The sequence below is a fragment of the Zhengella sedimenti genome (genome assembly GCF_046506625.1).
Lineage (GTDB): Bacteria > Pseudomonadota > Alphaproteobacteria > Rhizobiales > Rhizobiaceae > Zhengella > Zhengella sedimenti.
This window is the reverse complement of sequence record NZ_JBKFFP010000008.1, coordinates 57,672-111,421: the sequence shown is the minus strand read 5'-3', so window position 1 is coordinate 111,421 and position 53,750 is coordinate 57,672. Positions and strand designations below refer to the sequence as shown.

The following is a 53,750-nucleotide window of genomic DNA, read 5'->3' as shown; positions in this document are numbered from 1 at the left end:
GGCTTCCTGTTCGGCTGGTGGGTGGCGGGGATCGCCGTGGCCTTTGGCGCCACGGCCGGCGCCTCCATCCTGTTCCTGGCCGCCCGCAGCGCTTTCGGCGATTTCCTGCGCGAAAAGGTGGGCGGTCTGGCCGCCCGGCTGGCCGACGGTTTCCGCGAGGACGCCTTCAGCTATCTTCTCGTGCTGCGCCTGGCGCCCTTCTTTCCCTTTTTCGTGATCAACATCGCACCCGCCCTGTTCGGCGTGAAGCTGCGCACCTATGTCGCGGCGACGTTCATCGGTATCCTGCCCGGCTGCTTCGCCTATGCCTGGCTGGGGCAGGGGATCGGCTCCGTGCTCGATGCGGCCGAAAGGGAAGGCGGTGCGGTTTCGCTGAAAGACCTCGTGACACCGGAAATCACCATCGCCTTCATTGCGCTGGCGGTTGTTGCGATCATACCGACCATCATTCGCAAGTGGCGCGGCGGCCGCGCGCGCATGCGCCGCGACTGAGCGGCACACGGAGGGACATGTCATGGGTGAAGTGCTGACCCCGGATATCTGCGTCATCGGCGGCGGTTCCGGCGGACTGACCGTCGCGGCCGCCGCGGCGGCGTTCGGCGTCGAGGTCGTGCTTGTCGAGAAAGGCAGGATGGGCGGCGACTGCCTCAATTACGGCTGCGTGCCGTCGAAGGCGCTGCTCGCCGCTGCCAAGCAGGCGGAGGCCATGCGCCACGCCTCGCGCTTCGGCATGGCCGATGTCGAACCGCAGGTCAATTTCGGCCAGGTCAACCGCCATGTGCAGGGCGTGATCGAGGCGATCGCGCCCAATGACAGCGTCGAGCGCTTCACCGCGCTGGGCGTCCGGGTCGTTCAGGCCCATGGCCGTTTCACCGACAAGCGGACCGTGGTGGCCGGGGACGTGGAAATCCGCGCCCGCCGTTTCGTCATCGCCACCGGGTCCTCGCCGCTCGTGCCGCCGATCCCCGGTCTTGATTCGGTCGACTATCTCACCAACGAAACCCTGTTCGAGCAGACCCGCAAGCCCGGTCATCTCGTCATCATCGGCGGCGGCCCCATCGGCATGGAAATGGCGCAGGCCCACCGCCGGCTCGGCTCTGACGTGACCGTGCTGGAGGCTGCCCGGGCGCTCGGCAAGGACGATCCCGAACTGGCTGCCGTGGTGCTGCGCCGGTTGTCCGCCGAGGGCGTGGACATCCGCGAAAAGACGAAGGTGACGCTGGTGGAAGCGCGCGGCAAGGCCGGCGTCCGCGTCCATGTCGAGGCGCCGGACGGGCCGGCAGCGATCGACGGAACGCATCTGCTCGTAGCCGCCGGCAGGGCCGTCAACGTCGAGGGGCTTGACCTCGACAAGGCCGGCATCGCCCATGACCGCCGTGGCATCAAGGTCAGCGACAAGCTGCGAACCACCAACCGCCGTGTCTATGCCATCGGCGATGTCGCCGGCGGGCTGCAATTCACCCATGTGGCGGGCTATCACGGTGGCCTGGTGCTCCGTCCGCTCCTGTTCCGCCTGCCCGCGCGTGCCAATGACGGCATCATCCCATGGGTCACCTACACCGATCCGGAACTTGCCCATGTCGGTCTGACCGAGGATGCCGCGCGCGAGCGCCATGGCCGCATATCCGTCCTGCGCTGGCCGTATGCCGAGAACGACCGGGCCCAGGCCGAGCACAGGACCGAGGGGCTCATCAAGGTGGTGACCGGCCGCAAGGGACGCATTCTCGGCGCCACCATTGCCGGCGCCCATGCCGGCGAGATGATCAACCTTTGGGCGCTGGCCCTGTCGAAGGGAATGACCGTTCGCGACATCGCCGGATACGTGCCGCCCTATCCGACCATGAGCGAAATTGGAAAACGGGCCGCGGTCTCCTATTATTCCGCTTCGACGCGCAATCCCTGGGTTCGCAGGCTGATCGGCTTTCTGCGAATGTTCGGGTGACGCGGGAACGCGGAGATGCCATGAGCGCAAGGGACACTGACGGGGATCTGTCCGCCGGGATCGCCGATCCCGTCGCCAGCGTGCCGCTCGGCCGCGGGCTGTCGGTCAAGCTCCTCGTGCTGACGGCCGTCTTCGTGCTGATCGCCGAAACGCTCATCTTTCCGCCTTCGGCCGCGAATTTCCGGCTGCGCTGGGCCGAGGACAAGCTCAACACGGCCGCCGTCGCCGGCCTGTTCCTGATGGGGGAGCATTCCGAGGAGACGGCCGAGGCCCTGCGCGAGGACATCATCGCCGCCACCGGCGCCTTGCAGATCGCGGTGCGCGAGGATGGCATGTCGCGCATGCTCGTCTCTGCCGGCCATCTTCCCATGGTCGACGAGCACATCGACGTTTCCGCCCCCATCGATCCGCTCGGCTCCATCATGGCCGCGTTCTCGACGCTGGTCTCCGGCGGCGACCGCATGTTGCGCATCCATGGCCGGGTCGGCGCCACGGCACAGGACTTCGAGATCGTGCTGCCGGATGCCGGACTGCGCGACGAACTGCTGGTCTACACGCGCAACATCGTGCTCTTGTCCCTGTTCATCTCCGTCCTGACGGCCGTCCTCGTCTTCGCGGTGATCAACCGCGTCATGATCCGGCCTGTCCGCTCGATGACGCGCTCGATGCTGGCTTTCGCAGCCGAGCCGGACAATCCGGCCCGCATCATCCACCCGGAGAACCGGCGCGACGAACTGGGTATTGCCACGCGTGAACTCGCTGCCATGCAGGCGGAACTGCAGAAGACGCTGGGCGAGCGCAAGCGCCTGGCCGATCTCGGCCTCGCCGTCTCCAAGATCAATCACGACATGCGCAATATCCTGGGCGCCGCCCAGCTCATGTCCGACCGGCTGACCACCGCCACCGATCCCAAGATCCAGGCCTTCGCGCCGCGTCTCGTGCGCACGCTCGACCGTGCCGTCACCTATTCGCAGTCGGTGCTGGAATATGGCCGTGCGCAGGAAGCGCCCCCGGTCCGGCGCAAGGTCCTGCTGCGCCAGCTGGTCGACGACGTTCACGCCATCCTGCCTGTCGATGGCGGGGCAGCCATCCGTTTCGAGAACGGGGTTGACGAGGCGCTCGAGGTCGATTGCGACGCAGAGCAGATGTTCCGCGTCCTGTCCAATCTTTGCCGCAATGCGGTGCAGGCGCTCCATGGCGATGCCGACGCGGCCATCGTCAAGCGGCTCAGCGTCACGGCCCGGCGCGAAGGGGCGGTTGCCGTCATCCGCATCGTCGACACCGGACCGGGCCTGCCGAAGAAGGCCCGCGACAACCTGTTCGCCGCCTTCAAGGGATCTGCGCGCAGCGGCGGCACGGGCCTTGGCCTTGCCATTGCGCTTGAACTGGTGCGTGCCCATGGCGGCACGCTGGAACTGGTGGAAAGCCGCGGCGGGCACACCGAGTTCGCCATTTCCATACCCGATCAGCCCGTCGACCTGGAGAGTATGCGCGGCCGGCACCGCCGCCAGGCAGGCTGACGAGCGGCACTGGGCCGGTTTGGCAATTTTGTCATCCGGGGTGCTTGCAATTGTCCGCAACACTCGTTAGGAACCTGCCCACGGCGGTCGGCACAGACCGGTTCCGCCGTTTGCCGGTTTGGCAACAGCGCACCCGTAGCTCAGCTGGATAGAGCACCAGACTACGAATCTGGGGGTCAGAGGTTCGAATCCTTTCGGGTGCGCCATTTTTTCCCGCGTCCAGCTTTGATTTTCGCCGGGAATGCCGGCTCCTTCTCCGTGACGTGAACGAGGGAAACCCGCGCAGGATCGAACCGCCCCAATCGCGGCATTTGCGGGCGATGTCGAAACCGTAGCCCACGAATGCCCGGTTGCGTTCGTAAAGCGCGATCTCCGCTTCTTCCGCCTCGACAATGGACTTGGCCGCTGGCGCAGGCCGTCCTTGTGCGGGTCCACGAGCAGTTGCGGTTCGTCCACGGATATCCCTCGCTCCCGTGCCGCGGCCGCGCGCCCGTGGCGGGCGGATCACAGTTCGGTATGCATCCTGTAGCCCGGCGCGAAGGTCAACCGCACCGACGTGATGATCTGCCCGCCGGTCCACGTGCTCCGGTCGATGATGAACAGGCCTTCGCCCTCGCCGCAATCCAGCACGCGGGCGTCTTCCGGCCCGGATGTCTTGGCCGAGAAGGTGATGTCGCCGCCTTCGAAGGGGATATTGGCGACAAGCCACTCGTTCGCGCTGTTGGTCTCGAAATCGACGTCGAGGGCATCGGGAACCGCCTTCGGATTGATCCAGCGGTTCTCGAACACGTAGGGTCGGCCGTTCGCCATGTGCAGCGCCTTGACGTGGAGAAGCCTGTCACCCTGGCGCGTCTGCATCCGTCCCATGACGTCGATGGGCGGTTCGCGCAGCGACCGGGAGATCAGCGAGTAGCGGTAGGAAAAGCCCTTGGCCTCGATATCGCGGCGGATGACCGGGATGTCGAGGGTGGCCTTGCGCACCGGATGCAGGGCCACCCGCGTTCCCGCCTTGCGCTTGCGGTCAAGCAGGCCCATCTCGGCCAGGTTCCTGAGCGCCCGGTTGACCGTGGCGCGCGCGCAGCCGAATTCTAGCGATAACTCCGCTTCATTGGGAATCGTGTCGCCGGGCTTCCATTGCCGGCTGTGGATCCGGCGCAGCACTTCGTCCTGGACCGATTGCCAGCCGCTGATCCCGCTACCCGTCAAATCATGTCCCCCAGTTCCAGCACCGCCTTCCTGTAGGCGGCGATGATCGTGTCGCGGGCATGGTGGCGTCCTTCGGAAACGAGGTGCCGGCCGGCAGACCAGACATCCGATATCATCCGGTCGTCGCCCGCGAAGACGAAACTGTCGATCAGGCTATCGCCGCTGCGCCCCTGAAGGTCAATTGCACCGGCGTCGAGCGCAACCATGTCGGCTAGTTTTCCGACCGACAAGCTGCCGGCATTCCGGCCCGAGGCTTTCGCGCCGCCTTCGCAAACGGCCTCGAAGAGGCGGCGGCCCGTCGAGAGGCCGGGCGCCGCCAATGCCGCCCGGGAGCGGTCGCGCAGGCGCTGGGAATAGTCGAGCGTGCGCAACTCCTCCGACAGGGCGATGCGGATGTTGGAATCCGAACCGATTGCGACCGACCCGCCTTCGCCAAACCAGCGCACGCCGTCGAAGATGCCGTCGCCGAGGTTCGATTCCGTGATCGGGCAAAGCCCGGCAATGGCGCCGCTATGCGCCAGGCCCGCCGTCTCATGCGCCTGCATCTGGGTGCAATGGATGAAGCAGCAGTCCGGCCCGGCGTCGAAATGGTCGAGCATCCATTCCACGGGACGCGCGCCGAGGACCGCGGCGACCTCGTCCACTTCGGCAACCTGTTCGGCAAGGTGCATGTGGAACGGATTGCCGGCGGCCAGCGCGTGGTGGCGCGCCAGGTCCTCGGCCGAGACGGCCCGCAGGCTGTGGGGTGCGACACCGGTCCTGCAATCGGAGGGCAGGCCGGCCACGATCCTGGACGACATCTCGTGCAGGCGGGTGAAACGGTCGAAGTCATTGCCGAAGCGCACCTGGCCGGCGCCAAGCGGACGCCTGTCGCAACCACCATACTGGTAGTGCACCGGCAGCAGCGTCAGGCCGATGCCGGTTTGCGCCGTGGCGGCGGCGATCCGTTCGGCCATCTCCGCCAGGTTGGCATAGGGAACGCCGCCCGGCTGGTGGTGCAGATAGTGGAACTCGACATTGGCGGCATAGCCTGCTTCCAGCATCTCCATCTGCACGAAGGCGGCAATGGCCTCGACATGGTCCGGCGTCAGCCGGTCCAGGAAGCGGAACATCAGTTGCCGCCAGGTCCAGAAGGAGTCGGAGGGATCGGGCCCCCGCTTCTCGGTCAGACCCGCCATGGCGCGCTGGAAGGCGTGGCTGTGCGCATTGGCCGGCGCCGGCAGCAGCACGCCGGCCCTGTGGTCTCCGGCACCGGCTTGCACGCCGGTTTCGACAGCGGCGATCGCGCCGTCTTGCCCGACACCGACCCGCACGTCCCTGGCCCATCCCGTTGGCAGCAATGCGTTTTCAGCCCAGATCCGGAACATTCAAATCACCTGTTGACAGCTCGTTATGTATATACATAATACCATTATAAGCGCACATTACAACGGTCTTTGCCATGCTTCTGACAAACGCCACGCTAGCCACGATGGACGCCGGTTACGGACTGGTGCGGGACGGGGCGGTTGCCGTCGAGGGCGAAAGGATCGCCTGGGCGGGAAGGGCCGGCGATCTCCCGGACGGTTTTCGCGGCCAGCCGGAGACCGATCTGGAGGGCCGGCTTGTCACGCCGGGCCTGATCGACTGCCATACGCACATTGTCCATGGTGGAAACCGCGCCCGTGAATTCGAGATGCGGCTGGAAGGCGCGACCTATGAGGAGATCGCGCGGGCCGGGGGCGGCATCGTCTCCACCGTGGCGGCCACGCGCGCGGCAAGCGAGGCGGAACTGCTGGCGGACGCCCTGCCCAGGGTCGACGCCCTTCTGGCTGAGGGCGTGTGCGCCATCGAGGTGAAATCCGGATACGGCCTCGACGTCGAAACCGAGTTGAAGATGCTGCGCGCGGCGCGCGCCATCGAAAAGGCAAGGCCCGTGCGTGTTCGCACGTCGTTCCTTGGCGCCCATGCCGTCCCGCCGGAATACAAGGGACGCCCGGATGCCTATCTGGACGAGGTCTGCCTTCCGGCCCTGGACGCGGCGGCCGATGCCGGTCTTGCCGACGCCGTGGATGGTTTTTGCGAGGGCATCGCCTTCACGCCGGGCCAGATCGGCCGCGTTTTCGACAAGGCGCGCGAACGCGGACTGCCGGTCAAGCTGCATGCGGAGCAATTGTCGAACCTGGGCGGCGCACGCCTCGCCGCCCGGTATGGTGCCCTGTCGGCCGATCACCTCGAATATGCCGATGACGGCGATGCGGCGGCCATGGCGGCTGCGGGAAGCGTTGCCGTGATCCTGCCCGGCGCCTTCTACACGCTGCGCGAAACGCAGCTTCCCCCGGTCGCGGTGTTCCGGGAACACGGCGTCCCGATGGCCGTCGCCACCGATTGCAATCCGGGGTCCTCGCCGCTGGCCTCCCTGCTGATGGCCATGAACATGGCCTGCACCCTTTTCCGCATGACGCCGGAGGAGGCCCTGGCCGGTGTGACGCGGCATGCCGCCCGCGCCCTCGGGCTGGCCGATTGCGGAACGATCAACGCCGGCATGCGCGCCGACCTAGCGGTGTGGAACGTGGAGCATCCGGCAGAACTGTCCTACCGGATCGGCTTCAACCCGCTGCACATGCGTATCTTTGGAGGCGGGGCATGACCTTCGTTCTCGCACCGGGCGCCGTGGCGCTGGACCAACTGGAGGCGATCTGGCGCGGGCAACTGCCTGCGGCACTGGAAGCCGGCGCGCGCGACCGGGCGGCGGCAGCGGCAGGCCTAGTCGAACGGGCGGCTGGCGGAGAGGAGGCGATCTACGGGGTCAACACCGGATTCGGCAAGCTTGCCAGCATCCGCATCCGGCCGGAGGACACCGCGCGCCTTCAGCGCAACCTGATTCTCTCCCACTGCTGCGGCGTCGGCGAACCGCTCGACATCGCCACCACCCGTCTGATGATGGTCCTCAAGCTGATCTCCGTCGGGCGTGGCGCCTCCGGCTTGCGCCCGCAGACCATCGAACTGCTGGAAGCCATGCTGGCGCACGGCGTGGTGCCGGTCGTGCCCGACCAGGGGTCGGTCGGCGCGTCGGGCGATCTGGCGCCGCTGGCGCACATGACGGCCGCGATGATCGGGGAGGGGGAAGCCTTTCTGGACGGCGAACGGATGCCCGCCGCCCGCGCGCTTGAAAGGGCCGGGCTGACGCCAGTCGAACTGGGTCCGAAGGAAGGCCTCGGCCTGATCAACGGGACACAGTTTTCCACCGCCTGCGCCCTGGCGGGACTGTTCGATGCCATGCGCAACCTCGAAGCGGCCGTTGCAGCCTCCTGCCTGTCCACCGACGCGATCATGGGCTCGACCGCCCCGCTCCATCCCTCTATTCATGCCCTGCGCGGTCATCGCGGCCAGATCGACGTGGCGCGCGCCATGCGCACGATGCTGGAGGGGTCGCAGATCCGCGAAAGCCATCGCGATGACGATGCCCGCGTGCAGGACCCCTATTGCATCCGCTGCCAGCCCCAGGTGACCGGCGCGGCGCTGGACCTGCTGCGCTTTGCCGGAACGACGCTGGAAACCGAGGCCAATGCCGTCTCAGACAATCCGCTCGTGCTGGTCGATGACGGCATCATCGTCTCGGGCGGCAATTTCCATGCCGAGCCCGTCGCCTTTGCCGCCGACCAGATCGCCATTGCCATTGCCGAGATCGGCGCCATCGCCCAGCGCCGCGTCGCGCTGGTGGTCGATCCGGCGCTGTCGCACGACCTGCCACCCTTCCTCACCCCGGATCCGGGCCTGAATTCGGGCCTGATGATCGCGGAAGTCACGACCGCCGCGCTGATGAGCGAGAACAAGCATCTCGCCCACCCCTGTTCGATCGATTCCACGCCCACATCGGCGAACCAGGAAGACCATGTCTCCATGGCCGCGCATGGGGCCCGGCGGCTGGCGCGCATGAACCGTAATCTCAATGCGATTGTCGGCATCGAGTTGATGTGCGCGGCGCAGGGCGTCGAATTCCGCGCCCCGCTCGCAACGAGCCCCGTCATGGCCAAGCTCATGAAGACCATTCGGTCCGGGATCGAGCCTGTCGGCGAGGACCGCTACCTGGCCGGCGACATCGCCGCCGCAGCCCGCCTTGTCGCCGATGGCGGCATCGGCGCCTGTTGCGGTGTCCGCGACCTGCTGAATGGAGACGCCCGATGAACCCGGTCGAGATCACCCGCGGCGACGGCCCGGTCATCCTGGGCATGCCCCACACGGGAACCCATGTCCCGCCGGACATCTTCGCCCGCCTGACCCCGCTCGGCAGGACGCTGGGCGATACCGACTGGCACATCGACCGCCTCTATGACGGGCTCTTGCCCGGCGCGACGGTGGTCCGAGCGACATTCCATCGCTACGTCATCGACGCCAACCGCGATCCGTCCGGGGCGAGCCTCTATCCGGGGCAGAACACCACCGGCCTCGTTCCGCTGACCGATTTCGACGGCCGGCCCTTGTGGGAGAAAGAGCCGGACGAGGCGGAAATCGAGGCCCGGCGCGTCGCCTGGCACCAGCCCTACCACGAGGCGCTGGCCGCCGAGGTGGACCGGGTCCGGGCCATCCATGGTGTCGCCATCCTCTACGATTGCCATTCGATCCGCTCCGAAATTCCGTTCCTGTTCGAAGGCGTGCTGCCCGATTTCAACATCGGCACCAATGACGGAAAGACCTGCGCGCCCGAAGTCGAGGCCGCGACCGCAGCCGTCTGCATGGCGGCACCCGGCTATACGGCGGTCGTCAACGGCCGCTTCAAGGGCGGATGGACAACCCGCCATTACGGCCGCCCGGAAGAAGGCGTGCATGCCATCCAGATGGAACTGGCGCAGAAGACGCACCTTGCCGGCGAGAGCCTGCCCTTTGCCTATGACGAAGGCCGCGCGGACCGCCTGCGCAAGCCGCTGGCCGAAATCCTGAACCGACTCGAGAAACTCGCAGCCACCCTGGGAGGGCATTGATGAACAATCCGCGACACAACCAGCGCGACGTCTATCCGCCGACCGGCCCCGAGATCACCGCGAAAAGCTGGCTGACAGAGGCGCCCATGCGCATGCTGATGAACAACCTGCATCCCGATGTGGCGGAGAACCCGCACGAACTCGTCGTCTATGGCGGCATCGGCCGGGCCGCGCGCACCTGGGACGATTTCGACCGGATCGTCGCCAGCCTCAAATCGCTCGATGCCGACGAGACGCTGGTCGTCCAGTCCGGCAAGCCGGTGGCGATCGTGAAGACACATCCCGACGCGCCGCGTGTGCTGATCGCCAATTCCAACATCGTGCCCCATTGGGCCAACTGGGAGCACTTCAACGAACTGGATCGCAAGGGCCTGATGATGTACGGCCAGATGACGGCCGGTTCGTGGATCTATATCGGCACCCAGGGCATCGTTCAGGGCACCTACGAGACCTTTGCCGAGGCCGGGCGCCAGCACTATGGCGGCGACCTGAAGGGCAAATGGATCCTGACGGCGGGACTCGGCGGCATGGGCGGCGCGCAGCCTCTGGCCGCGGTTTTCGCCGGCGCCTGCTGCCTGGCGGTCGAATGCGACGAGACGCGCATCGATTTCCGCATCCGCACGAAATATCTCGACGAGAAGGCGCACACGCTGGACGAGGCGCTGGAGAAGATCGGGCGCTGGACCCGCGCCGGCGAAGCGAAATCGGTCGGCCTGCTCGGCAATGCCGCCGACATTTTCCCCGAACTCGTCTCAAGGATGAAGGCCGGCGGCCCGCGCCCCGATATCGTCACCGACCAGACCTCCGCCCATGATCCGCTGCATGGCTATCTGCCGCAAGGGTGGACGGTCGCCGAGTGGCGGGCAAAACAGGAAAGCGATCCGCAAGCCGTGGAGAAGGCGGCCCGCGCCTCCATGAAGACGCATGTCGCGGCGATGGTGGACTTCTGGAATGCGGGCGTGCCGACGCTCGATTACGGCAACAACATCCGCCAGGTGGCCAGGGAAGAGGGCCTGGAAAACGCCTTTGCCTTTCCCGGCTTCGTTCCCGCCTATATCCGGCCGCTCTTCTGCAAGGGGATCGGTCCGTTCCGCTGGTGCGCGCTGTCGGGCGATCCGGAGGATATCTACAAGACCGACGAGGCGATGAAGAAGCTCTTTCCGGAGAACGAGCATCTTCACCGCTGGCTGGACATGGCGCGCGAGCGCATCGCCTTCCAGGGCCTGCCGGCGCGCATCTGCTGGATCGGCCTTGGCGAGCGCCATCGGGCGGGCCTGATGTTCAACGAGATGGTGGCGTCGGGTGAATTGAAGGCGCCGGTCGTCATCGGCCGCGATCATCTCGATTCCGGGTCTGTCGCTTCGCCCAACCGCGAGACGGAAGCGATGAAGGACGGCTCCGATGCCGTCAGTGACTGGCCGCTGCTCAATGCACTGGTCAACACCGCTTCGGGCGCGACCTGGGTCTCGCTGCATCACGGCGGTGGCGTCGGCATGGGCTTTTCGCAGCATTCCGGCGTGGTTATCGTCGCCGACGGCACCGAGGCCGCGGCCCGGCGGCTGGAACGCGTGCTCTGGAACGACCCGGCATCGGGCGTCTGGCGCCATGCGGATGCAGGCTACGACATCGCGCTTGAATGCGCCCGCGAAAACGGGCTTCGTCTTCCCGGCATCCTGGGAAACTGAGGGACTGGACTTTCGAACACTTGGAGCAAGGAGGAATACCACGATGGAAAGACGTCAATTTCTGAAAGGAACCGCCGCCGGCGCACTCGCCGCAACGGCGCTCGCCACACCGGCCATCGCGCAGGACAAGCGCCAGTGGAAGATGGTCACGGCCTGGCCGAAGAACCTGCCGGGACCGGGTGTCGCCGCGCAGATGCTTGCCGACCGCATCACCACGCTGTCGGGCGGCCGTATCGAGGTCAAGCTCTACGCCGCCGGCGAGATCGTGCCGGGACCCGGCGTGTTCGATGCCGTCTCCGAGGGCACGGCCGAGCTTTATCACGCGGTTCCGGCCTATTGGGGATCCAAGTCGAAGGGCATCCTGCTGTTCGGTTCCCAGCCGTTCGGGCTGAGGGCGGACGAGCAGTTCGGCTGGATGCAGCATGGCGGCGGCCAGGCGCTCTATGACGAGATGTATGCGCGGTTCGGCGTCAAGCCGTTCCTCTGTGGCAATTCCGGGCCGCAATGGGCCGGCTGGTTCCGCAACGAGATCAACTCCGTCGATGACCTTAAGGGGCTGAAGTTCCGCACCACGGGGCTGGCCTCCGAAATGGCGACGAAGCTCGGCATGGCGGCACAGGCCATGGGTGGACCGCCCATGTTCCAGGCCCTCCAGACCGGCGCGCTGGATGCCGGCGAGTTCATCGGCCCGTGGACCGATTCCGCACTCGGCTTCTACCAGGTGGCCAAGAACTACTATTGGCCGGGCGTCGGCGAGCCCTCGTCGGCCGAGGAATGCGGGATCAACGCGAAGGTCTACGAGGAGCTGCCGGATGACCTGAAGCAGGCCGTTTCGCTTGCCTGCGAAAGCCTCTACAACCCGGTCTGGACCGAGTATACGACCAAGCACGCCCAGTCGCTCAAGACGCTTGTCTCCGAGCATGGCGTCCAGGTGAGGAAATTGCCCGACGACGTGGTCGCGGCGATGGGCAAGGCTGGCGCCGAGGTCATCGACGAGTTGCGCCAGAACGACGATGAACTGGTCAAGCGGATCACGGAGAGCTTCATTGCCTATCGTGATCTGGTCGGCGGCTACATGACCTATGCCGACAACGGCCAGATGAACGCGCGCGCCTCGGTCATGGGATACTGAGTTGCGGCACCGACCGGCGGGCGCAAGGCCCGCCGGCCATTCGGGGGGATGCCTTCATGATCCAACTGGCTGATTTCCTCGACGGGATCGCAAGCCGGATTGCCCGCCTGATCAAGTGGCTGGCGCTGGCCATGGTCCTTGTCCAGTTCGCCATCGTCGTCGGCCGCTATGTCTTCGGCATCTATTCGATCGCGGTGCAGGAAAGCGTCCTCTACATGCATGCCACGCTGTTCATGCTCGGCGCGGCCTATACGCTCCAGGTGGACAAGCATGTCCGCGTGGACATCTTCTATGCCAAGGCCGATGCGGCAACGCGGCGCCGGATCGACATCCTGGGCCATGTCTTCTTTCTCATCCCGTCGATGCTGGCCATCCTGTGGTGGACCTGGCCGTCGGTCGCCAATTCCTGGAAGATCCTCGAGGGCCCGATCTCCGTGGGCGGCATCGAGGCGGTGTTCCTGCTCAAGTCGCTCATCCCCGCCTTCTGCATCCTCATCCTTCTCCAGTCCGCCGCCATCCTCATCCGCCTGTTCTGCGAGAGCAAACCGGAATGACCCAGTATCTCGACCTGCTGATGTTCGCGGCGCTCGTGGCGGCCATCCTGACCGGCTTTCCCGTTTCCTTCAGCATCGCCGGCGTGGCGATCATCTTCGGCTATATCGGCTGGGCGCTCGGCGTGATGGACATCACGCTGCTCGGCGCCACCGGCCAGCGTATCTTCGGCCTGTTGAGCAACCAGGTGCTGATCGCCATTCCGCTGTTCGTGCTGATGGGGGCGATCCTTGAGAAAAGCAGGATCGCAGAGGAACTGCTCGACACGATGGGGCGCCTGTTCGGCTCGCTCAAGGGCGGCCTCGGCATATCGGTCGTTCTCGTCGGCGCGCTGCTGGCCGCGTCCACCGGCATTGTCGGCGCGACCGTGGTCGCCATGGGCATGATCGCGCTGCCGACCATGCTGCGAACCGGCTACGATCCCCGCGTTGCCTCCGGCATCGTCTGCACGGCAGGCACGCTGGGCCAGATCATCCCGCCGTCCACGCTGCTGATCATTCTCGCCGACGTCATGTCGAACGCCTACCAGCAGGCGCAATATGCGCAGGGCAAGTTCGCCATCGAGGCGATCTCCGTCGGCCAGTTCTTCGCCGCGGCAATCGTGCCGGGCCTGGTGCTGGTGCTGCTCTACCTCGTCTACATCCTCCTGCGCGGTCTCATCCGGCCGCAGGACATGCCGCCAGCCGCGCAGACGCAACGGCCCTCGCAAGCCGAGATCCTGTCGACCATTATCCCGCCCGTCCTGCTGATCGTCGCCGTGCTCGGGGCGATCCTGGGCGGACTGACCGATCCGACCGAGGCGGCATCGGTCGGCGCCGTCGGCGCCCTGCTGATGGCTGGCATGCGCGCGGGCGGCAACAGGCGCCTCGTGCTTGCCGGTGTCGCGGCACTGATCGCGCTGGCGTTCCTGGCGGGCCTCTTTCCCGTCCGCCTCCAACGCAGCGACATCGGTGCCGGAAGCTATGCCATGGGAGCCGTTTACATCCTGCTGGCCCTCCTGGGCGCCGCGGCCATCTGGGCCTCCCTGCGAACGGCCTTGCGCAACAGGACCGTCCAGGAAGCCGCGGCCTCGACGCTGACGATGACGGCGATGATCTTCGCGACCATCCTGGCCGCTGGCATTTTCTCGCTGGTCTTCATCGGCCTTGGCGGCGAGGAACGCGTCGCCGAAATCCTCAAGTCCATGCCGGGCGGCCCGGCCGGCGCGCTGCTCTTCTGCATGATCCTCGTCTTCGTGATGGGCTTCTTCCTCGATTTCGTCGAAATCTCGGTCATCGTCCTGCCGCTCATCACGCCGACGCTCATCCTCATGGGTCATGATCCGATATGGCTTGGCATCCTGCTCGCCATCAACCTGCAGACAAGCTTCCTGACGCCGCCCTTCGGCTTCTCGCTCTTCTATCTGCGCGGTGCGGCGCCGAAGGAGATCACCACGGGCCACATTTACCGTGGCGTCATCCCCTTCATCGGCCTCCAGATCCTCGGCATGATGCTCGTCTGGCTCCTGCCGTCGGTCGCAACATGGCTGCCGGGACTGCTGTTCTAGCCTGTCAGGCTCATTCGGCGGCCTCGTGCCCGCGCCAGATGTCCACTTCCTCTGTGCGCGCCGGCGTCGAGAAATAGGCCAGCGTGGAGAAATTGCGTTCCCGCGCCGCCTTGATCTGGCCGCGCGCGATGGAGCGCAGGTGCACCTCGTCCGGCCCGTCGGCGAGCCGCAGCGAACGTCCCATGGTCCAGAGGTCCGGCAGCGGCGTGTCCGGCGAAAGCCCCATGGCCCCGAAGGTCTGCATGGCGCGGTCGGTCACGTTGAGCTGCATCTGCGGGACGACCACCTTGATCATCGCGATCTCGTTGCGGGCCGCCTTGGCGCCCACGTTGTCGATCATCCAGGCGGCCTTCAGGACCAGCAGGCGGGCCTGCTCGATCTCGCAGCGCGAGCGTGCGATCCACTCCTGCACCACGCCCTGCTCGTGCAGGTACTTGCCGAATGTCTTCCGTTCCAGCGAACGCTCGATCATCATGTCCAGCGCCAGTTCGGCCTGGCCGATGGAGCGCATGCAGTGGTGAATGCGGCCGGGTCCCAGACGCGCCTGCGCCATGGCGAAGCCGGACCCTTCCTCGCCGAGCAGGTTGGAGACCGGCACACGGCAATTTTCGAAAACGATCTCGCAATGACTCTCGTGGCTGTGATGGTTCATCACCGCGATGTTGCGCACCACCTTCATGCCCGGCGTGCCGAAGGGCACCAGGACCATGGATTGCTGGCGGTGCGTTTCCGCCTCCATGTCCGTCTTGCCCATGACGATGGCGATCCGCGTGGCCGGATTGAGCGCGCCGGTGATGAACCACTTGCGCCCATTGATCACGTAGTCGCCGCCATCGCGGCGGATGACGGTCGTGATGTTGGTTGCGTCCGACGAGGCGACATCGGGCTCGGTCATGGCGAAGGAGGACCGGATCGCGCCGTCGAGCAGCGGTTTCAGCCATTCCTCCTTCTGCTCCGGCGTGCCGAACATGTGCAGCAGTTCCATGTTGCCGGTATCGGGCGCCGAGCAGTTGAAAACCTCCGACGCCCACAACAGCCGGCCCATGATCTCGGCCAGGGGCGCATATTCCAGATTGGACAGGCGCGTGCCCGGTTCGTCGTCCTTGAGGTGCGGCAGGAAAAGGTTCCACAGGCCCTCTTCCTTCGCCAGCGCCTTGAGGTCGCCCATGAAGGAGACGGGATAACGCCCCTCGGCGGCCTCCGCGAGCCACTGGCGATGGCGCGGCACGACATGTTCGTCCATGAAGTCGCGAACGCGCGCGCGCAGCTCCTCGACCTTCGGGCTGTATGAGAAATCCATCGTTCAAGCTCCTGCAATGCCAGCCTGCGGCGGGCGGGGACGGTCCCGGATGCGCGCTTGGCCCCGCGCGAACGGGCCGACGGGCGTTGCCGGATCATGGCACCCAAGCCGCCATGGACACGCCTGTCCTTGATCCATGTCATGGAAATGCGTCGCGCGGCAGAAACGCGGATGGCCGGTGCAATGCCGGCTTGTCCGTCCGGACAGGTCCGTTTCGCGATCGCGGGGGATGAGACTTCGACAACCGGAAGATGGCGGGCTGACGGTGGACAAGGCCTGAAACAGGCCCTGATCCCATCCGTTTTTCGGGTCCGCGGAACGCGTCTTCACGAACTATTACAATAGTTTAAGCATAACGTAAAAATATGAAGTGCTAAATCTTGTAATTGTCACGAAGAATCGCCGCAAGTTAGCCCTGATAACCAGAATCAATTAATGATTCGAGGGGATTAGGCACATGATCGTTGTCGTCGATGACCGCGCACTCGTTGTGGACAGTTACAAGTCCATGCTCGAACGCGAGGGGTTTCCGGTCGCGGGATTCGCGCCGGACCAGTTCATCGAGTGGATGGACACGGCTTGCGAGTCGGATTTTGACTCGATCATCGCCTTCCTGATCGGAGATGTCGCCGACGACATCATCCTGCCGCAACCGGCGCCCGCCCATGGCAGGATCGCCAGGATCGCCCTTGTCGATCGTCAGAACCTCGACCGTACGCTCGAACTCTTCGATGCCGGCTTCGACGACGTGGTGCGCAAGCCCGTTCATGTCCGTGAACTGCTGAAGCGAATCGCCGTCATCCGCAGGCGCAACGGCACCGAGCCGGTCGCAGAATCCGGCGAGCGGCTCAAGGTCTTCTTCGATGGCCGCGATCCGGAGATCGATGGCGAGGTGTTTCCGCTGCCCCGGCGCGAGCGCCGCATCCTGGAGTTCCTGGCTTCGGCGGAGGGCCGCCGCGTCAGCCGTGCCCAGATTTTCAACGCCACCTATGGCGTCTTCGATGACAGCATCGAGGAATGCGTGGTCGAAAGCCACATCTCCAAGCTTCGCCGCAAGCTTCGTGATGCGCTTGGCTACGATCCCATCGATTCAAGGCGCTATCTCGGCTACCGGCTCGTGCTCGAAGCCGGTCAGGGTGAAGCGGTCGCCGGCGCCCCGTCGCGGGAACTCACTGCTGCCTGACGGGACCGGTCGGCGGGGTGGCACGGTTGCGGTCCCGCTGCCTGCGAAATTGGAAGGCGAGCCTGGCGCAAGCCTGGCTTCCTATGATTGTCCGTATGAACACGGAGGTGCGAAATGAGCATTTACGGCATGATGCAGACCAGCATTTCCGGAATGCATGCCCAGTCCAACCGGCTGTCATCCGTGGCGGACAACATCGCCAATTCCGATACGCTGGGCTACAAGCGGTCCCAGATCCTGTTTTCAACCCTTGTCGCCGGGACCTCCCTGTCAGGGGGCTCCGGGTCGTCAGGCACCTACAGTTCCGGCAGCGTGCTCAGCCACACCGTGCGGGTGGCCAACCAGCAGGGCGCGCTTGAATATACGTCCTCGGTGACCGATCTCGCCATTTCCGGGGGCGGCTATTTCGTTGTCCAGGATGCCGGCGGCCAGACATTCCTGACGCGTGCCGGCTCCTTCCTGCCGGATGCGGACGGACGGCTGGTCAACCAGAGCGGATTCTACCTGATGGGTTATCCCAGCGCCGACGGTGTCACCTCCGGCACCGCCAATGGCCTGTCGGAACTGGAGATCGTCACGCTGGATGCCTTCGAGCTTTCCGCGGTGCCATCCAGTTCCGGATACATCACCGGCAACCTGTCGTCGGAAGCCGATATCGAGACCGGCAACACGCCTTCGTCCAATGCCGCCGATGCCGCCTTTACAAACAAGGTTTCCCTGGTCACCTACGATAATCTCGGCGCCGAGGTCACCCTCGATGTTTATTACACCAAGACGGCGGACAATACCTGGGAAGTGGCGGTCTACAACAAGGCCGACGCCGATGCCGCGACCGGCGGCTTCCCCTATTCCTCGGCGGCGCTGTCGACGCAGACGCTTTCCTTCGACCCGGCCAACGGCCAGCTTGCCGCGGCCTCGGCCACGTCGATGTCGTTTACCATCCCCAATGGCGGGACCTTCGATCTCGATCTCGCCGGCTTTACCCAGCTTGCAGCCGATTTCGGCGTGTCGGATGCCGACGTGAACGGACGCCCGCCATCCACGATCGACAGCATCCACATCTCCCAGGACGGCTTCGTCTACGGGCAATATGACGACGGTTCCTATCGTGACCTCTATCGCATTCCGCTGGCCACGGTCGCCAATCCGTCGGCGCTCAACGCGGTCACCGGAACGGTCTTCTCCCAGACGCCGGAGACGGGCGACATCATGGTCGGCGTTCCCCAGCAGGGCGGATACGGCTCGATCATTTCCTCCGCAGTGGAGAATTCCAATGTCGATATTGCCCAGGAGCTCACCAAGATGATCCAGGCACAGCGCGGCTTCACGGCCAATTCGAAGGTTTTCCAGACCGGCTCCGATCTCATGGACGTCGTGGTGAACCTCAAGAGGTAAGGAACGGGCGCGACCGCACCATTCCGGTGGCGGCCGCGATTGGAGGCAGTAGGGTATGTCACTTTCCACGGTGCTCTACACGGCCCAGAATTCGCTGTTCAACTTGTCCCAGAAGGCAAGTGTTGCCGCGCGCAACATCTCCGGCGCGTCCGACCCCAACTATGCGCGGCGCGTCGTCGTCCTCGAGACGGCCGAGAACGGCGCCGCCATCGTTTCAGTGGACCGCGCCGCAAACAACCGGCTGGCGGCCGCCTCGCGCGACGCGCTTTCCTTGTCCGTCGCCCAGGGCACCATCAGCGAGAACATGCGGCAACTGGCGCTTTCGCTGAACGGAAGCGATGGTTCGGCTTCGGCTTCCGCGCTGCTCTCGAAGCTGCACGAGGCGCTCCAGAATTACAGCGCGAGCCCCGACAACGAACTCCTCGCCCGTGGCGTCGTCAATGCTGCCGGCACGCTCGCCGGATCGCTCAACGCATCGGCCACGGAAATCCATGCCATGCGGGCGCGCCTCGACAGGGAAATCGCCGGCGACGTCGAGACGCTGAACGGCTTGCTGGGGGAGTTCCAGGGTGTCAACACCGCCATTGTGAAGGCAAACCTGCAAGGCGCCGATGCCAGCGACCTGCTCGACCGTCGCGACACGCTGCTTGGCCGGATCGCCGAAATCGTCCCCGTGACCGTCACCGCGCGGGACCACGGCGACGTCATGCTGACGACCGCGGGCGGCGTGATGTTGTTCGAGACGACGGCGCGCGACGTGACCTTCAACCCCCGTCCGGCCTATGGTCCCGGCGATACCGGCAATGTGCTGCGCATCGACGGCGTGCCGCTCGATCCCGGTGTCGGAACCGATACATCCTCCTCCGGATCCATCGCCGCCAGGCTGCAATTGCGTGACGATGTGACCGTCCGCACCGAAGCGCAGCTCGACGAGATCGCGCGAGGGCTCGTAACCCTGTTTGCCGAAACCGACCAGACCGGTGGCGGACTGCCCCCGCAGGCCGGCCTCTTCACATGGTCCGGCGGTCCGGCGGTCCCGGCAGGCGGCGTCCTTGCCTCCGGCATGGCGACGACGCTGTCGGTCAATCCGTTGTTCGATCCGCAGGCGGGCGGAACCCCGTCCCTGTTGCGCGATGGCGGCGCCAATGGCGCGGCCTATGTCGCGAACGCATCCGGCGGGGTCGCCTTCTCCGACCGCATCATCGCGCTCGCCGATGCCATGGAAGCGCCCATGTCCTTCGATCCCTCGACGGGTCTGTCGGCAACGGGAAGCCTCGTCGCCTATTCCGGCAATGCGCTGACATGGCTGGAGGCCTACAGGGCCGAAGCAGGCGTTGCCGCCGAAACCAAGGACGCCATGTACGCCGCGCTCAGCAGCAAGCTTCTGGCGCAGACCGGCGTGAACATCGACGACGAAATGGCCTCGCTTGTCGAGATCGAGCATTCCTACGAGGCGACGAGCCGGATCATCGCGACGGTGGACAACATGCTCGCCGCCCTGCTGGACGCGGCGAGGTGATGCGATGAAGCTCCAGGCCGCCTCCACCCTTTCCATGGCCAACGCGCTGCGCATGTCCATCCGTGCCACGCAGGCCGCGATCGTGACCGCGCAGCAGGAAACGGTGACCGGCGAAAAGGCGGACCCGGCCCGCGAACTCGGCCTGCGCAACGGTTTTCGCATTTCGCTTCAGCGCGAGGCCGAAAGGCTCGACGCGATCCTGATGACAAATGACCTTGCCGGCGCCCGCATGACGGCGGCGCAGACCGCGATGTCGCGCTTTACCGCCGTCACGGGTGATACCATGCAGGTGTTCAACACGGCCCTGAGCGGAAACGGATCGGCGGACCTGGTGCGCGCAAGCGCGCTGGCGGCCCTCGAGGACCTGACCAATGTCATGAACACTGCCGCCAACGGCGAATATCTCTTCGCCGGCGTGAATGCCGACGCCCGGCCGCTTGCTGCCTTCGAGGGAAGCGCCTGGCAGGCCGATCTGGATGCGGCCTTCACCGGCCATTTCGGCTTTGCCAAGTCCGATCCCGCCGCCGCGTCGCTCACCGCGGCCCAGATGGAAGACTTCATCGAGAACGTCGCACGTCCGCTGTTCGAAGCGGCCGGCTGGCCCGACCTGTCATCGGCGAGCGACGAGGGCATCCGGTCCCGGATAGCCCAGGACCAGACCGCGGTGACCTCGGTCTCCGCCAACGAGGACGGGTTCAGGGAGGCGTTCTTCGGCCTCACCATGGCCGTGGCCTTTCTGGATACGGGACTGTCCGGCGACGCGACCCGCCAGCTTGTCCGTAGCGCCGGCGAGGGAATGGGCGCGGCTTCGGCGCAGGTGACCCTGGTTCAGGGCCGGCTCGGCCTTGTCGAGGCGCAAGTCGCCGATGCCACCGAACGCATGCGCCTGCAGAAGGACTACATGACCGATCTTTCCACCGAGATGGGTAGCGTGGATCCCTATGAGGCAGCCACCCGGATGACGAACCTGCTGAACCAGCTGGAGACGGCCTACATGCTGACCCAGCGTGTCCAGTCGCTTTCGCTTGCCAGGTATCTCTAGGAAAGGACCGGACATGACAGTGACCGCCATTCCATTCATTCCGGGCAGGCCCGCTTGCCGCCCCATGCGCCCGCCGGGCGCCGTTCCCTTCACCGGGCGCCGGACCGCAAGGTCCTTGCAGGAGCAGTGACATGTATATCGCCAAGTATGAAGAGATCCAGACCGACGACCTGGAGGAGGCCCGCTCCCGGGAGCGCGAGGCGCTCGACCAGTCGATTGCCATGCTGGAATCGGCGCGGGCGACCGGGGCCCGGTCCATCGAGGCGATTCACGCCCTTCATTACACCGCGCGCATCTGGATGGCGCTGATGTCGGATCTGGCGGACCCGGAAAACCAGTTGCCCAAGGAGTTGCGCGCCAACCTCCTGAGCATCGGAATCTGGATCCTGCGCACCGTGGACGAGATAAGGCAGGAAAAATCGGAGAATTTCGACGGTCTTATCGATATTTCAAAGATCATCCGGGATGGTATTCGATGAAAAGCACATTCAAGATTTCACTCAAGGCAAACGAGAAGATCTACATCAACGGGGCCGTTCTGCGCGTTGACCGCAAGACAGCCATTGAAATCCTGAACGATGTGAACTTCCTGCTGGAAAATCACATTCTCCAGGCGTCCGACGCGACGACGCCGCTCAAGCAGCTCTACTTCATCGTCCAGGTCATGCTGATGGCGCCAAACGAGACCGAGCCGGCCATGCTGGTCTACAAGAACCAGATGCCGGGCCTCCTGGCCGCATTCGAGAACGACCACATCCTGTCCGAGCTCAAGGATATCGACCGGATGGTGCATCAGAAGATGTATTTCGAGGCCATGCGGTCCACCCGCGCGCTCTTTCCGCTTGAAGCGCAGATCCTCGCCAGCGCGCCGTCCACCGAGATGCCGCTGGCCGAGCCGGGCTTCATGGGCGCCGACAGGATGGTGATGCGATGACCGAAGTATCCGCAATCGGTGGCAGCAGCGCCCAGGCTACGCCCGCGGCCCGGGCCGAAGCCACCAACATGCTCAACTACGACACCTTCCTGCAGATCCTGGTCACCCAGATGAAGAACCAGGATCCGACGGAGCCGATGGACGCCAGCCAGTATGTTTCGCAGTTGGCGAGTTTCTCCAACGTCGAGCAGAACATCCAGATCAACAACAAGCTCGAGATCCTGCTCGCGGCCTCCGTCGTCTCACAGGTCGACAGCATTGTCGGGCGCACCATGACCAGTGCCGACGGCACGGTTTCCGGCACGGTGGAAGAGGTGCGGATCGGCAACACCGGACTGGTCGCCATTCTCGACAACGGCAAGGAACTGCCGGTGACGGCCGGCACGGTCATTGGCGAATGAACGCCACCGACGCGCTGGACCTGGTGCAGTTTTCCATGTGGACGGTGATGATCGTTTCCGCGCCGGCGGTCGTGCCCGCCATGGTGGCCGGTATCGCCATTGCCCTGTTCCAGGCACTGACGCAGGTCCAGGAAGTCACGCTGACCTTCGTGCCGAAGATCATGATCGTCTTCCTTTCCAGCACGCTTGCCGCCGGCTTCGTCGGCAGCAAGCTCCTCGTCCTCACCAACATCCTCTACGGACGCATCCAGACCGGCTTTTGAACACCGGGCGGCGGGAGCCGTTCCTGGCGGCGGCGGGTCCCGGACCCGGTGTTCCGTAGCGTGAAATCTCCCGAAGCACGCTTTTTATTCGATTTTTAAGGTTAACCACCGGTAAGGAAACCGGCTGCAGTTTGCCGCTCGTTACCCTATAGCTGCAGGGTCGGGTGCATGAAGGCGCCTGCCAGGTGGCATGTCGCAAGCGCCACGCAATCCTCCGGTCGGAACCCATGCTGGACTTCCTCCTTGCGCAACTCGAAAGGCACGAGGCATTGCTTGTCCAGGCCATCGAGGATGACGATTCCCGTGCGATCGTCGAATTCGATCGCAATGTGCAGCGGATCTGGCGCGATGTCCTGGTTTACCAACCGCTGGACGACGGCGAGGCGGGACGGCTCTTCGCCTTTCTTCTCGACGTCATCCTGCGCGAGACAGGTGCCCGCGACGGGCATCTCTTCGATATCCGGAACAAGCTCGCCTCGCTCTGCCGGCTCCGCTGACGGGCCGTCTCTCATCGCACCGGTCGGGTGCGAAGCACGATGCATTCGCGCCGCGCCGCCCGGTTGCCGGCCGCGCGCGTCAGGCACACGTTCAACCGCCGTTCGCCTTGTGCCTTGCCGGCAGCCACGATCAACAGGAAATCCGTCCTGCGGCCGGGAGCAAGGACCGGATCGAAGCCGATGAGCCGGAAGCCGTGGTGACTGTCGGGTGCTGCCAGTTCCAGGGTGAGCCGCTCTGCCCGGCCGCTGCGGTTGACAATGCGCAGCCTGTATCCGGCTTCGGGCCCGGAATGGACCGCCAAGTCGCGGAGGGCATGGAAATACCGGTGTTCGCGTGGCGGAACCTGGCCGGAAAAGTTGGTCCTTGCCGAACCTGCGGACGGTGACCGCATCGTCGCCGCAAGGGTGCAAAGGGCCAGCAGGAGGATGACGGACAGGCGGGGCATGGATTTCATTCGGGCCCGGCCGGGGCGCAAGAAACGTCCTGGCGCATGGTGGATGGATGGAAACATGCCGCTTCAACGGCGGCGCTGGCGGATTTCATGCTGTTGCCCGAAGGCAAGCGCGCGAACCGATTGAACATCCCGGGGATTGATGAAGCGCTACCGCATACCCCACGGATTCTCGCAGGGGGGGGCGAAAAAAGGAGGCGGCAGCCGGGACATAAAGTGGCAGGGATATGGCCCGGCTGTCCGCCATGAAGGCTGATGTGATCAACCCGCTAGTCAATGCTGTCAAGGATGAACCGCGAACGAATTGAGCCATCCCGGCAAGAGGCTGGCGCGGATTCGTGGTGAAGGCGGTTCAGGACATCCGGCGCATACCGGGCCGCGAAGTTGCGTCATGCAAGGTCCGGAACCGGACTGTTCGCTTGCCAGAAGCGGTAGCGCGTCACCCCTTAAATTAGCGTTAATTGAAGCGCCTGGAATGCCATGATCAGGTCCGTGAACTTCGCACAAGCTAGCGCCGCTAGGCTGGCGGCCGAACGAATGCCGAAAGAGAGGTCCACGTGGCAGCACCAGCCGTTTCCACATTGCCCGGACGTCCCACCGATATCGCGCTGGCCGGCGGTATCGTGTTCATCCTGTCCATCCTGTTCCTGCCGGTGCCGACATTCCTGATCGACCTCGGTCTGGCGGTATCTCTCGCGCTTTCGGTCCTCATCCTCATGGTCTCGCTCTGGATCGCCCGGCCGCTGGATTTTTCCGCCTTCCCGACCGTCCTGCTGATCGCCACCATGCTGCGCCTGGCGCTCAACATCTCCACCACGCGCCTCATCCTGTCGGAGGGTCACGAAGGGGTGAACGCCGCGGGCTACGTCATCTCGGGCTTTTCCCAGTTCGTCATGAGCGGCGATTTCGTCATCGGCGTGGTGGTGTTCCTCATCCTGGTCATCGTCAATTTCGTCGTCATCACGAAAGGTTCCACGCGCATCGCCGAGGTCGGTGCCCGTTTCACCCTCGATGCGATCCCGGGCAAGCAGATGTCGATCGATGCGGACCTGTCGGCAGGCATCATCAACGAGAAGGAAGCGCAGGCGCGGCGCAAGGAACTGGAGGAGGAAAGTGCCTTCTTCGGCTCCATGGACGGTGCCTCGAAGTTTGTGCGCGGCGATGCCATCGCCGGTCTCATCATCACCGCCATCAATATCTTCGGCGGGATCATCATCGGCTATGCACGCCATGGCATGTCGCTGTCGGAAGCCGGCGACGTGTTCATCAAGCTGTCCGTCGGCGATGGGCTGGTCTCCCAGATCCCGGCGCTCATCGTCTCGCTTGCCGCCGGCCTGCTGGTCTCCAAGGGCGGGACGCGCGGTTCGGCCGACGTCGCGGTCTTCGCCCAGCTTGGCCACTATCCGCGCGCGCTTTATGTCGCGGCTGCCCTCATGTTGCTGCTCGCGGTCATGCCGGGCTTGCCGCTTGTGCCCTTCCTTGCCCTTGCCGCCGGTTTTGCCGCCGTCGGCTTCACGGTCAACCGCCAGCGGTTCCGCCAGAACCTGTCGGAGGAGCGCGCGCGCGAGAAGGAGGACCGCGCCAAGGCCGCCGTGGAGGAAAACTCCATGAAGGCCTCGCTGAAGACCGCCGAGATCGAGGTCGCCTTCGGCAAGCAGATTGCGACCGCCTTCCTCGGCTCGCAGGAGGAACTGGCCTTCCGCATGGCCCGCATGCGCAAGAAGTTCGCCACGCAATACGGCTTCGTGATTCCCGAGGTGAAGATTTCCGAGGACCTCGCGTTGCCGCAGAAGGCCTACCAGATCCGGATCCACGGCACCGCCTTCTCGCTGCACGAATTGCGTCTCGGCGAGGTCCTGGCCCTCACGGGCAACAAGCCGCTGCCCGACATACCGGGCGAACCGGTGAAGGAGCCGGCCTTCGGCATGCCGGCACTGTCGGTGCCGCAGAATTTCGCCGCCGACCTCAAGCGCATGGGCATCGCCACGGTGGACAACCTTTCGGTCCTGCTCACGCATCTGAGCGAGGTCATCCGCAACAACCTGCCGCAACTGCTTTCCTACCGCGACACCAAGCGCCTCATCGAACAGCTCGATCCGGAATACCGCAAGCTGACCGACGAGTTGTGCTCCACGCACATTTCCTATCCGGGCCTGCAGGCCGTGCTGAAGATGCTGCTGGCCGACCGGGTCTCGATCCGCAACCTGCCGCTCATCATCGAGGCCATCGCCGAGGTCGCTCCGCATGTGCGCCGCACCGAGAAGCTCGTCGAGCATGTCCGCATGCGAATGGCGCAGCAGATCTGCGGCGACCTTGCCGAAAACGGCGTGCTCAACGTGCTTCGCCTCGGCGGCCGCTGGGATCTCGTATTCCAGGAAAGCCTGAAACGCGATGCCAATGGCGACATCCGCGAATTCGACATGGACCCGCGCCAGCTCGAAACCTTTGGCCGCGAGGCTGCGGCGGCGATCAACAAGCTGCTCGACCAGTCCAAGCAGTTCGCCGTGCTGACCTCCCCTGAAGCGCGCACCTATGTGCGCATGATCCTCGAACGGCTTTTCCCGTCGCTCCCCGTGCTGTCGCATGTCGAGATCGCCCGCGGCGTCGAAGTCAATGTCATCGGCTCGGTGGGATGAACGACTTCACCGCCACCCTCCTGCTGCCGATGATCGTCATCTTCTGCCGGATCGGCGGATGCCTCATGGTGGTGCCGGGTTTTTCTTCCGTCCGCGTTTCCATGCGCATCCGCCTGATGACGGCCGTCGCGCTCAGCGTCGCGCTGGCCCCGCTGGTCTGGTCCAGCCTGCCGGCGCTCTCGCCGTCCGATCCGTCCCTGTTCTATGTCCTGATTGTCACCGAAACCATTGTCGGAGCCTTTCTCGGCCTGCTCGTGCGCCTGCTCTTCGCGGCGCTCGAATTCATCGCCGCGGCCGCGGCCATGTCGATGGGCTTCGGCACGATGATGGGCACGCCGGTCACCGAGGCCGAGCCGCAAGCCGCCTTCGGCGCCTTTCTGGCCATGGCGGCCCTGGTCCTGTTCTTCCTGCTCAACGCCCACCACGCTGTGATCATCGGCCTGATCCGTTCCTATTCGATCATCCCGCCCGACGGACTGCTGGAGCCCTCCCGTCTGCTCGCCCGCATCGGCGAGCGCCTCAACGACGCCTTCCTGATGGTCCTCAGGCTCGGAGGCCCTTTCCTCGCCTACGGCATCCTGATCAACCTGATCGTCGGTCTGCTCAACAAGCTCACGCCGCAGATACCGATCTATTTCATTTCGCTGCCCTTCGTCCTTTTCGGCGGGCTGCTGATATCCTACTTCGCCGTTCCCTCCATGGTCAGCCAGTTCGCCGCGGCCGTGCCGGACATGGCGTTCTTCCGTTAGCCGCGAACAGCCAGGGGAGGTCGTTGAATGCGGGACAAGCGCAAGGACATGCGAAGGCTCGTGCATCTGGCCGGGCAGATGGAAAACCTGAACATGGCGCGCAGCACCCATCTGTCCGGAAAGCTCCGGGCCGTCGAGGATGACCTGCGCTCGCTCGACGTCTTTGCAGCGGAGCCTTCGCTGGCCATGGATCTCTTTCCGGATCTGGTCGTGCGCAAGCAATCGGAACTGAAGGCCGAGAAGGCGCGTCTGACGGGGGAGCGGGATGCGGTGGAACGGGAGCGCATGCGGCGGGAACGCCAGAAGGAACGGCTTGGTGAAAGGCTGACGGCCATCGAGGGCGAGGCGAGCGCCGCATCCCAGGAAGAGAGTGGCAGCGACTGGGCCGCGCGCGCCAACCGGGCCGGGACCAGCTTCCGGCAAGTATGATCGCGTAGCTTTTCCGGCGTGGGGATGCCCCGGTCCGGAGCGGTCGGGGCAATCAGGAGAAGGACAGGTGCGCCAATGGATGGTCCGATGTCGGCGGTCGCGGGGCTCAGCCCGCTGACCCTTCGTCCCGAAACGCCGCAACGCCCGCAGGCGGACGGCGTGGCCTGGCAGGCGGCGCTTTCAGGGCAGGCCGCCGGCACCGCGAAGGCACCGGACGCCGGCATGGCTGCAATGCAGCGCTTCGAAGCGCTCGTCCTGCAGAATTTCATCGAGGCGATGCTGCCTGACGATGCTTCGTCCGTCTATGGCAAGGGCCTTTCGGGAGAGATGTGGAAGTCCATGATGAGCGAGAAGATCGCCGAAGAGTTCGCAAGCCAGGGTGGCCTGGGCATCGCCGAGAGGATCGGCGCACAACTCGCCAGGTCCCGGACCTGAGCCGGCAATGAACATGAATGTCCCCGCGAGCGGCGTCAGCGCCGTCCGTCACGGGGAACAGGCTGAAACAGTGGAGTGATCCGGAGATGGCCGTGCAAGCGACAAGACCCTTCCATGGCAGGGAAGAAGAGGACCACCGCTCGATAATCCAGGTGCTGGACGCCATTGGCGTGTGCCTTGACAGTGAAGGCGAATTGCTTCGCAACCGTCGCCTGTCGGAATTGCAGGCCTGCAACACACGCAAGAGCAGGCTGCTCTACGAACTGTCGCGTGCCGTCAACGGCAATCCGGGCTGGCGGGGGATCGCCGGCCTCAGGGAACGGCTGCAGGAGCTTGACGAGAAGCTGAAAGCCAATGCGCGAAGCCTTCAGGCCCAGGCCCTCGCGGTGCGCTCGGTGGCCGATCTCGTCATCAGCGAAATCCGCGACAGCGAGGACGACGGCACCTATACGAGCGCCTCGCTCGCTGCCCGGCCATGATCAGGGGTCTGGCTTTCGGCCTGGCCGCCATCGCCGCTGCCTTCGCCGGAGGATTCGTCTCGACGCTGACGCTCAAAGCCCCGGAACAGCCTGGCGCCCCCGCGCTCGCCGTCACCGGCGGGCAGCCGGCCTATTGGGATTCCGGCATCCTGGTCGCCCCGGTGATTCGCGATGGAAAGGTGGCCGAGTACCGGACATTGAACGTGATCCTGAAACTGGGGCCTGGAACGCCGCCCGGACTGGAGACGATTTTGCCCGAAAGGATCCAGGAAGCATATCAGGAGTTGCTTCTTGATCCGGTTATCGCGCAAAGGATGATGGATCGGGCGGTAAATCCGTTTGCAATTACCGAAAATGTAAGACAGCGCTTGACTGTTGGGCTGCCGGACAGTGACCTGATGGACGTGATCGTGGTTCACGCGGATCGGTTCGCCCCCGACGAGTTGCGCAGGAACCTTATCGAGGATGGTGATGTTGTGGAAGTGGAAGTCAGTAGCGCGAAGGGGGCCAAGACCGGGAATGTCACGCATTGAATGCCGTCAAATCGTCAAAGTTGACTTTTCGCAATGTGCCAAGACGTGAATTTCCGTAGATAAGAAAGTAGTTGAGGGTCGGGCAAGTGAAGAGAGAACTGGTCAGGCAGGGCAAACCTGTTGAAGAGGTTTCGCATCGGCGGTTCATAGTCGAGGGCCTGTCCTGGCTGATGGCTTCGCCGCATGATGCGTTTTCCCAGCTTCTCAAGCTGTGCAAGCGGCACGGTTTCGAGGATTTCCTGATCTATACGGGCAAGCCGAAGCACCTGAAGGGGGGGACGCTGGCCGATTGCCTGCTGATGACCAGCATGTCTTCCTATTTCATCGAGATCCTTGACAGTGCGGTTCAGCGCAGCGGCTGCGACATCATGGGTCCGCTGCGTGGCCACACGGCGCCCGTCCTTTGGAACCTCGTCGCTCTGGATCCTGCTTCGGCCGGGCCATCGTCCCGTCCGGACGGGGAGGAGAAGAAGGGCGAGATCCTCGAACGCGCCTTCGCAGACGGAGGCATAGCGGGCGGCATTCTCATTCCGATTCCCACCGATGAACTGGGGATCGTGGTCCTCCACTTCCTGTCCGCCGAACCGGTGCGTCGCATCAGTCCGGAACTCGTGGTCGAGGCGCTCGCCACCTTCGAGTCGGCTTCGCAGTTCATTCGCAGCGGCATGAGGGAAGGCGATGACGGACTGACGGCCCGGGAGAAGGAGTGCCTCTATTGGGCAGGCGAGGGCAAGACGAGCGCTGAAATGGCGTTCATTACCGGCCTGTCGGAACATACGGTCAACCACTATTTCACGACCGCTTGCCGCAAGCTCAATTGCGTGAGCCGCATCCAGGCGGTCGCGAAGGCAGTCCGGCAGGGCCTGATCTGAGCCGGCGTCCGGTGTGCCGGACGCAATGCCCGGCCAGCGCTGGCTGCGCCGGTTGATGTCCGTCGCGGGAACAATCGTGACGGCCGCGACTGTTCGGGGATTGCAACGCCTCGGATGATATCGTAGCGTCTATATTTGCGCATGAGTTGCTGCGAAAGCAAGAATTTAACGTAATCATCAGCCAAACAGTGTTATGTTGCAATTCAGAGAAAATGTCTCCTTCTCCAAGCTTGCCCGGTCGTATGAGGACACCCTTTCTGCTCTTGAATCAGCAATCGGCCGCGACGATGAAATGGCCATCGTCGAGCTCGACAGGAAGGCTGCGGCAACATTCGACGCGATCCTGAATTATTGGCCGCGCGACAGGGCGGAAGCGGCGGAACTGTTTCATTTCCTGCTTGAAAAACTGTGCCAGTTCGAAGCCGGGGGCGAATTGGCAGACGCTATCCGCCGCCGCGCCGGCGCCCTGTTCGATGAACGCTGAAGACCGGCGGGAAACCTTTTTCAAGCGCTCGCTTCCGGACAATTGCCTACCCCGTGAAATCCTGTGATAGTGCAATCAGTTGACAACAGGTGCGACAGCGTCACCAGGGCTGTCCGGAACGGCGAGGATGGAGGGGTCTGCCCGCCTTCGGAAAATTTCCGTGCTGCTGGACGTAGGCCGGTCCACGCAGGAAATCGTCTACGCCGTACGGGAAGAATACGGGCTCGCCCATACCGTCTTTCATCTCGGACAGACCGCGGTGGGCCGGCTGGACCGGCCATTCGTGCGCACGACCTATCCGGAATCCTGGGTCAGCCGATATCTTCTGATGAGTTATGTCGACATCGATCCGGTGGCCGTTGAGGGCTTCCAGCGCCAGCTTCCCTTCGACTGGCGCGATCTGAAGGTCACGGACAAGGCTGCGGCGCTGATGCGGGAGGCTGCCGAACATGCCATTGGCGTCAATGGGTTTTCCGTGCCGGTGATCGACCGCCTGGCGCGGCGCTCGCTGTTTTCCGTCACATCGATGATGGATGGCGATGCGTGGAGCGCGTTTCTCGCGGAATATGCCGACGAACTGGTGGAGATCGCAAGCCGGCTTCATCATTGCGGCCTGAGGGAAGCGGTCGGCGACGAAGCATCGCTGCCACCGCTCAGCCCGCGCGAGATCGAATGCCTGATGTGGACGGCGCGCGGAAAGGATTACCAGGACATTGCCCAGATCCTCGGCCTTTCCGGCCACACGGTGCGCAGCTATCTCAAGAGCGCCCGCTACAAGCTGAACTGCAGTTCCCTGCCCCAGGCCGTCGCAAGGGCGTTCCAGATCAAGCTGATCGCCGACGAATGACCCGGAATCCCGTCCGGGATGCGGTTTTTCCCGGAAATCTCCCTGCCGTTAACCATAACGATACCCGCATTTGAGGGAATCCTTATGTGCGTATTGTGGGATAGAATCCCATCGAAATACGCTTTGTTCATTCGGATGAGCAGGAGGTTGCAATGTTCATTCTTGTGCAAGCGGATGACTATACAGAATATCATGCATTACTGGGACAAATGTACAGGCTCCGCAAGAGGGTTTTTCATGACGATCTGGGCTGGGATGTCGGGATCCGGGGCGATGCCGAAATCGATTCCTACGACGACCTGAAGCCGGCCTATCTGCTCTGGACAGATGACCGCGCCGAAATCCTGGTCGGTTCCTTGCGGCTGATGCCGACAATGGGTCCGACGCTGCTCAATGATGTGTTCCGCACCACCTATCCGGAGGGGATGGACCTTTGCCATCCGCGTATCTGGGAGGGCACGCGCATGTGCGTCGACATCGCGCGCCTGCAGGTCGTCCATCCGGGCATGAGCGGACAGACCGCGATGTGCCTCATGCTCCTGGCCCTCGGCGAATGCGCATTGGCGAACGGAATCGAGACCCTCGTTTCAAACTACGAGCCGCACATGCGCCGCATCTATCAGAAATCCGGTGCCGCACTGGACGAAATCGGCCGGAGCGACATTTTCGGGAAACGTCCGGTCTGCTGCGGTCTTTTCCGGGTCGATGAAGAGGTCCTTGCGCGCATGCGCAAGGCGCTTGCGCTTCAGGGTGTGGCGCTGACGCCTTTCAGGGATCCGGCACCGCACGCGCGGCGCCGCTGGATGGCCAGGAATTCGGGCGGCGTCATGGCACACGCCGCCTGAGACGTCCCCTTGAACGGGGAAGGACCGTGTTTAGCGCATGCAGGGGCGGATTGGAGAAAGGTGGCGGGAAATGCCCGAATGGAGCAGGATCGAGCAGGACTATCTGCGTCTTCTGGCCGATGGGGCCGGTCGTGAGGAGGTGATCCGCCGCCTGGGCGTCAGCGAGCATACCACGAAGCTGATTCGCTGCCGGATCATGCGGAAACTCGGTGTCGAGACGACAGAAGACCTGCTGGCCCGTTACGCGGCCAACAGGCTGGCGTGCTGACGGGTCACCTTCTGTCCCCCCGTTCTTCGCGCGACGCTGCGCGCGAATGCGTCAACCCGTCCGGCCGGTCCGCCGGACGTTACTGGAAGAGGCTCAGGATGCTCTGGGCCGAGGAATTGGCAATCGACAGGGCCTGGATGCCGAGCTGCTGCTGGGTCTGCAGCGCCTGAAGCCGGGTCGATTCCTCCGTCATGTCGGCGTCCACGAGAGTGCCGATGCCCCGCTCGACGGCATCGAGCAGCGTGTTGACGAAATCCCTCTGCATGGAAATCCGGCTCTTGGTCGCGCCAAGGTCGGCCGCTGCGGACGTCAGCGAGACATGGGCCGCGTCGACGGCGGAGATCATGTCGTCGAGGTCCGTGTTGTCCATGCCTGCCGCGGTGATGTCGAGCGTATGGACCGAGACGCTGAGCGCGCCAGCGCCTGTCGTCGTGAAGGTCGAGTCCATGAGACCGCTCTGGTCGGCATCGTCGAAGAGTTCGATATTGGCCGTGTCGATCTGGATGGTGTTGACCGTCACGCCGGTGCCTGCACGTGTGAAGGAGGATACGACTTCCTTGACCTGCACGTAGTTGGCGGCGCTGGAGTCCACCGAGAGCCAGTTCTCGCCCGAGAAGGAAGCGGAATCGGCGATTGCCCGCAACTGGGCCTGCAGTTCCACGATCTCGCTCTGGATGCTGGCCTTGTCGACACCGGGCTCGCGCGCGGCCACGAGCTTCGACTTGATGTTGTCGACCACCTCGATCGTCGAATTGAGGCTCATATAGGTGACGTCGATCTTCGCCGTGCCGAGTCCAAGTGCATCCTGCACCGTGGACAGCGCCTTGCTGTCGGACCGCATGATGGTCGCGATCGACCAGTAGGCGGCATTGTCGGCGGCTTCTGAAACGCGGTAGCCTGTGGAAACGCGGTTCTGTGTTTGCTGGAGCGCTGTATTGGTCGCATTGAGCGTCCGCAGCGCAATCATTGCGGCGGGGTTCGTCTTGATGCTGGTCACGGTCCCGATCCTGTAGGGAACAAGGGGAACATCCTGGCGCCCAGGGCACGGTGATGCGGCATCATGCCTGGATCGTCACGATCCACCACCGTCTTTCGCTCGCTACGCAATTAACAACGTATCACCAGATTATTCAGTATGGTTAACAAATGTTCAACGACATTGCGGGCGAAAAAAATCATATCCGTTTCAGATACTTGATGCGCGTTACCTCGAGGTCCCTGATCAGCGGCGCGGCGTATCGGCTGTTTGCGGCGGCCTCGAGCCGGGACTGGAGCCACCCTGATTCGGGAGCCTCGTCCTCGCCGGCGGGAAAGTCCTGCGTGTCATGCAGCAGCTGCAGCAGTGCGTCGCTGAGATACCAGACGGCGACATTGTCCTCCACGCCCGGTGCCAGGGCGCCGGAGACATTGGCCACGATATAGCCTTTGACGGACCCGCCGGAGAACACGGGCGCGATCAGGTCCGTTTCGTTCATCATCCTGGCCACCGCCGGCGCGGGGTCGGCCTGTTCGGGTCTTTCCGCCGGTTCCGGCGCCCGCGTCATCAGGAATGCGGCGGCGAGGACGGAAACCATGCCGGACACTGCCACGATCGCATGTCTGATCATGAATGAGCACCTGCTTCCTTTGGTCGTTCTGGATAGCCTGCCAAGCTTGCGCGAGGGATGCGTGTCAACGCTTTGGTAACCTTGGGGGGAAGTGCCTTTCCCCGAAGACGGCCTTTGAGGCAACCCATTTAGGGATCGGAAACGAAATCCCCCTATACCGGCTCATGAAACGGCAGAGGCGTCATTTCCGTGACGCGTGGCATGATGCCAGACTGCTGTACCGGACGGCCCGGTATGTCCCTTTTCTGGAAGTTTGGAGGGACAATTCATGTCCAGCATCATTACCAACTCTGCTGCTATGACCGCACTCAAGTCATTGCAGATGACCAACCAGGCCATGGAAACGACCCAGAACCGGATCTCGACCGGTTACCGCGTTGCCGAGGCTTCCGACAACGCCGCCTACTGGTCCATCGCCACGACGATGCGGTCCGACAACAAGGCGCTGTCGACGGTCCAGGACGCCCTTGGCCTGGGTTCCGCCAAGGTCGATACGGCCTATACCGGCATGAACTCTGCCATCGACGTGGTCGACGAAATCAAGTCCAAGCTGGTGGCCTCGCGTGAACCCGGCGTCGACCGGTCCAAGATCCAGTCCGAAATCACCGAATTGCAGAACCAGCTGGTCTCCATTGCCGAATCCGCTTCGTTCTCCGGCGAGAACTGGCTGTCGGTCGACTCCAGCGCAGCCGGTTTCGTGGCGACGAAGGAAATCGTCGGTTCCTTCACCCGTGCCTCTGACGGCTCCGTTTCTGTCGGTCTCATCAATGTCGACACCACGACGACCGAACTGTTCGACGCCAATGACCAGTCCGGCATTCTCGACTCCACCTTCACCACGACCGGCGCTGGCGCCGTGACGGTTTCGGTGTCCGATCTGGACATCACCGCTGCCGGCATTGACGACACCGACATCGACGACATGATCTCCAACGTCGATTCCGCCCTGTCCTCGATGACGACCGCGGCGGCCAATCTCGGCGCCGCCAAGAGCCGCATCAACATCCAGACGAACTTCGTCTCGAACCTGATGGACTCCATCGACCGCGGCGTCGGCCAGCTTGTCGATGCCGACATGACCGAGGAATCGACCCGCCTTCAGGCCCTTCAGACCCAGCAGCAGCTGGGCATCCAGGCCCTGTCGATGGCCAACGCTTCCTCCTCCTCGATCCTGTCGCTGTTCCGCTGATCGGATTGACGGACTGACACCATTGGAAGGCCGCCTCCGGGCGGCCTTTTTCCTTTCCGCGGCCCGGCTGGAACCGCCGCTCCAATTCCGCGCAAGTTTCGCCAGTTAGCTTGTCTGCCAATCAGGCGGAGCAGCATGTGGCAGATCAACTCCAGACATTGATCGGCAATTTGAAGGGCTTGGGCACGGCAAGGCTGATGGCCCTTGCTGCGGCCATGGTTGCCGTCGTGGTGCTCGTCGCCGGCGGGTCCTGGTTCATGAGCCGTCCCACCTACGAGACGCTCTATATCGGCCTTGACCGCGACGACGTGAACCGCATGGGCATCGTCCTCTCCGAAGCCGGCATCGCCTATGACATCGATACCAAGGGCGGGACCTTTCTCGTCGAGGCGGGCCAGACCAGCCGCGCGCGCATGATCCTGGCCGAGAAGGGGCTCCCCGGCAGCGCGGGCGCAGGCTATGAACTGTTCGACAATCTCGGCACGCTCGGCCTGACATCCTTCATGCAGGAAGTCACGCGCGTGCGGGCGCTCGAGGGCGAGATCGCGCGGACGATCCAGTCCGTTTCCGGCATCAAGGCGGCGCGCGTCCATATTGTCATTCCGGACGAGGCGGGCTTTCGCGACCGTGACCGCCGGCCGACCGCATCCGTGCTGATCCGCACGAACGGCTCCGATATCAGCTCCAAGGCGATGGGCATCCGTCATCTCGTTGCCGCCGCGGTTCCCGGCCTGTCACGCACCGACGTCACCGTCCTGGACGCGTCCGGAAAGCTGCTGGCCGCCGGCGAGGATACGTTCGGCGACGCCATCAGCGTGTCGCTCGACCTGGAAAAGAACGTCGAGAACGAACTGGCGCAGAAGATCTCCGATGCCCTCCGGCCGCATATCGGAAACCAGAACTTCCGCGTCTCGGTCAATGCGGATCTCGATACCGATCGCCGGCAGATCGAGGAAACCATCTACGATCCCGATTCGCGCGTCGAGCGTTCGGTCCAGGTCGTGCGCACGCAGGACAGCTCGTCGCAGGCCGAGGCGATGCAGAACACCACCGTCGAACAGAACATACCGACCGATGAGGGAGGGACGGACAGCAATTCGTCCCAGAAGACCCAGGAAAACAGCGAAAGGCGCGAGGAGACGACGAATTACGAGATCAACACCAAGCGTGTTGCGGTCGTCAGCAACGGCTTTTCCATCAAGCGCCTCTCTGTCGCCGTCGTGGTCAACCGGGAGATGCTGGCAAAGACGCTGCCGGAAGGTGTGACGGACCTTGACGAGCGCATCCAGAAGATCCGCGACATGGTCTTCGTCGCCGCGGGCCTTCAGGAGGAACGCGGCGACAGCATCAACGTAACGGCCATCGAATTCCTGCCGGAAGACCTGGAAATGGCGCCGGTCGAGGCCGGCATGGGCGGCGAGATGCAGAGCTACATCAACACCGCCATCAAGGCGGCTGCCTTCGTCGGCGTGGCCCTGCTCGTCATCTTCCTGGGCCTGCGTCCTCTTGCAAGGGCCGCGATTGCCGGACCGGAACCGGAAGCGGCAGTGCCGGGTGCGACGGAAGCCGATTTCGCGGCCGAACTGGGCGTTGGACTGCCCGATCAGGGCCGCGCGGCGCCCGGCGGCCTGCAGTCCGCCCTGTCCGGTCCGGGTGCCGCCGATAGCGGCGATTATCTTCAGGTCCTGCGCAACCAGGGCATGTCCGCCAAGGAGCGCCTCGAAGTCATGATCGACTACGACGAGGAGCGCGCGGTGCAGGTGCTGCGGCGCTGGCTCAATGAGGCGGCATGATGGGCCGGCCCGCGCACTCTCTTCCGGACGACGGCTTCGTCGCCTTTGACCTTGACGAGACCCGCCCCGCGCCCTTCGTGCCGTTGTCGGACGAACAGCCGCAGCAGGCCTGGGAGCCGCTGCCGGGCGCCGCGGAGGAAGAGCCCGCCGTTCCGCCTGTTGCGCAATCCCGCCGCGATGAAAGTCCCGCACCGGCACCCGGAGGATTTCCGGACGTCGCCTCGACCGCGGATCTGCCCGGCCTTGAGTCTGCGCATCCGGGGACGGAGCAGATTGCGCCAGCGCCCGTCATGCAGTCGGGCGCGGAGCCGGACACAGGCTTCGTGGACGGCTTGCCCGCGGACCCCGGCGGGCCGGTGCCGGTTTCCGATGCGCCGGTTCAATCCGGGGAAGTGGCTTCTTCCGGCGATGGCGCCGAGGCACCCGGACCCGCTTTCGGACCGGACGGCGCGGATGTCCCGTCCGACGGCAATGGCGAAGGCGCTGGCAGTGAAAGCGAGGACTACGGTTTCGTGAGTGCCGCGGCGGGAGCGGGCGAGCGCGAAGCCGGGCGGATGGCAGAGGCGCGCCAGCTTTCCGGGCAGCTGGCCGCGGGCCTTGAGCGCATCTCGGTGGAACTGGCGGAGCAATTGTCGGTGACCGTCGGGCGCATCCTCGAGCCGGTCGTCTCGCGCACGGTCCGCGAGCGGATGACGGACCGCTTTCTCAAGGCCGCGTCAGAGGCGCTTGCCATGCGTCCCGAGACGCCATGCAGGCTGGAAGCACCCCGCGACCTGGTTCCCTTCCTGCGCGATGAACTGGAGCGCAAGGGCTATGCCGTCACTGTTGCCGAAGGCCCGGAGGATGGACTGACGCTGCGCCTCGACACGGAAGTGCTGGCGGCGCGCTTTGCCGGACTGGCTGGACTGGCCGGAGACCTCGATAATGAATGACGGGGCCAACGCTCAGGAAATCATCATCGTCAAGCGTAGCGGCGAGGGCGAGGACGGTCATCACGGCGGAGCCTGGAAGATCGCCTTCGCTGATTTCATGACCGCCATGATGGCGCTCTTCCTCGTGCTCTGGCTCATCAATGCCGCCAATGAGGAGACAAAGCGGTCGGTGGCCAGCTATTTCAACCCGATCAAGCTGGTCGAGCGCAATCGCAGCGAGAAGGGCTTGCAGGAGAACGAGGGCGGACCGGCAACCGGCGACAACACCGGACAGGAGGGCAAGGCCGACTTGCCGCACGTGGCCGGCAATACGCCGGTGGAAACCATGAGCGAGGACGCGTTCTTCGCCGATCCGGTCAGGAGCCTGGAGGTCATAGCCGGCCCGCCGGACGTGACCGACTTTCCCGCCGTCGCTGTGCCGGAGCCCTTTTCGCGCGACAGCGGCGCTCCGACCGACGGCTTCGTCGATCCCCTTGCCGCCGAGTACTGGGCGCCGTCGGGCAATTGGGAACAGGATGGCAGCAGGGCATCCGGTGAAGCGGGTGCCTCCGGACAGGAAACGGGGGCCAACCGGGAGGAAGGCGGGGAGGCGGCTGGATTGTCCGCGAGCCCGGACGGGAAGGACAAGGCCGCCGGACCTGCCCCGCAAGCGGACAGCGGGCGTGAGGGAGAGACCGGCGCCGACGTCGGCAAAGCCCCGCAGGAAGAGATGGCGGATGCCGTGGCGGCTGTCTCCGAGACGATCCGGGAAGCGCTGGAGAAGGCACTCGGGCCTGCCTCGGGCCAGCTCTACAGGCTGGAGGTGCAGCCGCAGGATGGCGGTGTGATGATCTCGCTGACCGACCAGCTCGGTTTCCCCATGTTCGAGATCGGTTCCGCTGTCCCCCGTGAACCGCTTGTCCGGGCAATGGACGCGGTCTCCCGGGTGCTGTCCGGGCAGCCGGGGAAGGTTCGTATCTTCGGCCATACGGACGGGCGGCCGATCCGCGCCGAAAACGACGACAACTGGCGCCTGTCCATGGATCGCGCCCGCGCCGCCTTCTTCATGCTCAAGCGCGCGGGCTTCGCCGAGACGCGTATTTCGCAGATCACCGGTTTCGCGGACCGCAAGCTGCGTGTGCCGGAAGATCCCTATGACGACTCCAACCGCCGCATCGAATTGCTGCTGGAGATCGAACAGTGATCGGTCACCGCCTCTGCCTTGCGGCTTTCCTGGCGTTCGCCGTGACCGTCTCCGCCGCCGCCGAGGACAACGGCCCGGTTTCCGGCCATGAGGCGCGGGACAGGACCGGCGGAGAGGCCGCGCCGCCCCCGCCGCCCCTTCCCGAACCCCGCGCCTCGGTGCTGCCAGGCGCGGCCGCGCTCTTGTCGGGTCTTTTTCAGGTTCAGGACAGCATCGTGAAGGGTGAGCGCAGCGCCCTCAAGCTTCAGTCCGATATCCTGCGGATGATGCGTGAGCAGCTGCTTGCCATGCGCGGCAAGCCGATCCTGCCGGAAACAGACATCGGCCCCGTCCTCCTGTTCGGCCTGGCCGGGGGTGATCCGGTGGCCGCCGTCCAGGTGCTTTCCTTCGTGCCCGGGGACCATCCGGACGCGGAACTTTCGCGGGCGGTGGTGTCATATCTGCGCCGCGAGACGCGCGCGGCGCTGTCGCGCTTCGAAACCATCGATCCGCTCGCCCTGCCACTGCCCCTGGGCGCCTATGTCGCCATGGCGAAGGGCAATGCGGCCATGGCCGAGAATCGGGAGGTAGCGGTCCGCAACTTCGATCTCGTCCGGCTTCTGGCGCCCGGAACATTGCTGGAGGAAGTGGCGCTGCGCCGCCTCGTATGGCTGCATGCCGGTTCCGGCGATGCGCCGGCGTTCCACCGGGCAGCGGCCTCCTATGCCAACCGCTTCGCCACCTCGCCCTATTTCGGGCAGTTCCTGAAATTCTTCATGCAAGGCGTCATCCGGTTGCCGACCGATGACGGCATCCGCGTGGTGCTCGATCTTCTGCCGGAGGATGCGCGCGTCACGGTCAAGATGCGCCTTTCGCGGGACGCCCTGATCGCCGGTCGCGACGAAATCGCCGACATCGTGTCGGCGAGCCTGCTCTCCGATCTGGCCGACAGTGCCGACGAGCGGGTCCAGCGCGCGCATCTCTATGCCGGCATGTCGCAGGTGGCCAAGGGCCGGCTGGTCAAGGCCTGGGGCATGCTCAGGCATGTGGACCGGGACAGCGTGCCGCCGGCGGACCGGGAATTGCTCGATGCCGCGCTCCATGCAGTGCGCGAGGCGACCGATGGCGATCCGGAGTCCGCAGCAATGATCACGTCGGCGCTCGGGGATGACCCGGCCGACGGCAAGCCCGGCGAAGGCGTATCCCTGGCACCGGACGCCCGGTCGCCGGCCGCGGGGGGAAGGGTGGAAAGTCCGCTGCCTGGCGCGGGTGCCGGACAAGCGCCGCCGCTGTCGGCCGGAGAAACCGGCATGGAAACCCGCGAGGGCGTGGAAGCCGGGGCGATCGCCGATCTGAAACCGCTGTTCGACAAGGCGAGCGAGCAGATGAAAGCCGTGGACGAACTCTTGAGGAACTTGCCGAAATGATGTCTTTGCTGAAGCCGCCCCCCTTTGCCCTGGGCGCGCATCCCGCCGCCGCCGCGGGCAACAGGGAAAGCGCTTCCGCGCAGCAGACGCGTGAGGCGCCGCCCGGGAAGGGTGCGCAAGGCCAGGCCTTTTCCGCGCTGTTGGCCAGCGGAGACGGCGAGCGCAAGTCGATGCCGCCGGGAAAACCCGCCGTTGCCGGGTATTTCACGCCCGTCCTGCGCGCCGGAGCCGGACCTGTCGCGGATGCGCCGGAGGCGGAGGATGGCGGCGTCTCCCGCGAAGAAGGAAACCCGGACGGCGATGCCGCCGGGATGCAAGGCGCCATGCCTGACCTGCCCGTGCTGCCGGCGTTCGCGGTCATGACAGCTGCCGTGACGGCAGGGCCCCCCGCTTCGACCGGAACGTCACGCCAGGGGCGCGAACCGGCCGCGTTTGCGGGCGCAGCGTTCACAACGCCTGCCGCATCCGAAATCATGGCCGGAGCGGCGGCGCGAGCGGCGACGGAACCGGTCTTGCCGCCGGCATCGAAACCGGGCGAGGGCAGCAATGGGCTCTTGCGGGCGGCTACAACGGCCATGCCGGGTCCGGACGCCGGAGGCAGGCAGGTTTTGCTTGCCCCGGTGCCGGACCGTCCCTCACCGGCGCCAATGCAGGAACCGGCTCAAAGGGCGGCGTCGCGGGACGGCGCGGCTTCGCGCGTCGACGAGCCCGTGCCTGGAAATGCGAAACAGGCACCCGCGCCGGCCGCGCAGGTTTCCCCTGCCGGCTTGATGACGTCCTCGATGCCGGCCGTCGACACGCGATCGCTGGCCACCTCGATCGGTGATCTGGCATCCTCCCTCGGCCGGCCGGACGCCGCCGGGCAGGACCGGCTGCCGGATGGAAGCGTGCTGGCCCATGCGTCCCAAAAGACGATGCGGATCCAGCTCAAGCCGGAGCATCTGGGGCATGTCGCCGTGACGCTGCGGCAGGGCAGCGAGGGCCTCGTTGTCGAGATCCGGGCCGAGACGCAGGAAGGCCGGCGTCTGCTCGAACTGGACGCTGACGGCGTTGCCGACTGGCTTCGCCATCAGGGCTGCACCGTCGCCGAATTGCGCGTGACGGGCGCGCACCAGTCGCAGCCGGCGCCAGGCGCGCTTCAGGGTGGGGGGCAGGAACGGGCCCTGGCCCAGGACTTCGCCGCCGGCGGACAGGCGGAAGCGCGCGAGGGTCGCGGTGGCGCGACGGCGTACCCGGACGGGCGCGGTTCGGGCCGGCAACAGGGTGAGGACCGCGCGCCGGATCGGCAGGATCAGACCGGGCGTCGCGCCTCCGGTGTCATTTACGTGTAGCCGTTCCAGACGATGGCTTCAGCGGGCATCGGCGTGAAGGCGCCCGGCGGCATTCGTCCCAGCGCCTCTTCGCGGGTCAGCGTCTTGAAATGGGGGCCGTTCCTGTCGAAGCGCGCCAAATGGATCGAACCGTCGCCCTTGCCCTTGGACCGGTAGAGCGCCCGGTCGGCCTCGTTCAGCATCGTCTTCAGGTCCGCCGTGTCCGTATCGCAATAGGCAAGGCCGACGCTGCATCCCACGAAGACATGCCGACCGTCGATGTCGAATTCCTCCTGGAACCGTTCCATGAGCGCGTAGGCGGCGTTCTCGGCATCGCGGGCGGTGCCGATGCGCGGCTGGACCACTGCGAATTCGTCGCCGCCCAGCCGGATGATGGTGTCTTCGCGCCGGGCGCCCGCCCGCAGGCGTCCGGCCACCTGCTTGAGGATGTGATCACCCTCGAAATGACCATACACGTCGTTGACCTGCTTGAACCCGTCGAGATCCAGCAGCACCAGTGACGTTCCGCAGCCCGGTTCGCAGCGGGCAAAGGCCTCCTTGCACACCTTTTCCATGACGCGGCGGTTGTAGAGACCGGTCAGCTCGTCGGTGCAGGCCACGTGCTCGATGGTCTTCTGAAGCTTGTGCTGTGCCGTGATGTCATGGTGCGTGCAAAGCCAGCCGCCGTCCTCCATCGGCGCGGCGTTGACCTCGATCACCCGTCCGTTTGTCAGTTCGCAGACCGTGCGCATCGGGTCTCGGTGCGAGAGCATTTCATGGAGATGGGCGAGATATTGCCTGAAGCTCTCTTCGCTGTAGATGCCCCGGTCGGCGCGCATGGCCAGCATGTCGAGCTTGTTGGTGCCCACAAGCGATGTTTCCTGCGGAACGTCGTAGAGCGAGAGGTACTTTTCGTTGTGCAGGACGAGATTGAGTTTCCGGTCGTACAACGCGATTCCCTGTGCCACGCAGGCCATGACAACTTCCAGAACGGAATTCTGGCGGGCAAGCTCCGTGAGCAGCGTTCGCTTGAGGCCTTCCATTGTGTCCCCCGTCGGTCGTCTTTTTGTTCTTCCGGGCATCGCTGGCTTGCTCTTCGGGTTTCCCCCGCGCGGTGGGGGCGCAAGGCCGCACGGGTTTGCCGGGTAGTCCCGTCCGCGCCGATGCCGTCCCGGTCGCATCCCGGTCGCCGATGGGGAATCATTCCCGTGATCATGCTGACACACGGCACTTAAATCGGGGTGAATCCCGTGTCCGGCAATCGAACGATTGCGCAATGAAACCGGTAATCATACGCCGCCCGAGCCGTAGGGCTCAGCGGCAGCGGCTCATCGCGGGAACCTTGCCGTGCCGCTGCATGGCCATGGCCAGATGTTCGGTGTTCCGCTCCGGGAGGTCGTGGCCGGTCGTGAACTGGATGTAGTTCAGGCAGACCTTGGCGCTGTTGCGTTCCAGCGCCACCTGGAGGTAGGCCCGCATGTCCGGGCTCTCCAGTTCGATATCGAGCATGACCCTTGGCGGCGTGGTCCAGTCTGCCGTCACGCTGCTGCCCTGCCCGAGCCGGATGAAGCCGGGCTCGAAGTAAAGCTCGGCGCAGGAATTGACCAGGTCCTCCAGCGAGGCGTGCATGCCCACCGTGATGAAGGCGATGTAGTATTCCGGACTGACCATCTGCAGTTCGGCGATGAAATCACGGATGCCACGGGCAATGAGCCGTTCACGTGTTGCTTTCAGATCGTCCGGTTTCATGCCTGATCACTTTCTGCTGTAGACATAGCGCACCAGTTCCGCGACCGCCTTGTAGAAGGCTTGCGGGATGATCTGGTCGACCTTGACCACCTTGTAGAGACTGCGTGCCAGTTCCACCCTTTCGAAGACGGGCACGCCGTTGGCCTCGGCGAGCGCCCGGATCCTCAGCGCGATCTCGTCGGTGCCCTTGGCCACCACCACGGGAGCGGCATCCCGCTCCGGCTGGTAGCGCAGGGCGATGGCAAAATGCGTCGGGTTGGCGATCACCAGCGTTGCGGTCGGAACCGCGCTCATCATCCGGCTGCGCGCCCGCGCCCGGGCGATCGACCGGATGCGCGCCTTGACCAGGGGATCGCCCTCTGCCTGCTTGTGTTCGTCCTTCACTTCCTGGCGCGTCATGCGCAACTCTTCATACCAGAGGAAGCGGGAGGCGAAGATGTCGATGGCCGTCACCACCGCCATGAAGGCGCAGACCAGCGTCAGCAGGAAGACGACGTTCTGCTCCAGCAGGTGCAGCATGGCCAGCGGATGGAGGTTCACATAACCCACTAGCGCCTCCATGCGGTCGCGCATGAAGAAGATGACAACCGCGAAGGCGAATCCGATCTTGACCAGCGATTTCAGAAATTCGATGAAGCCGCGCTTGCCGAAGACGCGTTTCCAGCCGCTGGCCGGCGAGACGTTCGACCACTTCGGCAGGATGCGGTCGCGAACCATGCGTGGCGTGTTCTGGGCAGCCGAGGCCGCGATGCCGGCCACCGCAAGCACGGCGAAGAGAGGCAGCAGCGTGGTCAGCATCGGCCCGAAGATCGCCGCCAGCGCGTTGGTGGCGTCCAGCCCGGTGTCGAGACGGATGTCGTGGGCATGGCTCATGAAATGGGCAAGCCGCTCGGTGATGACCATGGTCGAGGGCGTGGAGAACAGCGCCATGAAACCGGCCGTGGCCAGCAGCGAGGCGAAGAGCGGGGCTTCCCGCGAGAAAGCGGTCTGGCCCTTCTCCAGCGCGTCACGGATCTTCTTCTCCGTTGGCGCCTCTGTCTTGCTTTCCTTGTCCGGTTGTTCCGACATCGCCGCTCAGCCCGTCAGGCTGCCATTTCGCCGGTTTCGCCGAGCGTGATCTCGCCCTTGTCGATCTTGTCGAGGACGGTGGCCACGATCGCCCGGCGTGCATCGGCGACCACCTGTGGATTGCCTTTCGCGCCGGAGGCCAGGTCGGATTCGATCATGCGGCGGCTGCGCTGGCCGATGGCCGACAGGATGGCTTCGCGAATCTCCTCCCCGGCGCCGCGCAGGGCGTCCGTCAGAACGGTTGCTTCCATGGCGTCCAGGACGCTGGCACGCGCATCCTGGTCGAGGCGCACGATGTCGTCGAAACGGAACAGGCGCGACGTGACCGAGGCAAGCTGGCGCGGTTCGACGCGTTCCTGCAGGTCGTCGAGCAGATCGTCGAGCAGGTCGCGTTCCATCTCGTTGAGGACGGTTGCCAGCCGGCCCGGCTCGTTGACCGGCCCTGCGCTCGCGGTTCCGCCGAAGACCTGGCGCACGCTTTCCTCGATCAGCAGCGCGGCTTCCGGACGCACGTCCTTGGCCGTCAGCATGCGCGCCACGAGGCTGGCCCTGCGCGCCTTGTCCAGCTTCTGCAGGACCTGCGCGGTCAGCGATTCCGGCAGGCGCGACAGGATGTGGGAAGCGGCCTGCTCGTTCTCGCCCGTGACATGGGCGACGATCCGGTCCAAGTCGGCCCTGGCAAGGATGCTCCAGACGTCTTCCTTGCGCTGTTCCGGTTGCCGCTTCTTGCCGTCGGTCAGTTCGGCGAATTCCTCCTCGCCCAGGCTCTTGATGAGCATCTGGTTCATGATGTCGGCGGAATCGACGATGCCCGACCCTTGAGCGAAATCGCCCTCGAACTCGCGGATGATTTCGTCGAGTACCTCCGGTTCGACATTGCGGAACCCCCGCGCGATCTCCAGCAGCGCCTTCATCTCGTGCCTCTTGAAATGCTTCAGCAGTTCCGGTGCTTTCGGGGCGCCGATGGCGACGAGAATGGCGACGGCCTTCTGGGATTTGGTCAGCATCATCTGGGAACGCTTCCGCCGTTGCGCCGTCAATCGTTCAGGCTGTGGATCTTGAGTCCGAAGGTCGGGGTGTGGCCGGGAATGGCCACGAGGAATCCCGTGCCGATCCGCGTGCCGTTGACGATGATGTCCACCGGATCGCCGACCAGCTTGTTGAGCGATACGGTCTGACCGGGCCCGAGATTGGACAGTTCGCCCACCGTCATCTCCACCGCGCCGATGGCCACCTGCACCTTCAGCGGGATGTTCATCAGCGATCCGGACCCTTGCGGCCCTGGCTCTTCGCGGCCGCGGGCACCGACTGCGGTGTCCTGGACCTCGCCTTTCAGTTCGCGGATCGCCTGGTCGAGGTCGTGTTCCGATTTCTCAAGCGGACTCATCGCATTGCTCCGGAATTGTTCGTCCTGGCGCCGTTGGCGCTGTTGATCCGCACGCTGAGCTGGCCGCCGGCCTGGCCGCACTGGCCGGCAAGCACTCGCCGTCCGCCGACGCTGATCTCGCAATCGCGCAGAGCCTGCGCCGGAATGGGAATGACCGAACCGGGCACCAGCCGCCCGATGTCGCGCAACGTCATGTCGTTCAGGTTGACCAGGAACTCGGCGCGCACGCCCAGCCGCTTGAGCATCTCCACGTTGCGGCGCTGGGTTTCGCTGGTGACCGCCAGGCCGTCGAGCGAGATGCCGGTCAGGGCAACGCAGACCGGCCGCACCGCTTCGCCGCACCGGCCGTTCAGGCGGAACAGGTCGGCATGGATCCCGGTCAGCGTGGTCATGTCCACCATCGGGCCGAGGCCGATCTGCGGCATCGGGATTTCCCGCCCGGAGACCGCCGAGATCGCCGCCGCGAGGTTTTCGGCCAGCATGCGGAAGAACGACATTTCAACGCCTGTCAGGCTGGATCTGCCAACCTCGGGTGGAAGCGGTTCGCCGCCCATGAACACCGTCGAGAGGCTTGAGACCAGCGCCATGTCCATCCACAGCACGCAGGTCCGCTCGGGCGTCGCCTCGTCGGCATAGACAGCCACCGCCGATGCGGGTCCGAGCCGGGTATGAAGCGCGTTGAGCGTCCCGTTCTCATGCGCGGAATGTTCCAGCGTCAGGCTGCCGCCGATCTCGTCCTCCAGTTCATCCGCCATCCGCGCGGCGAGATCCTTGCCGAGTTTCTTCAGGATGGCGGCGGCGTCGTTGACCTCCCCGGCGCTGGCATTCTCGTGGAGGCATTTCAGCAGCAATTCGTCCGCGCCGGGCAGGCGTCCGCTCTGCGGGCCGCTCATCACGACACCGCCGGGCTGGTCGTCGTCGATTCCTCGACGGCGTCGATGGAGGGGCGGTCATGGGCGGCAATCGCCTTGCGCCCGAACTCCAGCGCGACCTGCGGAACCGAACCGTTCATGTGGGCGATCAGCGTCTGCTTGGCGACGAAGAACTTGCGCAGGCCCTTCTCGCGCACGATCTTGACCTTGGTGGCGATCGGGCCGACGACGGCGTAGGACAGGAAGATGCCGACGAATGTGCCGACCAGCGCCGCGCCGATCAGGCCGCCCAGCACTTCCGGCGAACTGTTGATCTTGCCCATCGCCTTCACGACGCCCAGCACGGCGGCGACGATGCCGAGCGCCGGCAGACCGTCGGCCACGGCCTGAAGCGCATGGTAGGATTTCAGCCGGTCATGGCGGATGGTGGCGATCTCTTCCTCCATCAGCGCCTCGATCTCGTGCGGACGGGCATTGCCGACGGTCATCAGGCGGCAATAGTCGCAGGTGAAGCTGACGAAGTCCTCGTCTTCCAGCGCCGACGGGTAGGCCTGGAAGATCGGCGATTCATCGGGCGCGTCGATGTGCTTCTCGATCTCGCTCTTCGGCTTGTCCTTCATCGTGCGCAGCAGGCTGTAGAGCAGGCCAAGGATTTCCAGGTACTTTTCCTCGTCGGGAACGGAGTTCTTCAGCGCCTCCATCATGCCCTTGCCGGAATCCTTGACCACGTAGAGCGGATTGGCCACCAGGAAGGTGCCGAGCGCCGCGCCGCCAATGATGACGAATTCCCAGGGCTGGGCGAGAACGCCGATATGCCCGCCCATCGCCATGTAGCCGCCAAGCACGCATCCGAGCGTCACGATCAGTCCAACGATGATGCCCACGCCGAATCCCTTTGCATTACCGTGTCCGACACGATTAGCGGGGCTTTCTTGCGTGAGCCTGATTTGCCCCGCCTTGCCGCGATAGCCTGGCGCAAGGCAGAAGGATTATGCCTGCGTCGATGCAGGAGGCGCGCCGATGCTCAGCACCTATGTGCAATACAATCTGATCGCCGCGAACATGGACCGCTCGGTCGAGGCCATCAATCGCGATCCCGTCGTCAGCCGCGAGACGGAGTATTACCTCGCCAATATCGGCAACATCGATACCGTCGAGGACTTCATCGCCGATACCCGCCTGTTCAACTACGCGATGAAGGCCCATGGCCTCTCGGACATGTCCTACGCCAAGGCCTTCATGACCAAGGTGCTGGAAGAAGGCCATGACGACGACGAGGCGTTCGTCAACCGGCTTGCCGACAACCGCTATGTCGAGTTCGCCAAGACATTCGATTTCAACCGCTACGGCGCCACGGCCACGACCTTCAGCCGTGCCTCGACCGGGGTGGCGGAGAAATATGTCCGCCAGACTCTCGAGGAGAATGCCGGCGAGACCAACACGGCCGTCCGGCTAGCCCTCTATTTCGAGCGCAAGGCCCCCGAAATCACCAGCGTCACCCAGATCCTGGCCGACCAGGCGCTGTTCACGGTGGTGCGCACCAATCTCGGCCTGCCCGAGAGCTTCTCCATGCTCGACATCGACCGGCAGATCGAGATCTTCGAGCAGCGTGTCGACCTCGAGTCGTTTTCCGATCCCGAAGCGGTGGCGAAGCAGATCGAGCGCTTTTCCGCGCTCTGGGACGCCAACAATCCCGACCAGACGGCGGCCAACAACATCGGCCTGCTGTTCTCCAACTCCGCCGCCGGCATCTCGCCGGACCTGATGATGGCCATCCAGACGCTGAAGAGGTAGGACCATGCAGGTTGGAACCTATGTCGGGCTCTCCTCCCAGATGGCCATCGAGCGCCGCCTCGAAACGCTGGCCGACAACGTCGCGAACTCCGGAACGGTCGGCTTCCGCGCGACCCGCATCCAGTTCCACGAGGCCGTGCAGGGCACCGGCGAGGACCAGACGGCGTTCGTGTCCGAGGGGAAGACATATGTCGACGAGCGCTCCGGCGGACTGACGCAGACCGGCAATCCGCTCGACTTCGCCATCCGCGGCAATGGCTGGTTCGCGGTCGAGACCGATGCCGGCATGGTGCTGACCCGCGACGGCCGCTTTTCCATGGATGCGGCCGGCATGCTGGTCAATGTCGATGGCGATCCGGTGCTCGATGCCGGCGGCGCGGCGATCCAACTCAATCCTGCAGCGGGTCAGGTGACCGCTGCCAAGGACGGCCTGCTTTACCAGAACAACCAGCTTGTCGGCTCGCTCGGCCTCTACACCTTCGAGCCGGGCGGCGAGGTGCGGCGGTACGGGGCCTCCGGCATCATTCCCTCCACGCCGGCCGAGCCGGTGGTCGACCGGGCCGATATCGGCACCGTCCAGGGCTTCGTCGAGGAATCCAACGTCGATCCCGTGCGCGAGATGACCAGGCTGATCATGCTCCAGCGCACCTTCGACAGCGTCGCCACCTTGATCAAGGATGCCGACAGCTCGCTCAACAGCGCCGTCCAGCTGCTCGGCGGCAAGTGACGCCATGGCGGTCACGCTCGATCACCTGGAGGCGCTGACCCATTCGCTGGCAGGCAGTGTCCTGCATGGCGGATACGTGGATTCGGTGTCCGCAGGCTTTTATCGCGTCCGCGGCCTGGAACCCCATGTCGCTCTCAACGATGCCGTCTGGGCGGAGAGCGGTGGCCAGCGCCACTGGGGCAAGGTCATCCGCATCGACCCAGACGCGGTGATCGTCGCGCCCTACAGGTCGACTCGCGCGCTCAGGCGCGGCGATGTGGTCCTCGCTCCGGGCCGCGTCCATGCGCCGCGCCCCAACATGGCCTGGCTCGGCCGCGTGCTCGACGCGCTCGGCGAACCGGTCGACGGCGGCGGACCGATTCCCGTTCTGCCCGAGCGCCGTGCCTCCGCACGCGCCGTCGCGCCGCTCGAAAGGGCGCGCGTTGACGCCCCGTTCCGCACCGGCGTCAAGGTCGCCGACATCTTTACCCCGCTGTGCTACGGCCAGCGCATCGGCATCTTCGCCGGCTCCGGCGTCGGCAAGTCGACGCTGCTGTCGATGTTCGCGCGCGCGGACGCTTTCGACGTTGCCGTGATCGCCCTCGTCGGCGAGCGCTCCCGCGAGGTGCGCGAATTCCTCGAAGACACGATCGGACCGGACCAGCGCGGGCGCACCGTCACCGTGGTCGCCACCAGTGACGAAAGCGCCATGATGCGCTGTTCGGCACCGGTCATGGCGCTGGAGGCGGCGGAATATTTCCGCGACCGCGGCATGCGCGTGCTGGTGATGATCGATTCGGTGACGCGCTATGCCCATGCCCTGCGCGAGGTCGGCATCGCGCTCGGCGAACCGCCGATCGCCCGCGGCTATCCGCCCTCGGTCTTTGCCGCCCTGCCGCAACTGATGGAAAGGGCAGGGCCCGGACGCGAGGGGTCCGGTTCCGTGACCGCCATTGCCACGGTTCTCGTCGATGGCGACGACCACAACGACCCCGTCGCCGACACGATGCGCGGCATCCTCGACGGCCACCTTGTCCTCGACCGTCACATTGCCGACCAGGGACGTTTCCCCGCCGTCGACATTCTCGCCTCGCTCTCGCGCCTGGCCCTGCGCGTCTGGAACGAGGAGCAGCGCCTGTTCGTCACGGAACTGCGCGGGCTTGTCGCCCGCTATGAGGAAACCCGCGAGATCCGCATGCTGGGCGGCTGGATCCGGGGCGCCGATCCCGCGCTGGACCAGGCGGTGGAACTCGTGCCCCTTATTTACGAGGCGATGAAACAGGGCCCGCTCGATCCCCCGTCGCTCGATCCCTTCATTGAACTGGCGCGCAGGCTGAAGGAGCGTCAGCGCCAGATGGATGCCCCCGACGCCGCCAAGGCCAATGGCGCCCAGGCGAGAGGGCGTCCCCAGACACCGGAGACATGACATGAACCTTCTGTTCCAGGATCTCGGCTGGAAGGCTGCCGGCGCCGCGCTTTCGGTGGTCTGCGGCGCCTTGCCCTTCTACATCCACTACAACCAGGACCGGTTTTCCCCGCCCGAAATGGCATTTACCGGCGTCGTCGCGGAAGTGGCGGAAGCCGAAACCCGCACGCCCCGGTTCGAGCGGCTCGGCGCATCCGGCCAGGTGACGGTGATCGACAGTGTGGCCACCGGCACCGCCGATCCCGCCGGCCGGCCGGCCGGGGTGCCGCAACAGCCCTTCCCGGGCGATGCCGCGCAACTGCGCCTGCTCTCCGTGTCCGACAATTCCGCGCTCGTGGTCGACGGCGCGGTCGTCCAGCTTGTTCGCGTCGGATCGCGGCTCTCAAGCGGTGCGCGGGTGGATGCCATCCGGGTAACCGCGGCCGGCGGCCAGCTCGTCACGAGCACGGGCGAGGTGCTCGAAGCGGTGCGCTGAACCGGCCGGATGCAAGCTACGCGCAAGTCGAATCGGATAGCCATCTTCCGAAGAAAGGTGGAACGATGCAGATATTGCCCTTGCTCGACCTGGCCCATCAGCAGGCGTCCTGGCTCTCCGACAGGCAGTCGGCGGTGGCGACGAACATCGCCAATGCCAACACGCCGGACTACCGGGCCCGCGATGTGACGCCCTTCGAGGTCTATCTCAACAATTCCGCCGGCCAGCTTGCCGTCACCCAGCCAAGCCACCTGCTTGCCTCCGGGGAGAAGGCATCCTCGGGACAGACGGACCGCACGCCCGGCAACTCCGTCTACCAGACGTCGAGGCCGGTCGTGCTGGAAACCGAACTGCTCAACCAGACGGAACTGCGCAACGAGTACGAACTGAACACGGCCATCGTGAAGGCCTTCCACCGCATGTTCCTGTCCGTGGCAAAGGGGTGATGAATGGATTCCCTGTCAGCCTCCCTCAACGTCGCCTCGTCCGGAATGCATGCCCAGTCGACACGGCTGCGCGTGGTGTCCGAGAACATCGCCAATTCAGCCTCGACCTCGCTCCAGCCGGGCGGCGATCCCTATACGCGCAAGACGATCACCTTCGCCGAGGAGGTCGCGCGCGACATGCCGGTTTCCAAGGTCCGCGTGGCCCGAATCGGCGTTGATGGCGCCGACTATCCCAAGGAGCTCGACCCCGGCAACGCCGCCGCCGACGCCAACGGTTTCGTCAAGCTCCCCAATGTCAACGTCCTGGTGGAAATGGCCGACATGCGTGAGGCCAACCGCTCCTACGAGGCCAATATCCAGGTAATGCGGCAGGTGCGCGAACTCGTTTCCATGACCATCGGCTTGCTGGGTCAGAACTGATGGCCGATCCCGTTTCCGCCCTTTCCGGCCTCTCCGTCCTGTCCCTGCCGCTGCCGTCCGCGACCGGCAACGCGCTTTCCGCCGCGCAGGCGCAGAGTGCCGCGTCGTCGTTCTCCGCGGCGCTCGAACAGGCCGGCACGCATTTCGTCAACACCATGCAGGAGGGCGACCGGATGGCCCTGCGCGGCATTACCGGCAATGCCGGTCCGCGCGAGGTGGTCGACGCCGTGCTGACCGCCGAGCAGACGCTGCAGGCCGCCGTCGCCGTGCGCGACAAGATCGTTTCGGCCTACCTGGAAATCAGCCGGATGAGCATTTGAGGAAGACGCCATGAGAGCATTGTCCATCGCCGCGACCGGCATGAGCGCCCAGCAGACCAATCTCGACGTCATCGCCAACAACATCGCCAACATCAACACCACCGCCTTCAAGCGCGCCCGCGCCGAATTCACCGACCTGCTCTACGAGGCGGAGACGCTGAAGGGCGCGCCCTCGCAGGCCAATCAGGGCATCGTGCCCGAAGGCGCCTATGTGGGCCTCGGCGTGCGTACCGCCGCGATCCGCAACATCAACCTCCAGGGCGCGCTCGACGCCACCGGCAACGCGCTCGATGTGGCGATATCCGGACAGGGCTGGTTCCAGGTCCAGGGACCGAACGGCGAGACGCTCTACAGCCGCGCCGGCGCCTTCAACACCAATGCCAACGGCCAGCTCGTGACCACCGGCGGCTATGCGGTGGAGCCGGCGATCAACATTCCCGCCGAAGCCGTGCAGGTCGTCATCAACGATTCCGGCCAGGTCTTCGCGCGCTTCCAGGACCAGGTGGAACTCCAGGAACTCGGCCAGCTCACCCTCGCCAACTTCGCCAACGAGGTCGGCCTGCTGCCGCTCGGCGAGAACCTGTTTGCCGAAAGCGCCGCGTCCGGCGCCGCGGTCCTGGGCGTTCCGGGCGATCCCGGCTTCGGCACGTTGCGCCAGGGCTATCTTGAATCCTCCAACGTCGATCCGGTCCGCGAGATCACCTCGCTGATCGCGGCCCAGCGCGGCTACGAGATGAATTCCAAGGTGATCCAGGCCGCCGACGACATGGCCGCGACCGTTTCGAAGAACCTGAGGTGATGCCATGAGGCCCGGTGCCGCCCTTGCCGTCCTGCTGGCCCTCGGCCTGGCCGCGCCGGCTGCCGCCGAACCGGTCCTCGTTGCCCGCCACATCATCTATCCGGGCCAGGAGATCACGCCGGAAAGCGTCAACCGCATCCAGGTCAAGGGCAATGTCCTGTCCGACCGCGCCTTCCTGACCGAGCCGGCGCAGGCGGCCGGAAAGGTCGCTGCCAGGACGATCCTGCCCAATCGGCTGATCTTTCCAGAGGATGTCAGGGAAGCCGATCTCGTGCGCGCCGGTGTTCCTGTCAGGGCTGTCTTCCGCTCCGGCGCACTGGAAATCTCGCTGGTCGGGTTGCCCTTGGCGAACGCGGCTGCCGGTGAAACGGTGCGCCTGCGCAACCGCGAGAGCGGCCGCCAGTTTTCCGGCATCGTCCAGCCGGACGGAAGCGTGCTGGTGAGCGGGCAATGAAAGCAGTGCGCCGTTTCCTTGTCCTGGTCCTGGCATTGCTGGCTGGCCTCGCGCCGGCCGGCGCCGCCCGTGTCAAGGATATCGCCTCCCTGCACAGCGCGCGCGACAACCAGCTGATCGGATACGGCCTTGTCGTGGGTTTGCAGGGGACCGGCGACAGCATGCGCAACGCGCCCTTCACCGAGCAGTCCATGCGCTCCATGCTGAGCAATCTGGGCATCGCCACGGAAAACGGCGCCTCGCGCGCCAAGAATGTCGCCGCCGTGATCGTCACGGCGAACCTGCCGCCTTTCGTGCGCTCCGGGTC

General features: G+C 64.8%; 59 protein-coding genes and 1 tRNA gene (2 of these 60 cut by a window edge). 46 read left to right on the top strand and 14 right to left on the bottom strand.

The annotated features are described in order from the left end of the window. The 4 genes from ACLB6G_RS18565 to ACLB6G_RS18550 form a co-directional block, all read left to right on the top strand. A protein-coding gene (locus tag ACLB6G_RS18565) for a TVP38/TMEM64 family protein (RefSeq protein WP_410357718.1) crosses the window boundary here: on the top strand, positions 1 to 492 show its 3' portion. Its footprint begins 294 nt before the window's first position; 492 of the gene's 786 nt are visible here — the last part of the coding sequence; its start codon lies beyond the left edge, outside the window; its stop codon occupies positions 490 to 492. Positions 493 to 514: 22 nt separating this feature from the next. Continuing rightward, entirely contained in the window at positions 515 to 1,942 is a 1,428-nt protein-coding gene (locus ACLB6G_RS18560) for a dihydrolipoyl dehydrogenase family protein (RefSeq protein ID WP_410357717.1), read from the top strand. Positions 1,943 to 1,962: 20 nt separating this feature from the next. Then, entirely contained in the window at positions 1,963 to 3,462 is a 1,500-nt protein-coding gene (locus tag ACLB6G_RS18555; RefSeq protein ID WP_410357716.1) for an ATP-binding protein, read from the top strand. Positions 3,463 to 3,591: 129 nt separating this feature from the next. After that, positions 3,592 to 3,668 (top strand) — tRNA-Arg (locus ACLB6G_RS18550). Between the two features lie 298 nt (positions 3,669 to 3,966). On the opposite strand, the gene ACLB6G_RS18545 is transcribed toward ACLB6G_RS18550, so the two are convergent. Together ACLB6G_RS18545 and ACLB6G_RS18540 are read right to left on the bottom strand one after the other, a co-directional pair. Then, on the bottom strand, positions 3,967 to 4,668 hold the full coding sequence (locus ACLB6G_RS18545) for a GntR family transcriptional regulator (RefSeq protein ID WP_410357715.1): 702 nt from the start codon (positions 4,666 to 4,668) through the stop codon (positions 3,967 to 3,969). Further along, positions 4,665 to 6,035 carry a formimidoylglutamate deiminase gene (locus tag ACLB6G_RS18540; protein ID WP_410357714.1) on the bottom strand — a complete coding sequence of 457 codons (1,371 nt, stop codon included), beginning with the start codon at positions 6,033 to 6,035 and terminating at the stop codon, positions 4,665 to 4,667. Before ACLB6G_RS18540 ends, ACLB6G_RS18545 begins: the two co-directional genes overlap by 4 nt. Positions 6,036 to 6,109: 74 nt before the next feature. On the opposite strand from ACLB6G_RS18540, the gene hutI reads away from it, so the two are divergent. From hutI to ACLB6G_RS18505, 7 genes are read left to right on the top strand one after another with little or no spacing between them, the layout of a single operon-like run. After that, positions 6,110 to 7,297, top strand: coding sequence for an imidazolonepropionase (gene hutI / locus ACLB6G_RS18535; RefSeq protein ID WP_410357713.1), 1,188 nt, complete (start codon positions 6,110 to 6,112; stop codon positions 7,295 to 7,297). Then, positions 7,294 to 8,835 carry a histidine ammonia-lyase gene (gene hutH / locus ACLB6G_RS18530; RefSeq protein WP_410357712.1) on the top strand — a complete coding sequence of 514 codons (1,542 nt, stop codon included), beginning with the start codon at positions 7,294 to 7,296 and terminating at the stop codon, positions 8,833 to 8,835. The genes hutI and hutH overlap by 4 nt, the downstream gene beginning before the upstream one ends. After that, on the top strand, positions 8,832 to 9,629 hold the full coding sequence (hutG, locus tag ACLB6G_RS18525; RefSeq protein ID WP_410357711.1) for an N-formylglutamate deformylase: 798 nt from the start codon (positions 8,832 to 8,834) through the stop codon (positions 9,627 to 9,629). Before hutH ends, hutG begins: the two co-directional genes overlap by 4 nt. Beyond that, positions 9,629 to 11,314, top strand: coding sequence for a urocanate hydratase (gene hutU, locus ACLB6G_RS18520; protein ID WP_410357710.1), 1,686 nt, complete (start codon positions 9,629 to 9,631; stop codon positions 11,312 to 11,314). The genes hutG and hutU overlap by 1 nt, the downstream gene beginning before the upstream one ends. A 43-nt stretch (positions 11,315 to 11,357) precedes the next feature. After that, entirely contained in the window at positions 11,358 to 12,446 is a 1,089-nt protein-coding gene (locus ACLB6G_RS18515; RefSeq protein ID WP_410357709.1) for a TRAP transporter substrate-binding protein, read from the top strand. Between the two features lie 56 nt (positions 12,447 to 12,502). Then, the gene (locus ACLB6G_RS18510) at positions 12,503 to 13,000 is read left to right on the top strand and encodes a TRAP transporter small permease subunit (protein ID WP_410357708.1); all 498 of its coding nucleotides are present in this window, start codon (positions 12,503 to 12,505) and stop codon (positions 12,998 to 13,000) included. Then, the gene (locus ACLB6G_RS18505) at positions 12,997 to 14,544 is read left to right on the top strand and encodes a TRAP transporter large permease (protein WP_410357707.1); all 1,548 of its coding nucleotides are present in this window, start codon (positions 12,997 to 12,999) and stop codon (positions 14,542 to 14,544) included. Before ACLB6G_RS18510 ends, ACLB6G_RS18505 begins: the two co-directional genes overlap by 4 nt. Before the next feature lie 10 nt (positions 14,545 to 14,554). Here the strand turns inward: ACLB6G_RS18505 and ACLB6G_RS18500 are convergent, their stop codons facing one another. Further along, positions 14,555 to 15,844 (bottom strand): acyl-CoA dehydrogenase family protein, encoded by a 1,290-nt coding sequence (locus tag ACLB6G_RS18500; RefSeq protein ID WP_410357706.1) that lies wholly within the window; start codon positions 15,842 to 15,844, stop codon positions 14,555 to 14,557. A gap of 457 nt (positions 15,845 to 16,301) precedes the next feature. Here ACLB6G_RS18500 and ACLB6G_RS18495 point away from each other — a divergent pair, with 457 nt between their 5' ends. The 9 genes from ACLB6G_RS18495 (at position 16,302) to ACLB6G_RS18455 (ending at position 23,078) form a co-directional block, all read left to right on the top strand. Next, the gene (locus tag ACLB6G_RS18495) at positions 16,302 to 17,027 is read left to right on the top strand and encodes a response regulator transcription factor (RefSeq protein WP_410357705.1); all 726 of its coding nucleotides are present in this window, start codon (positions 16,302 to 16,304) and stop codon (positions 17,025 to 17,027) included. Between the two features lie 114 nt (positions 17,028 to 17,141). Next, positions 17,142 to 18,422 (top strand): flagellar hook protein FlgE, encoded by a 1,281-nt coding sequence (locus ACLB6G_RS18490; protein WP_410357704.1) that lies wholly within the window; start codon positions 17,142 to 17,144, stop codon positions 18,420 to 18,422. A gap of 55 nt (positions 18,423 to 18,477) precedes the next feature. Beyond that, positions 18,478 to 19,941, top strand: a complete 1,464-nt coding sequence (flgK, locus tag ACLB6G_RS18485) for a flagellar hook-associated protein FlgK (RefSeq protein ID WP_410357703.1) — start codon at positions 18,478 to 18,480, stop codon at positions 19,939 to 19,941. A 4-nt stretch (positions 19,942 to 19,945) separates the two neighbouring features. Beyond that, on the top strand, positions 19,946 to 20,983 hold the full coding sequence (locus tag ACLB6G_RS18480; protein ID WP_410357702.1) for a flagellar hook-associated family protein: 1,038 nt from the start codon (positions 19,946 to 19,948) through the stop codon (positions 20,981 to 20,983). Positions 20,984 to 21,114: 131 nt separating this feature from the next. Further along, positions 21,115 to 21,462 carry a flagellar biosynthesis regulator FlaF gene (gene flaF, locus ACLB6G_RS18475; protein WP_410357701.1) on the top strand — a complete coding sequence of 116 codons (348 nt, stop codon included), beginning with the start codon at positions 21,115 to 21,117 and terminating at the stop codon, positions 21,460 to 21,462. Beyond that, positions 21,459 to 21,917, top strand: a complete 459-nt coding sequence (gene flbT / locus ACLB6G_RS18470) for a flagellar biosynthesis repressor FlbT (protein WP_410357700.1) — start codon at positions 21,459 to 21,461, stop codon at positions 21,915 to 21,917. Before flaF ends, flbT begins: the two co-directional genes overlap by 4 nt. Next, entirely contained in the window at positions 21,914 to 22,318 is a 405-nt protein-coding gene (flgD, locus tag ACLB6G_RS18465; RefSeq protein ID WP_410357699.1) for a flagellar hook assembly protein FlgD, read from the top strand. The genes flbT and flgD overlap by 4 nt, the downstream gene beginning before the upstream one ends. Further along, positions 22,315 to 22,581, top strand: coding sequence for a flagellar biosynthetic protein FliQ (locus ACLB6G_RS18460; protein WP_410357698.1), 267 nt, complete (start codon positions 22,315 to 22,317; stop codon positions 22,579 to 22,581). Before flgD ends, ACLB6G_RS18460 begins: the two co-directional genes overlap by 4 nt. A 227-nt stretch (positions 22,582 to 22,808) precedes the next feature. Beyond that, on the top strand, positions 22,809 to 23,078 hold the full coding sequence (locus tag ACLB6G_RS18455) for a hypothetical protein (RefSeq protein ID WP_410357697.1): 270 nt from the start codon (positions 22,809 to 22,811) through the stop codon (positions 23,076 to 23,078). A gap of 11 nt (positions 23,079 to 23,089) precedes the next feature. On the opposite strand, the gene ACLB6G_RS18450 is transcribed toward ACLB6G_RS18455, so the two are convergent. Continuing rightward, the gene (locus ACLB6G_RS18450) at positions 23,090 to 23,533 is read right to left on the bottom strand and encodes a hypothetical protein (protein WP_410357696.1); all 444 of its coding nucleotides are present in this window, start codon (positions 23,531 to 23,533) and stop codon (positions 23,090 to 23,092) included. A 554-nt stretch (positions 23,534 to 24,087) separates the two neighbouring features. Between ACLB6G_RS18450 and flhA the strand changes: the two genes are divergently transcribed. The 7 genes from flhA (at position 24,088) to ACLB6G_RS18415 (ending at position 29,663) form a co-directional block, all read left to right on the top strand. Beyond that, on the top strand, positions 24,088 to 26,166 hold the full coding sequence (gene flhA / locus ACLB6G_RS18445; RefSeq protein ID WP_410357695.1) for a flagellar biosynthesis protein FlhA: 2,079 nt from the start codon (positions 24,088 to 24,090) through the stop codon (positions 26,164 to 26,166). Then, positions 26,163 to 26,915 carry a flagellar biosynthetic protein FliR gene (gene fliR, locus ACLB6G_RS18440; RefSeq protein ID WP_410357694.1) on the top strand — a complete coding sequence of 251 codons (753 nt, stop codon included), beginning with the start codon at positions 26,163 to 26,165 and terminating at the stop codon, positions 26,913 to 26,915. Before flhA ends, fliR begins: the two co-directional genes overlap by 4 nt. 27 nt (positions 26,916 to 26,942) lie before the next feature. Next, on the top strand, positions 26,943 to 27,344 hold the full coding sequence (locus tag ACLB6G_RS18435; protein WP_410357693.1) for a hypothetical protein: 402 nt from the start codon (positions 26,943 to 26,945) through the stop codon (positions 27,342 to 27,344). 75 nt (positions 27,345 to 27,419) lie between these two features. Beyond that, the gene (locus ACLB6G_RS18430; RefSeq protein WP_410357692.1) at positions 27,420 to 27,779 is read left to right on the top strand and encodes a rod-binding protein; all 360 of its coding nucleotides are present in this window, start codon (positions 27,420 to 27,422) and stop codon (positions 27,777 to 27,779) included. Positions 27,780 to 27,871: 92 nt separating this feature from the next. Next, on the top strand, positions 27,872 to 28,258 hold the full coding sequence (locus ACLB6G_RS18425; RefSeq protein ID WP_410357691.1) for a hypothetical protein: 387 nt from the start codon (positions 27,872 to 27,874) through the stop codon (positions 28,256 to 28,258). After that, the gene (locus tag ACLB6G_RS18420) at positions 28,255 to 28,791 is read left to right on the top strand and encodes a hypothetical protein (RefSeq protein ID WP_410357690.1); all 537 of its coding nucleotides are present in this window, start codon (positions 28,255 to 28,257) and stop codon (positions 28,789 to 28,791) included. Before ACLB6G_RS18425 ends, ACLB6G_RS18420 begins: the two co-directional genes overlap by 4 nt. A gap of 86 nt (positions 28,792 to 28,877) precedes the next feature. Further along, a complete protein-coding gene (locus ACLB6G_RS18415) occupies positions 28,878 to 29,663 on the top strand; it encodes a helix-turn-helix transcriptional regulator (RefSeq protein ID WP_410357689.1) in 786 nt (261 codons plus the stop codon). Between the two features lie 268 nt (positions 29,664 to 29,931). Here ACLB6G_RS18415 and ACLB6G_RS18410 read toward each other — a convergent pair whose 3' ends face one another. Next, on the bottom strand, positions 29,932 to 30,189 hold the full coding sequence (locus tag ACLB6G_RS18410; RefSeq protein ID WP_410357688.1) for a hypothetical protein: 258 nt from the start codon (positions 30,187 to 30,189) through the stop codon (positions 29,932 to 29,934). A gap of 118 nt (positions 30,190 to 30,307) precedes the next feature. On the opposite strand from ACLB6G_RS18410, the gene ACLB6G_RS18405 reads away from it, so the two are divergent. From ACLB6G_RS18405 to ACLB6G_RS18395, 3 genes are all read left to right on the top strand, one after another. Continuing rightward, the gene (locus ACLB6G_RS18405; protein WP_410357687.1) at positions 30,308 to 30,994 is read left to right on the top strand and encodes a LuxR family transcriptional regulator; all 687 of its coding nucleotides are present in this window, start codon (positions 30,308 to 30,310) and stop codon (positions 30,992 to 30,994) included. Positions 30,995 to 31,146: 152 nt separating this feature from the next. Beyond that, on the top strand, positions 31,147 to 31,839 hold the full coding sequence (locus tag ACLB6G_RS18400; RefSeq protein ID WP_410357686.1) for an acyl-homoserine-lactone synthase: 693 nt from the start codon (positions 31,147 to 31,149) through the stop codon (positions 31,837 to 31,839). Between the two features lie 70 nt (positions 31,840 to 31,909). Beyond that, entirely contained in the window at positions 31,910 to 32,107 is a 198-nt protein-coding gene (locus tag ACLB6G_RS18395) for a LuxR C-terminal-related transcriptional regulator (protein ID WP_410357685.1), read from the top strand. A 79-nt stretch (positions 32,108 to 32,186) separates the two neighbouring features. Here ACLB6G_RS18395 and ACLB6G_RS18390 read toward each other — a convergent pair whose 3' ends face one another. Both ACLB6G_RS18390 and ACLB6G_RS18385 read right to left on the bottom strand, forming a co-directional pair. Then, complete coding sequence (locus tag ACLB6G_RS18390) at positions 32,187 to 33,104, bottom strand: flagellin N-terminal helical domain-containing protein (protein WP_410357684.1); 918 nt, start codon at positions 33,102 to 33,104, stop codon at positions 32,187 to 32,189. A gap of 178 nt (positions 33,105 to 33,282) precedes the next feature. Then, complete coding sequence (locus tag ACLB6G_RS18385; RefSeq protein ID WP_410357683.1) at positions 33,283 to 33,714, bottom strand: hypothetical protein; 432 nt, start codon at positions 33,712 to 33,714, stop codon at positions 33,283 to 33,285. Between the two features lie 268 nt (positions 33,715 to 33,982). Here ACLB6G_RS18385 and ACLB6G_RS18380 point away from each other — a divergent pair, with 268 nt between their 5' ends. The 6 genes from ACLB6G_RS18380 to ACLB6G_RS18355 all read left to right on the top strand — a co-directional run bounded on the left by ACLB6G_RS18380 (position 33,983) and on the right by ACLB6G_RS18355 (position 41,548). Further along, positions 33,983 to 34,903, top strand: coding sequence for a flagellin N-terminal helical domain-containing protein (locus ACLB6G_RS18380; protein WP_410357682.1), 921 nt, complete (start codon positions 33,983 to 33,985; stop codon positions 34,901 to 34,903). Positions 34,904 to 35,040: 137 nt separating this feature from the next. Continuing rightward, positions 35,041 to 36,696 carry a flagellar basal-body MS-ring/collar protein FliF gene (gene fliF / locus ACLB6G_RS18375; RefSeq protein ID WP_410357681.1) on the top strand — a complete coding sequence of 552 codons (1,656 nt, stop codon included), beginning with the start codon at positions 35,041 to 35,043 and terminating at the stop codon, positions 36,694 to 36,696. Further along, positions 36,693 to 37,628 carry a hypothetical protein gene (locus tag ACLB6G_RS18370; protein WP_410357680.1) on the top strand — a complete coding sequence of 312 codons (936 nt, stop codon included), beginning with the start codon at positions 36,693 to 36,695 and terminating at the stop codon, positions 37,626 to 37,628. Before fliF ends, ACLB6G_RS18370 begins: the two co-directional genes overlap by 4 nt. Continuing rightward, positions 37,621 to 38,811 (top strand): MotB family protein, encoded by a 1,191-nt coding sequence (locus ACLB6G_RS18365; RefSeq protein ID WP_410357679.1) that lies wholly within the window; start codon positions 37,621 to 37,623, stop codon positions 38,809 to 38,811. The genes ACLB6G_RS18370 and ACLB6G_RS18365 overlap by 8 nt, the downstream gene beginning before the upstream one ends. After that, entirely contained in the window at positions 38,808 to 40,217 is a 1,410-nt protein-coding gene (locus ACLB6G_RS18360; protein ID WP_410357678.1) for a hypothetical protein, read from the top strand. Before ACLB6G_RS18365 ends, ACLB6G_RS18360 begins: the two co-directional genes overlap by 4 nt. Continuing rightward, positions 40,214 to 41,548 carry a flagellar hook-length control protein FliK gene (locus ACLB6G_RS18355; protein ID WP_410357677.1) on the top strand — a complete coding sequence of 445 codons (1,335 nt, stop codon included), beginning with the start codon at positions 40,214 to 40,216 and terminating at the stop codon, positions 41,546 to 41,548. Before ACLB6G_RS18360 ends, ACLB6G_RS18355 begins: the two co-directional genes overlap by 4 nt. Here ACLB6G_RS18355 and ACLB6G_RS18350 read toward each other — a convergent pair. The 7 genes from ACLB6G_RS18350 to motA all read right to left on the bottom strand — a co-directional run bounded on the left by ACLB6G_RS18350 (position 41,539) and on the right by motA (position 47,487). Then, positions 41,539 to 42,570 carry a diguanylate cyclase domain-containing protein gene (locus tag ACLB6G_RS18350; RefSeq protein WP_410357676.1) on the bottom strand — a complete coding sequence of 344 codons (1,032 nt, stop codon included), beginning with the start codon at positions 42,568 to 42,570 and terminating at the stop codon, positions 41,539 to 41,541. The genes ACLB6G_RS18355 and ACLB6G_RS18350 overlap by 10 nt on opposite strands. Before the next feature lie 271 nt (positions 42,571 to 42,841). Continuing rightward, entirely contained in the window at positions 42,842 to 43,276 is a 435-nt protein-coding gene (locus ACLB6G_RS18345) for a hypothetical protein (protein ID WP_410357675.1), read from the bottom strand. A gap of 6 nt (positions 43,277 to 43,282) precedes the next feature. Continuing rightward, positions 43,283 to 44,344, bottom strand: a complete 1,062-nt coding sequence (gene flhB / locus ACLB6G_RS18340) for a flagellar biosynthesis protein FlhB (protein ID WP_410357674.1) — start codon at positions 44,342 to 44,344, stop codon at positions 43,283 to 43,285. A gap of 14 nt (positions 44,345 to 44,358) precedes the next feature. Continuing rightward, complete coding sequence (locus tag ACLB6G_RS18335; protein WP_410357673.1) at positions 44,359 to 45,354, bottom strand: FliG C-terminal domain-containing protein; 996 nt, start codon at positions 45,352 to 45,354, stop codon at positions 44,359 to 44,361. A gap of 26 nt (positions 45,355 to 45,380) precedes the next feature. Then, positions 45,381 to 45,731, bottom strand: coding sequence for a FliM/FliN family flagellar motor switch protein (locus ACLB6G_RS18330; RefSeq protein ID WP_410357672.1), 351 nt, complete (start codon positions 45,729 to 45,731; stop codon positions 45,381 to 45,383). Next, positions 45,728 to 46,624 carry a FliM/FliN family flagellar motor C-terminal domain-containing protein gene (locus ACLB6G_RS18325; protein WP_410357671.1) on the bottom strand — a complete coding sequence of 299 codons (897 nt, stop codon included), beginning with the start codon at positions 46,622 to 46,624 and terminating at the stop codon, positions 45,728 to 45,730. The genes ACLB6G_RS18330 and ACLB6G_RS18325 overlap by 4 nt, the downstream gene beginning before the upstream one ends. Continuing rightward, positions 46,624 to 47,487 carry a flagellar motor stator protein MotA gene (gene motA, locus ACLB6G_RS18320; RefSeq protein ID WP_410357670.1) on the bottom strand — a complete coding sequence of 288 codons (864 nt, stop codon included), beginning with the start codon at positions 47,485 to 47,487 and terminating at the stop codon, positions 46,624 to 46,626. The genes ACLB6G_RS18325 and motA overlap by 1 nt, the downstream gene beginning before the upstream one ends. Positions 47,488 to 47,623: 136 nt before the next feature. Here motA and ACLB6G_RS18315 point away from each other — a divergent pair, with 136 nt between their 5' ends. From ACLB6G_RS18315 to ACLB6G_RS18270, 10 genes are all read left to right on the top strand, one after another. After that, positions 47,624 to 48,397: a DUF1217 domain-containing protein gene (locus ACLB6G_RS18315; RefSeq protein WP_410357669.1), complete on the top strand. Its 774-nt coding sequence runs from the start codon at positions 47,624 to 47,626 to the stop codon at positions 48,395 to 48,397. A 4-nt stretch (positions 48,398 to 48,401) separates the two neighbouring features. Then, positions 48,402 to 49,124, top strand: a complete 723-nt coding sequence (gene flgF, locus ACLB6G_RS18310; RefSeq protein ID WP_410357668.1) for a flagellar basal-body rod protein FlgF — start codon at positions 48,402 to 48,404, stop codon at positions 49,122 to 49,124. Between the two features lie 4 nt (positions 49,125 to 49,128). Then, positions 49,129 to 50,529 (top strand): FliI/YscN family ATPase, encoded by a 1,401-nt coding sequence (locus ACLB6G_RS18305; RefSeq protein ID WP_410357667.1) that lies wholly within the window; start codon positions 49,129 to 49,131, stop codon positions 50,527 to 50,529. 1 nt (position 50,530) lies between these two features. Beyond that, positions 50,531 to 51,004, top strand: a complete 474-nt coding sequence (locus ACLB6G_RS18300) for a hypothetical protein (RefSeq protein ID WP_410357666.1) — start codon at positions 50,531 to 50,533, stop codon at positions 51,002 to 51,004. Positions 51,005 to 51,069: 65 nt separating this feature from the next. Further along, the gene (gene flgB / locus ACLB6G_RS18295; RefSeq protein ID WP_410357665.1) at positions 51,070 to 51,450 is read left to right on the top strand and encodes a flagellar basal body rod protein FlgB; all 381 of its coding nucleotides are present in this window, start codon (positions 51,070 to 51,072) and stop codon (positions 51,448 to 51,450) included. Between the two features lie 3 nt (positions 51,451 to 51,453). Then, a complete protein-coding gene (gene flgC / locus ACLB6G_RS18290; protein ID WP_410357664.1) occupies positions 51,454 to 51,870 on the top strand; it encodes a flagellar basal body rod protein FlgC in 417 nt (138 codons plus the stop codon). Then, positions 51,870 to 52,190: a flagellar hook-basal body complex protein FliE gene (locus ACLB6G_RS18285; protein WP_410357663.1), complete on the top strand. Its 321-nt coding sequence runs from the start codon at positions 51,870 to 51,872 to the stop codon at positions 52,188 to 52,190. Before flgC ends, ACLB6G_RS18285 begins: the two co-directional genes overlap by 1 nt. Positions 52,191 to 52,200: 10 nt before the next feature. Continuing rightward, entirely contained in the window at positions 52,201 to 52,989 is a 789-nt protein-coding gene (gene flgG / locus ACLB6G_RS18280; protein ID WP_410357662.1) for a flagellar basal-body rod protein FlgG, read from the top strand. 4 nt (positions 52,990 to 52,993) lie between these two features. Beyond that, a complete protein-coding gene (gene flgA, locus ACLB6G_RS18275) occupies positions 52,994 to 53,443 on the top strand; it encodes a flagellar basal body P-ring formation chaperone FlgA (protein ID WP_410357661.1) in 450 nt (149 codons plus the stop codon). Then, positions 53,440 to 53,750: the 5' portion of a flagellar basal body P-ring protein FlgI gene (locus ACLB6G_RS18270; protein WP_410357660.1), read on the top strand. 796 nt of this gene lie beyond the right edge of the window; only the first 311 of its 1,107 coding nucleotides appear in the window; its start codon is at positions 53,440 to 53,442; the stop codon falls past the right edge of the window. The genes flgA and ACLB6G_RS18270 overlap by 4 nt, the downstream gene beginning before the upstream one ends.

What these genes read in the sequence shown, in the direction of transcription:
- ACLB6G_RS18325 (WP_410357671.1), bottom strand. Translation starts at nt 46,624, where the DNA reads ATGAGCGGCCCGCAGAGCGGACGCCTGCCCGGCGCGGACGAATTGCTG.
- hutG (WP_410357711.1), top strand. Translation starts at nt 8,832, where the DNA reads ATGAACCCGGTCGAGATCACCCGCGGCGACGGCCCGGTCATCCTGGGC.
- flaF (WP_410357701.1), top strand. Translation starts at nt 21,115, where the DNA reads ATGTATATCGCCAAGTATGAAGAGATCCAGACCGACGACCTGGAGGAG.
- ACLB6G_RS18560 (WP_410357717.1), top strand. Translation starts at nt 515, where the DNA reads ATGGGTGAAGTGCTGACCCCGGATATCTGCGTCATCGGCGGCGGTTCC.
- ACLB6G_RS18395 (WP_410357685.1), top strand. Translation starts at nt 31,910, where the DNA reads ATGCCCGAATGGAGCAGGATCGAGCAGGACTATCTGCGTCTTCTGGCC.
- ACLB6G_RS18330 (WP_410357672.1), bottom strand. Translation starts at nt 45,731, where the DNA reads ATGAGTCCGCTTGAGAAATCGGAACACGACCTCGACCAGGCGATCCGC.
- hutH (WP_410357712.1), top strand. Translation starts at nt 7,294, where the DNA reads ATGACCTTCGTTCTCGCACCGGGCGCCGTGGCGCTGGACCAACTGGAG.
- hutU (WP_410357710.1), top strand. Translation starts at nt 9,629, where the DNA reads ATGAACAATCCGCGACACAACCAGCGCGACGTCTATCCGCCGACCGGC.
- ACLB6G_RS18355 (WP_410357677.1), top strand. Translation starts at nt 40,214, where the DNA reads ATGATGTCTTTGCTGAAGCCGCCCCCCTTTGCCCTGGGCGCGCATCCC.
- ACLB6G_RS18370 (WP_410357680.1), top strand. Translation starts at nt 36,693, where the DNA reads ATGATGGGCCGGCCCGCGCACTCTCTTCCGGACGACGGCTTCGTCGCC.
- ACLB6G_RS18430 (WP_410357692.1), top strand. Translation starts at nt 27,420, where the DNA reads ATGGATGGTCCGATGTCGGCGGTCGCGGGGCTCAGCCCGCTGACCCTT.
- fliR (WP_410357694.1), top strand. Translation starts at nt 26,163, where the DNA reads ATGAACGACTTCACCGCCACCCTCCTGCTGCCGATGATCGTCATCTTC.
- ACLB6G_RS18460 (WP_410357698.1), top strand. Translation starts at nt 22,315, where the DNA reads ATGAACGCCACCGACGCGCTGGACCTGGTGCAGTTTTCCATGTGGACG.
- ACLB6G_RS18540 (WP_410357714.1), bottom strand. Translation starts at nt 6,035, where the DNA reads ATGTTCCGGATCTGGGCTGAAAACGCATTGCTGCCAACGGGATGGGCC.
- flgA (WP_410357661.1), top strand. Translation starts at nt 52,994, where the DNA reads ATGAGGCCCGGTGCCGCCCTTGCCGTCCTGCTGGCCCTCGGCCTGGCC.
- ACLB6G_RS18500 (WP_410357706.1), bottom strand. Translation starts at nt 15,844, where the DNA reads ATGGATTTCTCATACAGCCCGAAGGTCGAGGAGCTGCGCGCGCGCGTT.
- ACLB6G_RS18315 (WP_410357669.1), top strand. Translation starts at nt 47,624, where the DNA reads ATGCTCAGCACCTATGTGCAATACAATCTGATCGCCGCGAACATGGAC.
- ACLB6G_RS18380 (WP_410357682.1), top strand. Translation starts at nt 33,983, where the DNA reads ATGTCCAGCATCATTACCAACTCTGCTGCTATGACCGCACTCAAGTCA.
- ACLB6G_RS18345 (WP_410357675.1), bottom strand. Translation starts at nt 43,276, where the DNA reads ATGAAACCGGACGATCTGAAAGCAACACGTGAACGGCTCATTGCCCGT.
- ACLB6G_RS18335 (WP_410357673.1), bottom strand. Translation starts at nt 45,354, where the DNA reads ATGATGCTGACCAAATCCCAGAAGGCCGTCGCCATTCTCGTCGCCATC.
- flgG (WP_410357662.1), top strand. Translation starts at nt 52,201, where the DNA reads ATGAGAGCATTGTCCATCGCCGCGACCGGCATGAGCGCCCAGCAGACC.
- flgC (WP_410357664.1), top strand. Translation starts at nt 51,454, where the DNA reads ATGGATTCCCTGTCAGCCTCCCTCAACGTCGCCTCGTCCGGAATGCAT.
- ACLB6G_RS18305 (WP_410357667.1), top strand. Translation starts at nt 49,129, where the DNA reads ATGGCGGTCACGCTCGATCACCTGGAGGCGCTGACCCATTCGCTGGCA.
- ACLB6G_RS18515 (WP_410357709.1), top strand. Translation starts at nt 11,358, where the DNA reads ATGGAAAGACGTCAATTTCTGAAAGGAACCGCCGCCGGCGCACTCGCC.
- flgB (WP_410357665.1), top strand. Translation starts at nt 51,070, where the DNA reads ATGCAGATATTGCCCTTGCTCGACCTGGCCCATCAGCAGGCGTCCTGG.
- ACLB6G_RS18555 (WP_410357716.1), top strand. Translation starts at nt 1,963, where the DNA reads ATGAGCGCAAGGGACACTGACGGGGATCTGTCCGCCGGGATCGCCGAT.
- ACLB6G_RS18400 (WP_410357686.1), top strand. Translation starts at nt 31,147, where the DNA reads ATGTTCATTCTTGTGCAAGCGGATGACTATACAGAATATCATGCATTA.
- hutI (WP_410357713.1), top strand. Translation starts at nt 6,110, where the DNA reads ATGCTTCTGACAAACGCCACGCTAGCCACGATGGACGCCGGTTACGGA.
- flgF (WP_410357668.1), top strand. Translation starts at nt 48,402, where the DNA reads ATGCAGGTTGGAACCTATGTCGGGCTCTCCTCCCAGATGGCCATCGAG.
- ACLB6G_RS18285 (WP_410357663.1), top strand. Translation starts at nt 51,870, where the DNA reads ATGGCCGATCCCGTTTCCGCCCTTTCCGGCCTCTCCGTCCTGTCCCTG.
- flbT (WP_410357700.1), top strand. Translation starts at nt 21,459, where the DNA reads ATGAAAAGCACATTCAAGATTTCACTCAAGGCAAACGAGAAGATCTAC.
- flgD (WP_410357699.1), top strand. Translation starts at nt 21,914, where the DNA reads ATGACCGAAGTATCCGCAATCGGTGGCAGCAGCGCCCAGGCTACGCCC.
- ACLB6G_RS18450 (WP_410357696.1), bottom strand. Translation starts at nt 23,533, where the DNA reads ATGAAATCCATGCCCCGCCTGTCCGTCATCCTCCTGCTGGCCCTTTGC.
- ACLB6G_RS18455 (WP_410357697.1), top strand. Translation starts at nt 22,809, where the DNA reads ATGCTGGACTTCCTCCTTGCGCAACTCGAAAGGCACGAGGCATTGCTT.
- ACLB6G_RS18420 (WP_410357690.1), top strand. Translation starts at nt 28,255, where the DNA reads ATGATCAGGGGTCTGGCTTTCGGCCTGGCCGCCATCGCCGCTGCCTTC.
- flgK (WP_410357703.1), top strand. Translation starts at nt 18,478, where the DNA reads ATGTCACTTTCCACGGTGCTCTACACGGCCCAGAATTCGCTGTTCAAC.
- flhB (WP_410357674.1), bottom strand. Translation starts at nt 44,344, where the DNA reads ATGTCGGAACAACCGGACAAGGAAAGCAAGACAGAGGCGCCAACGGAG.
- ACLB6G_RS18385 (WP_410357683.1), bottom strand. Translation starts at nt 33,714, where the DNA reads ATGATCAGACATGCGATCGTGGCAGTGTCCGGCATGGTTTCCGTCCTC.
- ACLB6G_RS18365 (WP_410357679.1), top strand. Translation starts at nt 37,621, where the DNA reads ATGAATGACGGGGCCAACGCTCAGGAAATCATCATCGTCAAGCGTAGC.
- ACLB6G_RS18350 (WP_410357676.1), bottom strand. Translation starts at nt 42,570, where the DNA reads ATGGAAGGCCTCAAGCGAACGCTGCTCACGGAGCTTGCCCGCCAGAAT.
- ACLB6G_RS18490 (WP_410357704.1), top strand. Translation starts at nt 17,142, where the DNA reads ATGAGCATTTACGGCATGATGCAGACCAGCATTTCCGGAATGCATGCC.
- ACLB6G_RS18300 (WP_410357666.1), top strand. Translation starts at nt 50,531, where the DNA reads ATGAACCTTCTGTTCCAGGATCTCGGCTGGAAGGCTGCCGGCGCCGCG.
- ACLB6G_RS18435 (WP_410357693.1), top strand. Translation starts at nt 26,943, where the DNA reads ATGCGGGACAAGCGCAAGGACATGCGAAGGCTCGTGCATCTGGCCGGG.
- ACLB6G_RS18505 (WP_410357707.1), top strand. Translation starts at nt 12,997, where the DNA reads ATGACCCAGTATCTCGACCTGCTGATGTTCGCGGCGCTCGTGGCGGCC.
- ACLB6G_RS18510 (WP_410357708.1), top strand. Translation starts at nt 12,503, where the DNA reads ATGATCCAACTGGCTGATTTCCTCGACGGGATCGCAAGCCGGATTGCC.
- ACLB6G_RS18495 (WP_410357705.1), top strand. Translation starts at nt 16,302, where the DNA reads ATGATCGTTGTCGTCGATGACCGCGCACTCGTTGTGGACAGTTACAAG.
- ACLB6G_RS18480 (WP_410357702.1), top strand. Translation starts at nt 19,946, where the DNA reads ATGAAGCTCCAGGCCGCCTCCACCCTTTCCATGGCCAACGCGCTGCGC.